Genomic DNA, 41,626 nt, shown 5'->3' with positions numbered 1-41,626 from the left:
CGCGGCGGCGGGCGCCTGCGGGCCGGCGTCGGCGGGCGCCCTGACGAACTGCGCCGCCGGGCTGACCGGCCTGGCCGCTTCCGGCCCTTGATAATCCGGCCCGGCGGTGCAGGCGGCGAGCGTCAGCAGCGGGAGGATGGCCGGAGGAAGGACGGTCTGGGGGAAACGCATGGAACCAGCCTCAATGCATCGCGACCGCTTGCCCCTTGGGCAAGGGACGCAGGAACAGCACCAGCGGCAATACGGCGATGATGCCGACCGCCAGCATCGTGAAGATGTCGTTATAGGTCATCACCAGCGCTTCCCGCTGGATCGTGCCTGCCAGCGATCGAAGCGCGGCGTCCTGCCCGCCCAGCGAATGGGCGAGGCCGCCGATATAATCCTGCACCTGCCCGCTATTGGCGCTCAGGCTTTCCTCCATGCGGCGGCTGTGCAGCCAGCTTCGCTGGTCCTGGATGGTGGCGATGCCCGCCAGCGCCAGCGATCCGCCCAGATTGCGGACGGCGTTGAACAGCCCGGCGGCATCGCCCGCATCCTCGCGCGGGACCGATGCGATGGCCGCCTGGTTGAGGAACAGGAAACCGAATACGCTGCCCACGCCGCGCAGCAATTGCGACTCGACGAAATCATGGCCTACCGCCTGATTGGTCAGCACCGTGTCGACCCAGCAGCTCGTCGCCATGACGAGCAGCCCGGCGCCCACCGCGATGCGGATGTCGAGGTGCCGGATCAGCAGGGGCGTGAGCGGCATCAGCATCAGGCTCGGAATGCCGGACAGCAGGACGATGCGGCCCGATTGCAGCGCGTCATAGCCGGCGATCGCCGCCAGGAACTGCGGAATGACGAAGGCGGTGCCGTACAGCATCATGCCGATCACCAGCCCCATCAGCGCAACGGCCCCGAATTGCCGGTCGAGCAGCAGCTTCAGCCGGATGACGGGCCTTTTCGCGAAATATTGTCCGGCGAACAGCAGGATGAAGCCGATGCCGGAGATGACCGACATCAGGACGATCTCGCTGCTCTGGAACCATTGTTCCCGCTGCCCCTCCTCCAGCACGATGGTAAGGCCGCCCAGGCCCAGCGCCATGCCCGCGATGCCCAGCCAGTCGGCCTGCCGGAATTCGCTGAGGCGCGGCTTTTGATGCGGCATCGTCACCAGCAGCAGGGTGATCAGCACGATGCCCACGGGCAGGTTCAGGAAGAAGGCGTAGTGCCAGCTTATATTCTCCGTCAGCCATCCGCCGACCAGCGGGCCGAGCACCGGCCCAAGAATGGCGGTGACGCCGAACAGCGCATTGCCGATCGGCTGCTGCGAACGGGGAAGGCGCGTGGCGATGATGGTCATCGCCGTGGGGATCAGCGCGCCGCCGGTAAAGCCCTGGCCGACGCGGCCGATGACCATGGTGGTAAGGTCGCCGGCCACGCCGCACAGCATCGAAAAACCGGTGAACAGAAAGGCGGCGGCGAGCAGCAGGGTGCGCAGCCCCAGCAGCCGTTCCAGCCAGGCCGCCAGCGGAATGACGATGATCTCCGCGACCAGATAGGATGTCGCGATCCAGGTGCCCTCCGTGCCGCTGGCGCCGATCTCGCCCTGGATCGTGGGCAGCGCTGAATTGACGATGGAAATGTCCAGCGTCGCCATCATCGCGCCCAGGCTTCCCGCGATGACGGCCAGCCACGCGGCGGTGTCGGCGCGTTCGGGAAGGGGCGGCGCGGCCGGAGCGGCGGTGGCGTTCATCGGCCGATCCGGGCGTTATGCCGCTCCTGCTCCCGGCGGATCTGCGCGGCGGCGTTCCGGGCCGAACGGGTGTCGACGGACACTTCGACGGACATGCCGGGGACCAGCAGCTTCCGGGTTTCGGGGCCGGCGCTGACGGCGATGCGCACCGGGATGCGCTGGACGATCTTGGTGAAATTGCCGGTGGCGTTCTGCGGCGGCAGGACCGAAAACTGGGCGCCGGTGCCGGGCGCGATGCTGGCGACCCGTCCGGGCAGCTCGATCCCGGGCAGCGCATCCACCGCGATCGTCACCGGCTGGCCGACGCGCATCAGGCCCAGTTGCGTTTCCTTGAAATTCGCCTCGACATAGAGGCTGGCCTTGGGAACCAGCGTCATCAGCCGGCTGGCGGCCTGAACGAACTGGCCCTGCCTGACGCTCCTGTCACCGATCCGCCCGTCGACCGCCGCCCGCAATATCGTCGCCTCCACATTGGTGCTGGCGGCCGAAAGCTGCGCACGCGCGGCCTCGCCCTGCGCTTCCGCCTGCCGCACCTGTGTCTGCAGGGTGGCGATCCGCTTCTGCGCGCTGGTCAGTGTCGCCCTGGCCGCCGCGGCCCTCGCCCGCGCCTGGGTCGCCTGGTTCTGAAGCTCCGACAGGCGCTCGCGGGTCTCCGCACCGCTGGCCGCCAGCGGGCGATAGCGCTCCACCTCGCGCGCGGCGAAGGTGGCATTGGCGTTGGCGGCGTTCAGATCGGCCTCGGCCTGCGCGACGGCGGCGCGTTGCTCAGCAATCTGGGCGACGACCCCGGCCGCATTGGCCTTGGCCACGTCGATCTGCGCCACGGACTGGGCCGCCTGCGCCCGGTAATCGCGCGGATCGATCTGAACCAGCGGCTGGCCGGCCTTCACATCCTGGTTCTCATCGACGAAGACGCGGTCGACATAGCCGGACACCTTGGGCGCGACGGTGATCGAATCGGCCTGGATATAGGCGTCGTTGGTCGATTCCTGATATTTGCCGAAGGTTTCGAAGCGGATGAGCCACAGCACGCCGCCGCCGATCAGCGCCAGCGCCACGAGCAGCAGGATCAGGCGTGCACGCGGGCTTCTGAGCGCGGAGGAGCGGCTCTGGCCCGAGTCGTCGCCATGGGGGGGAGAAGAAGCCACTGTCTCAGAACTCATCGATGGAACCCGCAGATCGCAATACCGTCCCCTATGCTCGCGCTTGCACCATAGCGCAATACCATTTATTGAGGTTCCTCATGAATGGCGCCGACGAACAGCTACTGACCGACCTGTTTCGGGTCATCACATTGATCCGCAGATCGTTCGACCGCGCGATGACGGAACAGGGCGCATCGCTCGCCCAGACCAAGATATTGATGTGCATAAAGGCGCAGCTGGGAACGGCGCGCGCCGCCGACATTGCCGAGATCATGAATCTCGCGCCGCGCACGGTGACGGAGGCGCTGGACGGGCTGGAGCGCGAGGGCCTGATCCAGCGGGTGCCGGACAGGGACGATCGGCGGGTGAAGCGGCTGGCCATCACTCCGGCCGGAGAGGCGGCGGTCGCCGTGACGGAGCCTCTCCGCCTGCAACTGGGGGGAAAGCTTTTGAAGGCGCTGAACCCTTCGGAACGGCGGCATTTCCATGCTGCGCTGCAAAAATTATTGCAGGGACTGGACGACGCCTGACCTTTTGATTCGCGCGATATTCTCTGTTATCATCGCCCCGCCCGACCGGCATAAGCCCGGCGGCAAGGGAGAGTGCGATGGAGCGTATGCATTACAGCATGTGCCAATGCAGCGTCGGGTTGCTGAGCCTGTGCAGCGCGTCAGCCCTGGCGTTGACCGGCACGCTTTATATCCTCCTCCACTGACGGCCCGCGGGCAATCGTCCGGAACGACGCGCCGCGGGGTCGAATGCGGCGCGCCCTGAATATCAATCCTTTTCCACCTGGCCCACATCCCGCACCGCGCCGCGCGCCGCATTGGTGGTGAGCGCCGCATAGGCCCGCAGGGCGGGCGACACATGGCGCTTGCGGCCGAACGGCTTCCACGCCTTCGCGCCGCGCGCCTCCATTTCCGCCTTGCGGGCGGCGATGACGGCGTCGTCCAGGTCCAGCCTGATCACGCGATTGGGAATGTCGATGAGGATGGGGTCGCCGGTCGCGATCAGCGCGATCAGCCCGCCTTCCGCCGCTTCGGGCGACACATGGCCGATGGAAAGGCCCGAAGTGCCGCCGGAAAAGCGCCCGTCGGTGATCAGGGCGCAGGCCTTGCCCAGCCCCTTCGACTTCAGATAGCTGGTCGGGTAGAGCATTTCCTGCATGCCCGGCCCGCCCTTGGGCCCTTCATAGCGGATGACGACGACATCGCCCGCCTTCACTTCATTGCCCAGGATGCCGGCGACCGCAGCGTCCTGGCTTTCATAGACCCGTGCCGTGCCGTGGAAGGTCAGGATGGATTCGTCCACCCCGGCCGTCTTCACGATGCAGCCTTCGGGCGCGATATTGCCGAACAGCACGGCCAGCCCGCCATCCTTAGAAAAGGGATGCGCCGCGCTGCGGATGACGCCGGTCTCGCGGTCGGTGTCCAGTTCCTCCCAACGGGCGTTCTGGCTGAACGCCTGGGTGGTGCGGACGCCGCCGGGCGCGGCGCGGAAGAAGTTGCGGACCTCCTCGCTATTGGTGCGGCCGATGTCCCAGCGGTTGAGCGCGTCGCCCAGCGTCGGCGCATGGACGGTCGGCAGGCTGGCGTCGACCAGCCCGGCGCGCTCCAGCTCGCCCAGGATTGCCATGATGCCGCCCGCGCGATGGACGTCCTCCATATGCACGTCATTCTTGGCCGGCGCGACCTTGCAGAGGCAGGGAACGCGCCGTGACAGACGGTCGATGTCGGCCATGGTGAAATCCACCCCGCCCTCATAGGCGGCGGCGAGCAGGTGAAGCACCGTATTGGTCGACCCGCCCATGGCGATGTCCAGGCTCATCGCGTTCTCGAACGCGGCGAAGGTGGCGATGTTGCGGGGCAGGGCCGATGCGTCGTCCTGTTCGTACCAGCGCTTGGCGAGGTCGACGATGGTGCGGCCCGCCTCCAGGAACAGCTTTTCGCGGTCGGCATGGGTGGCCAGCGTCGATCCGTTGCCCGGCAGCGACAGCCCCAGCGCTTCGGTCAGGCAGTTCATCGAATTGGCGGTGAACATGCCGGAGCAGGAACCGCAGGTCGGGCAGGCGGACCGCTCGATGACCTTCACTTCCTCGTCGGTATAGCTGTCGTCCGCCGCGACGACCATGGCGTCGACCAGGTCCAGCGCGACGGTCTTGCCGCGCAGCTCGGTCTTGCCGGCCTCCATCGGACCGCCCGAAACGAAGATGGTCGGGATGTTGAGGCGCATCGCGGCCATCAGCATGCCGGGCGTGATCTTGTCGCAGTTGGAAATGCACACTAGCGCGTCGGCGGTATGGGCGTTCACCATATATTCGACGCTGTCCGCGATCAGGTCGCGGCTGGGCAGCGAATAGAGCATGCCGTCATGGCCCATGGCGATGCCGTCATCGACCGCGATGGTGTTGAATTCCTTGGCGACGCCGCCCGCCGCCTCGATCTCCCGCGCGACGAGCTGGCCCAGATCTTTGAGGTGCACATGCCCCGGCACGAACTGGGTGAAGCTGTTCGCGATGGCGATGATGGGCTTGCCGAAATCCTCGTCCCTCATGCCGGTGGCGCGCCAAAGGCCGCGGGCGCCCGCCATGTTGCGGCCATGGGTGCTGGTGCGTGAACGATAATGCGGCATGGGTCTGTCCTCGGTTCCTGTCCGGCCGCCTTACGCCTTCGCGGACAGGTTGTGAAATATATTGCAGCCGCGCTATAAGGTCGCAGGATGACTGACTGACATGGACCTTCGCCAGCTCAACCATTTCCTCGCCGTGGCGGAGGAACTGCATTTCGGCCGCGCCGCCGAACGGCTGGGCATGACCCAGCCGCCGCTCAGCCAGTCGATCATGGCGCTGGAGCGGGAACTGGGCGCGCCTCTCTTCACCCGGACCAAGCGGCAGGTGGCGCTCACCCCCTTTGGACGGCAATGGCTGGAGCATGTCCGGCCCGCCGTGGGGGCCGTGGCCGACCTCGCTGCCGTGGCGCGGCGCCTGCAGGCCGGGACGGTCGGGCGGATTGTCCTCTCCTTCGTCAGTTCGGCGGACTACAGCATCCTGCCCACGTTGGTGCGGCGCTATGCCCATGCTTTCCCCAGGGTGGACATGACGCTGGTGGAAGCGACCAGCGACGTGCAGGTGGAGGCGCTGGTGGAAGGGCGGACCGACGCCGGGCTGCTGATCCCGCCCGCATCCGGCCTGCCCGCGGCCATCGATTATCGCCCGTTGCTGCGCGAGCCGCTGGTGGCCGCCGTGCCGGAGAATTGGGTGAAGGACGGCCGCCTGCTGGTGGAGGACGGCAGGCTGGCCGGGGAGGGCTGGCTCGACCAGCCGCTGCTGCTCTTCCCGCGTCACGTCGCGCCCACCTTCCACGATCTTGTCATCGACCATTATCGGGCCCAGGGGCGGGAGCCGCACGTGCGCCAGCGGGCGATCCAGATGCAGACGATCATCAGCCTCGTCTCCGCCGACATGGGATTGGCGTTGGTCCCCGCCTCGCTACGCAACCTCGCGCGCACGGGCGTGCGCTATCTGCCGCTGGCCGGCCTTGCCCCCATGCTGGAAACCGGCCTGGCGTGGCGCCGGTCGGACGAGGCGCCGACGCTGCGCGCCCTGCTGGGCATCGCCCTCGACATGGCCGGGGGCTGATCGCCTTATCGGACGACCGCGCGCGTATAGAGGTGCCAGGTGGCATAGCCCAGCACGGGCAGCACCACCGCCAGCCCCACCAGCGCGGGCAGGGCGCCCAGCACCAGCAGCGCGACCACGATCAGGCCCCAGGCCGCGACCGTCACCGGATTATGCCATGCCACGCGGCAGGATGTGCGCACCGCGACGCCCCAACTGACCGGCTTGTCCACCGCCATGGGGAAGGAGACGACGCTGACCGCCAGCGTCAGCAGCGCGAAGCCGAAGCCGACCAGATTGCCGAGCACGATCATCTGCCAGCCCTGCGACGTGCCGAATATGGCCGACAGGAAAGCGCCCACGGAGGATGTCGAGCCGGGCACATTTTCCAGCGTCGCATGATAGATGAACCAGGCCGTCGCCATCCACGCCATGAACAGCAGCGCCAGCACGCAGGTCAGGTCGAACAGGGCGGACCCGCCCGGCTTGCGGATCACGTCCAGGAAATGGCGCCAGCGCGCGTCCAGCCCGGCCTCCCGCCGCCGCGCCAGTTCGTAGAAACCGCTGGCGAAGGCCGGCCCCAGCAGGATCGCGCCCGCCACCAGCGGAAAGATCAGCGGCAGGATCGACATCCGGCTGGCCGACATGATCGCGAGCGCGACGATGATCGGATAGATGAAGCCGATGAACACCAGATCGCCCCTTTTGGCGAGGAAATCGTCCCACCCCTGACGCAGGGCGACGCGCAGGTCGTCGAACGTGATGGTGCGGATGGAAATATCTTGCCCGGCGGACGCCGCCTGGGACGGGTGAGCCATTGCCATGGTTCGCTCTCCTGACCGAAAGCCATGAAGCTCCTGTTCTTATATGTCCTCTGTCGGGACATGCGCGCTTTTCCGGGGCGAGCATCTCTCGGCATGAGGGAGCGCCTCATGGCCAATGGCGGCATCCTACACCCGGAACAGGGCGCCCGCCAGCCCTTTGATGCCCCCCGCGGCTTCGCCTGTCGCGCCACTGCTGGATGATGCGCCTCCGGCATGTTTCTCAGTTATTGTGAATGTTATTTCGTTCAGCGATTTTTCGACGGTCCGCTTCTGCGAACAGAACGACAGACCTGCGTCACGCGGGCAATCGGGAGGGATGACATGCGCGTTGCGTCGACCAGACTTGCCCTGCTTTCAGGTATCGCCTTCGCCGCCATGGCTCCGCCGGGTCCATCCTTCGCGCAGCAGCAAGGTGCGGCGGCCCCGGCGGATGGCGCTTCGGAACCGCCGGACGCCGCCCCGGCCGGCTCCCCGATCCCGGCCCCATCCTCGCCTCCCGCGCCGTCCGATCCACCGGTGGAGGCCGACATCGTCGTTTCCGGTTCGCGCATCGTGCGGGACGGCTTCAACGCCCCCACGCCCATTTCCGTGATCGGTGCGGAGCAGGTGCAGAACCGCGCCGCGATCAGCATCGGCTCGGTGCTGCAGGAGGCGCCCGCCTTCCGCCCCAGCCAGAACCCGTCGGCGGCGCGCACCTTCACCAATAGCGGCTATTATGCCGACCTGCGCGGGCTGGACGCCAACCGCACCCTCGTCCTGGTCGACGGCCATCGCTTCGTGCCGACGTCCAATGTCGGCACCGTCGACCTCAGCCTCATCCCCACCTTCCTGGTCGAACGCGCCGAGGTGGTGACCGGCGGCGCGTCCGCCGCATGGGGCTCCGACGCCGTGGCCGGCGTCGTCAACATCATCCTCGACCACAAGCTGACCGGGCTTCGCGGCGAAGCGCAGGCCGGCATCTCGGAGGAAGGCGACGGCTATAACATGAAGGTCGCTCTCGGCGGCGGGACAAGCTTTGCCGACGGCGCGGGCCATATCATCCTGGGCGCGGAATATTCCTATGACGAGGGGGTGGGCGACAATTACACGCGCGACTGGGGGCGGGAGGAATGGTGGTTCGTCACCAATCCCAATTTCGCCACCAACGGCCAGCCCGCGCGCATCTGGACGAAGAACGTCCACTACGCCTCCCAGACGCCCGGCGGCCTGATCGCCACCGGACCGTTGCGCGGCACCGCCTTCGCGCCGGACGGCACCCCCTTCCAGTTCAACTTCGGGGAAGTATGGGGCGACGACCAGATCGGCGGCGACGGGTACGGCATCGGTTCCTGGACCGGCGTCAACATCAGGCAGCCGCATGAGCGCGTCGTCGCCATGGGCCGGGTCAGCTTCGAAAGCGGCGACACCAGCTTCTTCGCGGAGGGCAACTACGCCCATGTCGACTGGACCGTGCCCAGCATCGGCACGCGCAATTTCGGCACTCAGTCGCCCAGCACCAGCGCCTTTTCCCCCATCGTCGTCAGCGCCGACAATCCCTTCATCCCGGCGGCGACGCGGGCGGCGATCGACAATTACAATGCGACGCGGCCGGCCGGCGCGCCGGCGCTCACCAGCTTCCAGCTCGGCCGGTTCGGGACCGAGAATTTCCAGCAGATCGTCAGCAAGGCGAATGAGACCGCCCGCGGCCTGATCGGCGCCGAAGGCTCCTTCGGCGGCATCAAATGGGACGTCTATGCGCAATATGGCCAGAACCGGTTCATCCGCGGCGTCATCGGCCAGCGGATCGAGGCGAACTGGCGCCGCGCCATCGATGTGGTGAACGTGACGCAGAACGGCGTTTCCATCCCCGTCTGCCGCGACCTGCTCAGCCCCAACGCCGCCATCCGCAACGCGGCGGCGGGCTGCGTGCCCTATAATATCTTCGGCACCGGCACGGCCAGCGACGCGGCCAAGGCTTATGTGACCGGCCTCTCGCTCCAGCATCAGAAGACGACCCAGACGGTCGTCGCCGGCAATCTCCAGGCGGAACCCTTCTCGACCTGGGCGGGCCCCGTGTCCATCGCGACCGGCATCGAATATCGCCGGGAGACATTGCTCTCCATCCCCAGCCCGCTGGAGGCGGCCCGCGCCTTTTCCAGCGCCAACTCCGCCTTCGTGGACGGATCGTTCGACGTGAAGGAAGGCTATGTGGAGCTGCTCGTTCCGCTGGCGGCGGACAGGCCATTCTTCCGCCATCTGGATGTCAACGCCGCCGCCCGCTACGCCGATTATAGCGGCGCGGGCAGCGTGTGGACCTGGAAGGCGGGCGTGAACTGGTCGATCACCGATGAATTCCGCGTCCGCGCCACCCGCTCGCGCGATGTCCGCGCCCCCAATCTCACCGAAATGTTCACGCCGGAAAGGAATCAGAACGCGCGCATCATCGACCCGGTCACCAATACGGCCTATACGGTGCGCACCTTCTCCGTCGGCAACAGGAACCTGGAACCCGAAGTCGCCAATTCGCTGACGGCGGGGTTCGTCTATCAGCCGCAATGGGCATCGGGCCTGCAATTGTCGGTCGACTATTATGACATCGACATAGACGGCGTCATCAACACCTCCGTCGCGCAGGTCGTCCTCGACTCCTGCGTCGCGGGCGACGCCAGCCGCTGCGCCTTCATCACCCGCCCCGTCGCCAACGGTCCGATCACGGAGATGGTGACGCCCTATCTGAACCTCAACCGGTTCCAGACCAGCGGCGTCGACATCGAACTGTCCTATCGCATGCCCCTCGGCGCGGGCAATCTCAGCACGCGGCTGCTCGCCACCTATGTCTGGGACTACAGGCTGACGGACACGACCGGGGCCATCGATCGTTCCGGACAGAATGGAACGCCCGTCAATGGCGGCACGGTCGGCATGGTGGACCTGACGATGAACGCGACCATCGCCTATGACACCGACGATTTCGGCGTGAACCTCCAGGCGCGCTACATCAACGACGGCAAGATCGACACCGCCGCCGTGCCGGGGACGGCGACCAGCCTCAACATCAACAGGATTCCCAGCCGCATCTACTTCAATCTGGGCGGAAAGCTTGTCCTGACCCGCAGCGAGGACAACGACAGGAAGGTGGAACTGTTCGGGACGATCGACAATCTGCTCGACACCGATCCGCCATTCCCTTCCTTCGACGGGACCTATTATGACCTGGTGGGTCGTGCCTATCGGCTCGGCGTGCGCTTCCGCTATTGACGCCCTTGGGGGAGAATGACGATGCGCGGTAACAAGGCGGCTCTGGCCGCAGCCATGGCGGCCCTGGCGTTTTGCGGATGCGCCGCCGCACCGTCGGCGGCGGTCAATGCCCCAACGGCTCCGGCCGAACCGCTTTCCGTCTTCGGCCATCGATCCGTGCTGGAGTTCGGGCCGGCTCTGCTGGCGGCGAAGAATGCGCCGCCCGGAACCGTCGTCACCGCCAGCGGCGGGGTTCCCAACCTCTGGGCGGCGCCCGACCCCGCGCTCGCCGCTTCGGTCGGCGGGCATGCGGAGGGCGCGCCGCCGCCGCCCAATCCCGGCATGGCCGATCTCGCCGGCAATGCCGAAACGCAGACGCTGCGCATGTCGCTGAAGCATCCCGACGTCCGCATCGTCGTCACCACGACGGAAGGCCTGTACCGCATCGTCGCCCGGCGCTCCTCCGGCATCGCCTCCGTCGCGGACCTGAAGGGAAAGCGGATCGCGGTGTTCGTCAACACCTCCGCCGCCTTCTACCTCCACAGGCTGCTGAAGGGCGCGGGGCTGGGCGAGGCGGACGTCACCATCGTTCCCCTGACCGCCAGGGCCGGTGCGGACGCGGTGATCAAGGGCGCTGTCGACGCGCTGTCGACCTGGGAACCCGAAGCGGAACGCGCGGCTCTCGCGCTGGGGGACAATGGCCTCAGCATCCAGCCCAAGGGCGCCTATCGCGAAATATACAGCCTGAACGCCAGGGCCGGGACGCTCCGCGATCCGGCGAAGCGGAAACAGGTCGTCGCCTTCCTGCGCGAACTGCTGGCCGGCTGCCGCAAGGCGGAGGAAGATCCCGGCGAAATGCAGGCCATGCTGGCGGAACGGACCGGCCAGAATCTCGAACTCATTCGCCAGTCATGGCATCATCACCGCTTTCCCTGCGCGCTTCCCGACGACCTGCTGGACGTGATGGTGGAGGAGGAGCAGTGGCTCGCGAAGATCGATGGCCGCCCGCCGCGCGACCGCGCAACGCTTTCCCGGCTGATCGACCCCAGCCTGTTGCGGGAGGCGCGGGCGCGCTGAGCGGCAGCGCCCGCGTTCCGCCCTCAGGACGCCGGTTCGGCGTCCAGCCGGACCACCCCCGCCACGCCGTCGCGCGCCAGGGGATAGCGGCTCAGCACCAGCGGATCATGGCCGGGAATGATGTGGTTTTCCGAACTCGCCAGTTCCCGCATCCTGTCGAAGCCGAACAGCATGTCGGTCATGCTGTCGAAGGAGGGGAAGGGCCGCGCCTGCTCGAAATTGGCGTAGAGATGCGCGGCGTCGGAACCGAGCACCACCCAGCCGCGCCGGGTCTTCACCCGCACCACCTGCAATCCGCGCGTATGCCCGCCGACCCGGTGCAGGGTCAGGCCCGGCGCCAGTTCGCTGTCGCCATCGTGGAATTGCAGGCGGCCGTCGAACAGCCGCCCGATCATCGCCTGCACGTCGCCGGGCTCATAGGCGTGGCGCAACGGCTCGTGGCACATGCAGCGGCCGGTGCAATAGGCCATTTCCGCATCCTGCACATGGTACCGCGCCTGCGGGAACATCGCATGATTGCCCGCATGATCGAAATGCATGTGGGAAATGATGACGTCGCTGACCGCGGCGGCGTCGATGCCGATGGTCTTCAGCCCTTCGTTGACGGGCCGCACCAACTGCCGGTTGCGCTTGATCCCCATGGCCGCGTCGAAACCGGTGTCGAGTATATAGGTGCCGTGGTCGCCCACCATCGCCCAGACGAAATAGTCGAGCGGCATCGGCCGGTCGTGCGGATCGCCGCCGACGAAATTGGCCGATGCGGTGCGATCGTGATGGCCGTACTGGACGGCATAGACCTGATAGCAATCCTCCAACGACTTCCCTCCCAAATCTCGCGTCAGGCGTTCAGCCGATCTCGACGCCGGCCCATTGCTCCACGACCCGCGCCATCATCGTGAAGTCGGCATCCGCGCCGAACTGCGCCGCCGTGATGTCCAGCATCGTCTTGGCCAGATTGCCCAGCATCATGGGTACGCCCAATGCCTGCGCTTCGTCCAGGCAAAGGCGGACGTCCTTCAGCGACAGGCCGGTCGCGAAGCCGAAGTCGAATGTGCGCGGGACGACGGCGCGGGGAAACTTGTCCCGGGTGGCGCTGTTCTGCCCGCTCGACATGTTGAGCACGTCCAGCATCACATGCGGGTCCAGCCCCGCCTTGACCCCCATCGCCATCCCCTCCGACGTCGCGGCCAGCGCCACCACCGACATGATGTTGTTGATGAGCTTCATCGTCTGCGCCTGACCGGGCTGCATGCCGACCGGGATCACCTTGCCGAAATGGGAAAGCAGGGGCGCGACCTCCTCCTGCACGGCTGCCGGCGCGGCCAGCATCAGCGTCAGCTTGCCCGCCAGCGCCCCGGCGCGCCCGCCGCTGACCGGCGCGTCGGCGAACGACCTGCCATGCTGCGCCAGCAGGCCCGCCGCCTCGGCAGAGGCGCGCGAACCGATGGTCGACAGGTCGACCACGATCCCGACCCTCGTCCCCGCCAGCTCGGCCGCCACTTGCCGGACGATCTGGGGGGAAGGAAGGCTGGTGAACACCATGTCGGCCCGGTTGCCGACCTCCTCCACGCTGTCGCCGGCCAGGCCGCCCGCCGCCGCGAAAGCCGCCCGCGCCGAAGGATTGACGTCATAGGCGATCACCGCATGGCCGTTTTCCAGCAGCCGGGGCGCCATGGCGCTTCCCATGCTGCCAAGGCCGATAAATCCCACATTCCGGCTCTGCGTCATCGACTGCTCCTCAAACATCGCCCTGCCGCTGGCATCAGCGGGCCATCCATCCGCCCTCGATCGGCAATATGGCCCCATTCATATCCGTTCCGGCGGGGCCGCACAGCAGCAGCAGCACCTCCGCGACGCTGTCGACATCGACGAACCGGCCGCTGGGCTGCTTCCCGTCCAGGAAGCGCGTCTCCGCCTCCGGCCGCGTCAGCCCTTCCTCGATCATCATCCGCTCCAGCCGGTCGGACCAGAGGGGCGTCAGCACCGACCCGGGCATCAATGCATGGCAGGTGATCGGACTGCCCGCCGTCTCCAGCGCGGTGGCGCGCGTCAGTCCCTGGATCGCGGTCTTGGTCGTCACATAGTCCACCCGGTTGACGGTGCCCCGATAGCCATAGACCGACGTCATGTTGAACACCCGTCCATATTGCGCCTCCCTCATCTTCGGCAGGACCATCTGCGTCGCAAGGAAGGCGGCGGTCACGTTGACGGCCAGCGCCTCGGTCCATTTGTCGATGGGGAAATCCTCGATCCGCGCGAAATGCCGGACGACGGCGTTGTTGATCAGGATATGGACCGGACCCAGCGTCCGCTCGGTATGGTCGACAAGGTCCCGCACGGCCGACGCCTGGCGCAGGTCGGCGCGGCAATAGACGGCGCGCACGCCATAATCCCGCTCGATCGCCTCGCCCAGGCAGGCGGCTTCCTCCGGATCTTCCAGCCCGTGCAGCATGACGTTCGCGCCGGCCGACGCCAGCTTGCGCGCCATGGCCTGGCCCAGCCCCCCGACCGATCCCGTGACCAGCGCATTGCGGCCGGCGAGTCTTCCTGCGTCATTCATGGTCCGTCACCGTCAGTTCGGTAAAGCGCGACACGTCTTCGCACCGGTCCAGCGCCAGTGCGGCGTCGACAAGGCGCCGGGCCTGCGCTGCGGTCAGCGTTCCCGCCACATTCTCGTTGAACTTCGCCACGATCTCATCGGTGGTCATCGGATTTTCCGACGATCCGCGATTATGTTCCTCGATCTCCTCAAGGACGGTGCCGTCGGTCAGTTCCACGGAAATCACCCCCTTGAACTGCTCCGGGCCGGGGAGGGACCCGTCGACCCGATATTCGACCCGCCGCGCCAGGGAGAGAATGGCCTCGTCGCGTAGATATTCCGGCTGATAGGCGTCCTTCCCCAGCCTGCCCCGCACCAGCGCCTCCGCCAGCGTATATTGCAGGCTGACCCGCCCGTGCGAATCGGTCAGCGGATGCAGCTTCTCGCCCTGCGGCTCGCACACGATGCCGACGATATAGGGCGCGACATCGCACCTTATGGCGCGGATGCGCTCTGCCGACAGGCCGTGACGCTCGCGCAGCCGCAGCAGCGCGCTGACATAGGGATGGATGACATGGGCGGCGGGAAAGGGCTTGAAGGAGGCGTTCCGGCTTTCCCATTCCTCGCCCAGCGCATCGGTCAGCCGGCGCCAGTCGGGTGTCACGGCCTCGTCCTGAAGATGCGACGCATAGAGGCCGAAGCGCCCCTCCAGCACCTCGGCGGGACCGGTGACGCCGGCCTCAGCCAGTGTCGCCGCGGCGATCCCGCTCTGCGCGGCCCAGCCGGGGTGCAGGAATTTGGACTGGGTGCCGTCCACCCAGCATTGGATCAGCCCCGCGGCGAAGCTGCCGGTGATCCCGGCGGCGCGGATCATCGCATCCTCCTCCAGCGCCAGCATCTTTCCCGCAAGCCAGCTCACGCCGAACGGCGCGAACAGGCCGGAGGGGTGGAATCCCCGTTTGTGGAACTGACCCGGCGCCAGGCTGCCGACGCGGCAACTGATCTCGTTGCCGATGGCTATGGCCAGGATCGCGTCGCGCCCGCCGCAGCGCAGGCGGTCGCCCAGCGCCAGCGCCGCCGCGACGGCCGGGCTGCTCATGTGCACGATCGATTCATTATGGGTGTCGTCATATTCCAGCGCCTGCGACAGCGCGCCGTTGGCGAAGGCCGCGCCCGACACGCTCGACCGCGCCGCCCCGCCCCAGATGCGGGCCTCCGTTCCGGGATGCAGGCCGGCGGTGGCGCTGCGCACCGACATGCCGAACGGGCGCTGGCTGCCCGCGATGGAAAGCCCCACCACGTCGATGACGCGCAGCATGGTCGCGGTCACAACATCGTCGGGCAGATCATCGAACCGCATTTGCCTAACCCAGGCCGACAGTTTTTGCGAAGCGGCTATCACCCCTCGGACCCCTCCAGATCGTTATTGAAGATACCGGTATCACGATTGGGATACGCCGCGAACCCGCATGGCACAAGTCCCAATTTTCCTGGGCGGCAGGTTCGGCCCGGTTTTCGGTCGGGCGGGGCCAGGCGCGCAACGGCCCTCCGCGCTACGCCTGTCCCGCGCTCCAGGGCATTCTCAGCGTCGCAGATTCCAGTTGGTCACGGCTTCATCGTCGATCTCCGCACCGCTGACGGCCGCCACTCTCGCGAGCATCATATAGGTGCAGGTGATGAAGAGGATCTCGAACAGGGTGGGCAGGCCGAAATATTCCTGCATGGCCGCCAGACTCCTGTCCGAAGGGGAAACGTCCGACACCAGCTCGCTGACGAAATCGCACAGGCATTGCTCCTCCGCCGCGAAGACGCTGAAGTCGCCGCTTTCCAGCCCCTGCCTCTCCCGCTCCGTCAGGCCCAGCGCGGCGGCAATGCTTTCATGATGATAGATCTCATAGTCGGAACGCGACAGATAGGCGACGCGCAGGATGATCAGCTCGCGCTGGCGTGGCGTGATGCTGATGTCGAAGATGGCGGCGCGGCCCAGTGCGCGCTGCGGCGCCCAGAAGGGGTCGGGAGCATGCATGGCCATGCGCGATATGTTCAGCACGCGACCGAACGCCCCGGACAGCACTTCGCGCTTCGTTTCCGACAGGCCGGCGGGGTCTGGATAAGGAATGCGTGTCACGAAATCTCCTGTTTCCGGGTCCTGCCGGCGCTTGCGGACAGGGCAGCCAAGAACGGCACGGCATTTAGCGGATTTCGCGCAATTCCAGCACATCGGGAAAGCATTGGCTATCCAATAACATTATGCTGAAGCGACGGCATATGGCATTCTTCGCGAACTTTGGCCCTAGCTAAACCGAACCATCCTATGGTACCGGTATCTCATAAAGATTCAATGAGGATGGTGAAAAGGATCGGGAGCGGCCGCCTTCCCAATGGCTGCGCAACGCCTTTCCAGCGCCGCTTCAAGCGCCAATCATGATCGAGAAGGGTGTTTCCATGTCCGACAATCTCTTTACGCTGCTGGGGCGCAAGGCATTGGTCGTGGGATGCGACAGCGGCATAGGATTGGCCTGCGCCCGCGCCATCGCGGCAGCCGGCGCCAGCCTGGTCATGTCCGGGCTGGAAAAGGAGAGGGGGGAGGCATTGGCCCGTGAAATCGCGTCGGACAGCGGGCAATCCGTTCATTATCGCGCCGTGGACGTCCGCGATGAGGCAAGCGTCGAAGCCCTGGTGGCAGCCGCGACCGGGATCATGGATGGCCTGGACATCGCGATGAACAACGCCGGCATCCCCGGCCCGGCGGCGGCCATTCAGGATCTGGCGGCGCGCGATTTCGACAATCTGTTCGCGATCAACGTGCGCGGCGCCTGGCTGAGCATGAAATATGAGATTCCGGCTATGCTGGCGGCGGGGCAGGGGGGCTCCATCATCAACCTCGCCTCGACCGCCGCGCTCTCCGGCCTCGCCTATGTCGGCGCCTATTCCGCCAGCAAACATGCCGTCGCAGGGCTGACCAAGTCCGCCGCCATAGAGCTTGCCCCCCACAATATCCGGGTGAACGCGATCGCGCCCGGACCGGTCCAGACCGACCTGCTGCACAATATGCGCGCCGGCCGCAGCCAGGTGAGCGACGTGCGGCCCGCATCCGTGCCGATGGGCCGCGTCGCGCAGCCGGAGGAGATGGCCGGCACGGTGGTCTGGCTGGCTTCGCAGGCGGCATCCTTCGTCACCGGATCGATCATATCCGTCGACGGAGGCGTGATCGCCGCCTGAACGACCATGAATTCACGATAGCAAAGACCATAAGCGCCCCGGAAAGGGCGAATAAGCGGAGGTGACGGAGATGGCGCCGGAGGCAATCAGATGAGCGGTGGAGCCCCGATCGATGCGGTGCGCACGGGTTCCGGCCCGGAAGCGGCGGTGGGCGCAGCGCTCGATAGCATCACCTCCGCCCGGCTGCGGATCGTCCCGCCGCTGCTGCTGGGCTTCGTCATGCTGTTCGATTCATGGGACAGCATCGCCATCGCCTATGTCATGCCCTCGCTCACCCGCGAATGGGGCCTGACGCCGGTCGCCGCGGGCAGCCTGATCTCGGCCGGCTATGCCGGGCAGTTCGTCGGGGCGATCCTGCTTGGGTCGCTGGCCGAACGCTTCGGCCGTATGCCGGTATTCCTGGTCTCCGTCGTCTGGATGGGATTGCTGGCGATCTTCTGCGCGCTGACGCCGGGCTATGGCGCACTGTTTGCCCTGCGCATCGTCCAGGGCGTGGCGATCGGCGGCGCGCTGCCGGTGTCGATCACCTATATCAACGAAATCGCGCCCTCCGCCACGCGCGGCCGCTATTTCGGCATATTCCAGTTCATCACCATGGCGGGCTATGCCGCCGCATCCTTTTCCAGCACGGTCGTCATCCCTCATCTCGGATGGCGCTGGCTGTTCGCCTTCGGGGCGATTCCCCTGCTGATCCTGCCGGTGGTGCTGCTGCTGCTCCCGGAATCACCGCGCTGGCTGGTGCGCAGCGGCCGGGCGGACGACGCGGCGAAGGCGCTGCGCAAGTTCGGCTATGCCGCCGCCGATCCACAGGCGCTCCGTTCGTCCGAACCGTCCGCCGGGCCAGCGCCCCGCCTGCCCGCGACCATATTGTTCGCGCCCGAATTCCGCCGCCGCACGACCGTCGTCATGCTGCTCTGGTTCTTCACCTCCTTCGCCAGTTTCGGGCTGACGACCTGGCTGCCGTCCATCTATGTGTCGGTCTTCCATATCCCGGTGGCGACGGCGTTGCGCTATTCCGCGACGGCCAGCCTGCTGTTCCTGGTCCTCGCGCCGACCATCGCGCTGGTGATCGACAGCGTGGGCCGCCGTCCGCTGGCGATCGGCGGATCGCTGATCGCGACCGTCGCGCTGCTGACGCTGGGCTTCACCCTGCCGAAGGACGTGGCGATCCTGGTGCCGCTGGTGATCGCGGGTCAGCTCTCGATCTTCACCGGCTCCATCGTCCTCTGGCCCTATACGGCGGAAACCTATCCCACCCATGTCCGCGCCGTCGCGCTGGGGCTCAGCAGTTCGCTGGCGCGCGGCGCATCCACCCTGACGCCGGTCGTGGTGGGCGCGATCCTGGCCAGCGGCGCGTCGGTCGCCATCGTCTTCGGCATATTCGGCCTCTGCGCCGCCGGGGCGCTGATCCTGTGGGTCACGGCCACGCGGGAAACCGCCCGGATGCGGCTGGACGCGATCTGATGGCGGCCACCCTGCAAGCCGGGCTGGACCCCGACGCCCGCGCTGTGCTCGACCTCATGGAGGCGAGCGGCCGGCCGCCGCTCCATCTTCTGAGCGTTGAAGAGGCGCGGGCGGCGATCCGCATGTCGCTGGAAACGCTGGGAAAGCCGCCGCCGCCCGTCCGGGAGGCGGATCTTTGGGCGGACGGGCCGCGCGGCGCCGTTTCCCTCAGGCTCTACCGGCCCATGCAAGTGCCGGACGATGCGCCTCTGCCCGCCATGCTCTATTTTCACGGCGGCGGCTGGATGACCGGCGACCTCGCCTATGGCGCATGGTTCTGCGCCTCGCTGGCGGAGCGGGCCGGCATCGCCATGCTGTCGGTGGATTACCGGCTGGCGCCGGAATATCCCTTTCCCGCGGGGCTGGAGGATTGCATGGCCGCGCTCCGCCATGCCCGTCGCGATGCTGCGGCGCTGGGCATCGACGCAGGACGGATCGCCGTCGGGGGCGACTCGGCGGGCGGCAATCTCGCGGCGGCCTGCGCGCTATGGGCACGCGATGAAGGCCTGCCGCTCAGCGCGCAGATATTGATCTATCCCGTCACCGATCTGGTGGAGGAGCATGAGTCCTACCGCCGCAATGCCGATGGTTTCGGCCTGACCGCGGACATGATGCGGTGGTTCCGCACGGCCTATCGCAACGGAGCGGACCCCGCCGATTGGCGCATGTCGCCGCTGCGCGCGCCCCGGCTGGAGGGTGTCGCGCCGGCATGGGTGCTGACCTGCGGTTTCGATCCCCTGTGCGGCGAGGGCGACGCCTATGCGGATCGGCTGGCGGCGGCCGGCGTGCCGGTGAAGCATATCCGCCATGCCGACCAGATCCACGGCTTTTTGATGTGGCCGAAAATGATGCGCGCATCCGACCGGGCCTTGTCCGGCATGGCGCGGGAATTGCGCGCCAGGCTGTTCGCCTGAGCCAGCAGGAGAGCTTGAATATGGCAGAAGACCCGATTTTCGACACCCATGCGCATCTGATCGCGGATGACGATGTCGCCTATCCGCCGTCGCCCATGCGCGGCACGACCCATGTCACGCAGATGAACTACACGGCCACCGCCGAATGGCTGATTGACCGGATGGACCGCAATGGCGTCGGCAAGGCATGCATTGTCCAGCGCGGCCATGTCTATGGTTATGACAACAGCTATATCGTCGATTCGGGCAGGAAATATCCCGACCGTTTCGTGCCGGTGGTGATATTGGACGCGCAGGACCCCGAAACGCCCGCCAAATACCGGGACATGGTGTTGAACCACGGCGTGCGCGGCCTGCGCTTCGCCCAGACGCATTTCGAATTCTTCGATACCGCCTGGATGAATTCGCCCAATGCCATGGAATGCTGGCGGACGGCGGCCGAACTGGGAACGCCGGTGGCGATCATCTTCTTCCGCAGGCATTTGTCCTGGGGGCTGCCGGCCCTGAAGTTCATCGCGGAATATCTGCCGTCGCTGAAGATCATCGTCGATCATATCGGCACGCCGCACACCCTCTCCAACCCGGAAAAGGCGCGCTATGTCGCGGCGGGTCTGGACAGCAGCATGCCGCCGCCGCCGGATTTCGGCATTGCCGATACCATCTCGATCTTCGAAGGGCTGCCCAATATCAGCTTCAAGTTCACGGAGATCAACATGGAGCGGCTGGCCGACCAGAAGGCGGAACCGGCCGCGTTCATCCGGCGGCTGGCGGATGTCTTCGGCGCGGACCGGCTGATGTGGGGCTCCGATCTGGGCCAGAGCGAATGGCCCTATGAGGAAAAGGCGGCGGCGGCGCGAAGGGCGGCGGCCCAACTCGGCCCCGACGAACGCCGCGCCTTCCTCTATGAAACGGCGGAGAGGCTTTATGAGCGCTGAGGTCCAGATGAGCGTCGAGGTCCGGGTCGACACGCACGCCCATATCTGGGGGCCCGCCATGCCCTTCTGGAGCAGGGCGTGGAAAAGGCCCGACTATGCCTATACGGTGGAAACCTATCTCGACACGCTGGACGCCAACGGCGTCGATTTCGCGGTGATCGCGGCGGCCAGCCTGTTCGGAACCTATAATGACTATGTCATCCGCGCCCTGCGGCAGCACAGGCGCCTGCGCGGAACCGTGATCGTCGATCCGGAAATCGGGATGTACGATCTGGAGGGCATGCGCCGCGACGGGGTGGTGGGGGTGCGTTTGCAGCTTTTCCACACCGACCTGCCGGATTTCGCTGCCGACGGCTATAATCGCCTGTTCCACCGGCTGCGCGACATGGACATGCATGTCCATGTGAATGTCGAGGCGCACCGTCTGCCATCGGTGCTGGATGGCCTCAGGCCCAGCGGGGTCAAGGTGGTGATCGACCATTTCGGCTGGCCGGATGCGGAAAAGGGGCTGGACTGCCCCGGCTTCCAGGCGGCGGTCCGGGCCTGTCAGGACGGCATGGCCTGGGTGAAGCTGTCCGGCGGCTTCCGCCGGCCCGATCAGGACATAGCCCGCATGTTCGCGCAGGCCTATGTCGAGCGGGTCGGGACGGAACGGCTGTTCTGGGGCAGCGACGCGCCGTTCGTGGGGGCGGAAGGGACGGTGACGCATCGGCAGACGCTGGACCAGCTTGGCTATTGGCTGCCCGACGCGGCGGTGCGCGCCGCGATCCATCGCAGCGCCCATGATTTCTACTTCGCCTGACCGGAGCGGGTGGAGGGAAGCTTGAAGACGCCGCTGCCGCGCGCGACAGCACCATCGGGCCCCAGCAGCACGCCGTCGCAGAAGGCGAGGGACCGGGTCGCGCGCAGCAGGCGGACGCGGGATTCCAGCCAGTCGCCCGGTTGCGCCCCCCGCATGAAGTCGACGGACAGCGATATGGTCGGCGCGTGGGACACGGCACAGCCCGCCTGCGCGTTCTGGCCCAGGCAGACGTCGAGAATGGATGACAGCCAACCGCCATGGGCGAAACCGGAATAGCTGCAATTATGCGGCGCGACCCGGAAACCCAGCCGGACGGCTTCCTCCGCCGCCGGTTCGAAGGGGTCCGCGATATAGAAGGGACCGTTCAGATGCTGGAAGGGATCGACGTCGGCGCCTTCCTTGACGCGCCAGCCGGGCGGGGCGGATTGTTCGATTGGGCTCATGGGGGTCTCCATTGTCGCTTGCCGCGGGCGTGAGATACCGGTACCAATTTCTCTAGGGACAGGATGATGGAAAGGCAAATGATATGAAGAAGGGAAAGGTCATCATAAGCTGCGCGCTGACAGGGAGCATGCATACGCCGACCATGTCGCCGTTCCTGCCGGTCGCGCCGGAAAAGATCGCCGAGGAGGGCATCGCGGCCCACCGGGCGGGCGCGGCGATATTGCACCTGCACGCCCGCGATCCCGAAAATGGCCGTCCGACGCCGTCTGCCGAGGTCTTCATGCAGTTCCTGCCGCAACTTCACGCGGAAACCGACGCGGTGATCAACATCAGCACCGGCGGCGGACCCGGCATGACGTTGGAGGAAAGGCTGCGCGCGGCGGTTCAGGTCAGTCCCGAACTCTGTTCGCTCAACATGGGCTGCATGAACATCAACCTGTCGGAACTGGCGAGCCGCCACGACTTCAAATATGACTGGGAAAAGCCCTTTCTGGAGGCGACGGAAGATCTGGTCGCCAAGAACACCTTCCGCGACATACGCCACATCATCGAGACATTGGGTCCGGGCGGCACCCGGTTCGAGATGGAATGCTACGAGATCGGCCATCTCCACAATATCGCCTTCTTCGCGGACAAGGGGCTGCTGAAGCCGCCTTTCCTGATCCAGTCGGTGCTGGGCGTGACCGGCGGCATGAGCGCCGACGCCGACAGCGTCTATTTCATGCGCCAGACCGCCGACCGGCTGTTCGGCGGCGATTATATCTGGTCGCTGTTCGGCGCTGGACGGCACCAGATGGGCGTGTGCACCATGGGCGCGCTGATGGGATCGAGCGTTCGCGTGGGACTGGAGGACAGCCTGTTCATCTCCCGGGGGCAACTGGCGAACAGCAATGCCGACCAGGTGCTCAAGATCCGCCGGATATTGGACGAGCTGGGCCTGGAAGTCGCAACCGCGGAGGAGGCGCGCCAGATGCTGGGGCTGAAGGGCCGGGCCAATATCAACCTCTGATCCGCCATTCGCCCTGATCTGCGGGTAATGGCCCAAGAAGCGTCATGCTGAACCTGTTTCAGCATGACGCAGGATTCGATCGGGAAAGATGATCATGCGGGCCCTGAGCCTAAATCGTCTCCAGCTTCCGCCGCGCCGTTTCCGTGGTCGCGAAGATCCAGAGCAGCGCCGCCCCGAAGGCAAAGGCCGCAAATGCGCTGTAGACCAGTGAAATGGCGGCCCCGGTGCTCAATATCACGCCGACGAACAGCGGCGTCAGCATGGACGCGGCGCGCGCCATCGAACTGGAAACGCCCATGCCCACCGCGCGCAGATGCGTGGGGAAGCTCTCCGCCGTATAGGGCCACTGGATGAAGGAACTGAGCGCGCTGCCCAGCGTGCCGATCACCACCAGCGCCACCAGCGGTCCGGTCTCGAAGCGGAAGAGGGCAAGCGACAGCAAGGCCAGCCCCGCCGCCAGGCAGCCGCCGATCGCATAGGGCCGCCGCCCCACCCGATCCATGGTCGCACCGATGAACGGCGTCGCGAGCAGGAACAATATGGGCGTCGCCGCCGCATAGCGCAGGGCGTCCGCCAGCGCTATGCCGTAAACCGTCACGAAGATCGACGGCGCCCAGGTGGTCAGCCCGAAATTGGTGAAGGCGACCGTGAACCAGATGCTCATCAGGATGATCGTCGATGCGCGCTGTTGCGGCGCGAACAGAGCGGAAATCGGTATCCTCGCCGGCTCCCGAAGGCGCGGCGCCGCCTGCCGCAGGTCGCCGTCCGACAGGTCGATCCTGCCCCCCAGCTTCGCCAGCGCGCCCGGAACCTGCCCGGCGCGGCCGGTGCGGGCCAGCCAGCGCGGCGATTCCGGCAGGGTCAGCATCACCACCGGCAACAGCAGCAGCGGAATGCCGCCCAGCCCGATCAGCCAGCGCCATCCCAGTTCCGGTATGATGACTGTGCTGGACAGGGATGCCGCCGCATAGCCGCTCATGCACAGCCACTGGAAGATCATGAAGTAGCGGCCGCGGGTCATCGTCGGCGCGAGTTCGTTGATATAGGTGATCGATACCGGCAACGCCCCGCCGATCGCCAGTCCCTGGACGAAGCGGATCGCCAGCAGCGCCTCCGGCCCCGGCGCCACCGTGCAGGCGATCGCCAGCGTCGCCATCGCCAGGACCGATCCGACGAACACCGGCATGCGCCCGAACCGTTCGGCAAGCGATCCCAGGGCTATGGCGCCCAGGAACTGGCCGATATATCCCGAGGAGATGAGCGCCCCCATCATCGCGGGATGCAGCCCCCATTCGCGCGACAGCGACGGCATGACATAGGCGATGGCGATGCTGTCCCAGGAATCGAACAGCATGATGAAGCCCATCAGCAAGGGCGCCAATATGCCGACGCGAAAGGTGCGGAGATTGTCGAGCGCCTCCCCCACGCGCAGTTCCAGCGGACTGGCGGCCGTCCTGTCGGCATGAGCAGCGGTCAGGCTGTCCATCTTGCGATCCTCTCCCTTTACGATCGGAAACGAAGCGGTTTCCCGCCCTTGCTTGTTGAAGCGTCTTAGCCTTCCGGAAAGCCGGGCGCAATGATACCGGTCTCAACATTCCGAGCATGCAGGCGCGCGGCTTTGTCGCGATGGTCGCGGAAGCGCGGCGGAAGAAGCGCCGCCGTCCCTGTTCCTGCCCCGAATTTCCGTCCATTCAGGCTGATGGAGCGCGGATTCCCCACCCGTAGGCGCGCCGGAACGACGCAACGCCCGCAGCTTCGCCGGTTCAGCAAAAAATCTCGTCCTATGCTATATCCACAAATTATGCTCTGATCATACGGGCCGAACATGCGGCATAGTGAAGAGGCGCTTTTCCTTGCTTGAACAGGCAGCCAGGGCCTGAAATCATGGCTGCTGTCCTGCGCCAGACCCGCCGGCATCGCAAATTTCCGATCCGGCGCCATTTGACAGCGCCCTGTCTCTGAGATACCGGTAACACATATTCCGCCACCGTTGAGACGTCGCCTGGCAGGAAAAATAAGAGGAGGAGGGGTGAAATGAACTTGCAGGGTGCATTGCTTTGCCGCAGCTCGGCCTTCGCGCTGACATGCGCGACCATTGCGGCGCTGTCGCCGGCCATGGCGCAGGACAATCCTCCGCAGGCGCAGTCGGACGCCGCCGCAGGCGTCAGCGATGCGGACATCGTCGTCACCGGTTCGCGCGTCGGCCGCAAGGGCTATGACGCGCCGACGCCGGTCAATGTCGTGGGGGAAGAAAGGCTTCAGCAACTCGCGATCGACAATGTGGCGGATGCGCTGAACCAGATTCCGTCCTTCCGCCCCATCAATACGCCGGCTTCGACCTTTTTCCGCGTGTCCGGCAATATCGGCGCCCGCACGCTCGACCTGCGCGGGCTGGGCGCCACGCGGACGCTGACGCTGGTGGACGGCCGCCGCTTCGTGCCCAGCGCGGATGACGGCACGGTCGACATCAACGGCGTCCCCTCCATGCTGATCCAGCGGACCGAAGTGGTGACCGGCGGCGCCTCGGCGGCCTATGGCGCGAACGCCGTGTCGGGCGTCGTGAACCTGATCCTCGATACGAAGCTCAACGGCTTCAAGGCGAATGCCAGCTATGGCATCAGCCAGCGGGGCGACGCCTCCAGCCTGTTCGTCGGCGCGGCGGGCGGCACGGATTTCGCGGGCGGGCGCGGGCATGTCGTCGCGGCGATCGAATATGCAAGGGAAGGCGGCATCGGCCCGTGCGAGGAACGGAGCTGGTGCACGCGCTACACCAATTATGTGCCCAATCCCGGCTATAACACCGCCACCCGGACCAGCACCAACGGCCTTCCGGCCACGCTGGTCCTTCAGGGCACGTCCTTCGTCTATAATGAGAACGGCATCGTCGTCGGCGCGCGCAAGCCCAATGGCACGGGCGGCACGATCACCCTGGGTCAGCAGGTGCTGAACACCGGCGCCACCTCCCTGCCCAATGCGTTGCGCGGCAAGCAGTTCGATTCCAACGGCAATCTGGTCCCCTATCAGTTCGGCAATTATCTGAGCGGCATATTGCAGCAGCTCGACGACCCGACGCAGCCCTATGCGCTGGGCCTCAGTCCGCTGCCGCTGATGGTGCCGACCAAGCATGTGTCGGGGACGGTGCATGCCGATTATGAACTGACGGATTCCATCACGGCTTCGGTCGAATTCATGTATTCGAAGGTCACGGGCGGTCCGACCGCGCGTTCCGCGCCGCTCGACGCAGGTGTCGCGATCAATATCAACAATCCCTATGTGTCCGATGCGACCCGCGCGACCATCCTCGCCGCCGATCCGGCGATCACCCATCTGGTCATCAATTCCTCAAGCTGGGCGCTGGGCAGCCTGTCCAAGGCGACGAGCAAGGTGGATACCTATCGCGGCGCCTTCGCTCTCAAGGGACAATTGTCCGACCAGTGGGATTGGGACGCCTATTACACCTATGGCCGCGTCGACAGCCGGGTCGGCGCCGACAACAACCGCCTGGCCGAATGGAACAACGCGCTGGACGTGGTGTCCGCGCCCGCCGGCCTTCCGGGCATAGCGGCGGGCACGCCGATCTGCCGGTCCACCATCGCCAACCCGGCCAATGGCTGCATACCGATCAATCTGTTCGGCTTCGGCAATATCAGCCAGGCGGCCATCGACCGCTATATCGTGCCCGAATGGCAGACCCGCCGGTTCGAACAGCACGCCGCCGCCGTCAACCTGCGCGGCTCGCTCTTCTCCACCTGGGCCGGCGACGTGAAACTCGCGCTGGGCGGCGAATGGCGCCGCGACACGGCGGAGGGAGAGGTCGATCCGAATACGGCCGCGGGACGGTTCATCGCCGCCAACGGCTCGGCGCTTCCCTTCACGAAGACCAGCGTGGTCGAAGGCTATGTGGAGGTCGCCGTCCCGCTGCTCAAGGACTCTCCGCTCGGGCGGTCGCTCGATGTCGACGGGGCGATCCGCCAGACGCATTACGATCCCTTCGGCGACGCCACCACCTGGAAGCTGGGCGCGGTCTACCGCCCCATCGACGACATCACCTTCCGCGTGACACGCTCGCGCGACATCCGGGCGCCATCCGCCCGCGAATCCAGCCCCAACGCCACGACGATCCAGCTCCCGCTGCCCGATCCGTTCGTGGGCGGCACGACCAGCCAGTTCGTGGTGACGGGCGGCAATCCGGGACTGAACCTGGAAAAGGGCGACACCTTCACCGCCGGCGTGGTGCTGAGGCCGTCCTTCATCCGCAACTTCAACCTGTCGATCGACTATTATGACATCAAGGTGGAAGGCGCGATCGACTCCCTGACCGGCACCGCGATCGCCAATGCCTGCAAGCAGAAGAACCTGCTCTGCAACCTGATCCAGTTCAATCCCAACGGGTCGATCAACACCGTCTTCTCCAATTTCCAGAACCTCAGCAAGCTGCATGCGGAGGGTCTGGAACTCGTCTCCGACTTCCAGGTGCCGGCTCTGGGCGGGAACTTCAATTTCCAGGTCAACGGCAATTATGTGATCGACCTGTCGACCATCGACGCGACCGGGGTGAAGACCCAGCTCGACAACTGGACCGGCAATGCCGGATCGGTGACGAACATCCAGGGCGTGCCGCGCTGGAAACTGGACGGGGTGATCACCTATTCGCGGCCGACCTGGTCCATGACCTTCCACGGGCGCTACATTCCCCGCGCCCTGCTGGACCCGACCAAGATCGGGCCGGAACAGGACGGCTATGACATCAACGATCCCAACAGCATCAGCGAGAACCATATTTCCTCGCGCTTCTATCTCGACATGACGGGAACGCTGAAGGTCAACGAGTCCTTCGAGATTTTCGCCACGGTGAACAATGTCTTCGACAAGGACCAGCCGGAGGAACTGCGGCTGATCGGCAATCCGTTGCATTTCGATCCGATCGGGCGTTTCTTCAAGATCGGGGTGCGGACGCGGTGGTGACGATATGGGGCGGGTACTGGAGGTAATCGATGTACGACAAGACCGACCTTCGTTCGACACTGGCTGGCTCGCCCGCCGGGGCCGCGCCGGTGGACCGGCTCTACGACGCGGAATATGGCCTGTTCTACCGCGATCCGCCGGTGGAGGAGGATGCCCGCGGCAGAAGCTGGTATGTGCGGGGGCAGAATTTCGTCATCGCCTATAGCGAGGCGCTGCCCGGCGCGGTCTTCGAACGGACCGGGCAGGCGGACGAATATATGGTCCTGCTGCCCGATGAAGACACCCCCGCCATCGCCGCCGCAGGGGACCGGACCGAACGGAGCGGGGGATATGCGCTGTTCGTCATGCCGCCGGGGGACAGCCGGCTGGTGCTGGAGAAGGGCGGGCGCGTCGTCCGCATCTTCTCCGCCCAGTCGCCCGATCTGGTGGCGAAATGCCCCAATGCGGACGCCTATGCGGATCGGCATGCGAACATCCCGCCCTTCCGGCCATGGCCGGAACCGCCCGACGGGTACAGGGTCCGCCACTATTCGCTCGACGTGCCGGTCGAAGGCGGCCGGTTCGGCCGCATCTGGCGTTGCACCACGATCATGCTCAACATCCCCAACAGGCAGAAGGGACCGCGCGATCTCACCAGGGTGTCGCCGCACCATCATGACGATTTCGAACAATGTTCGCTCGCGCTGGAGGGGGAATGGCGGCACCATATGCGCTGGCCCTGGGCCGTGGACATGAACAAATGGCATGACGATGTCCATGCCAGGGTGGACTCGCCATCGGTGACGGTGATCCCGGCGCAGGTGATCCACACCTCCACCTGGCATTCGGACGTCAATCAACTGGTCGACATCTTCGCGCCGCCGCGCCTCGACTTCTCGCTGAAGCCCGGATGGGTGCTGAACGAGAGCGACTATCCGATGCCGGCGCAATAGGAGGGATATTTTGGATCGCAAACCAAGCTTGATCGATCGGCTGAAGGCGAAGGACGCATTCCTTGTCGGCACCTGGGCGAAGATTCCCTCGTTGGAGACGGTCGAACTGATCGGCCATGCCGGTTTCGACTTCGCCGTGGTGGACATGGAACATGCGCCGCACAGCTTCCAGTCGGCTTATCAGGCCATCGCCACGGCGCAGGCGGTGGGGCTTTATGCGATGGCCCGCCTGCCGGACCGCAGCGGCGGCGCGGTCCAGAGGCTGCTCGACGCGGGCATAGACGGGCTGCTGGTCCCCCGGGTGGAGACGCCGGAGATCGCGGCGGATGTGACGGCGGCCATGGCCTTCCCGCCACTGGGGTCGCGGGGCATGGGCTATACCTCGCGTGCGGCCCGCTGGGGGCTGGACAGCGCGGCCGACTATCTGGAGCGGGGGCGCAACCATGTCATGCGCGGCGTGCAGATCGAGGATATGGGCGCATTGGAGCAGATCGAGGGCATATTGGCCGCCCCCGCGCTCAATGCCGTGTTCATCGGCTTCGGGGATCTGGCGCTGAGTTCGGGCCTGCCCGGATCGCACCCGACCCTGCGCGGGCTGGAGGCGAAGGTGCTGGCGGCCGCCAGGGCGAAGGGCGTGCCCTGCGGCACCGCCGTGCAGACGCCGGAGGAAGCGGTGCGCTGCCGCGAGGCGGGCTATTCCTTCGTCATGATCAGCGCCGACACGACCCTGTTCGCGCATGCGGCGCGCAGATTGATGGACGACACGAGAAATGCGTTGGGGCGCTGAAAGCAAAGAGGCGAACATGGTTTCACTATTGGACGAAAATGTCGCGGATCAGGCGTTGGAGGATCGGATTTCCAGCCTGCTGGTCGGCGCGGTCGACATGCATTGCCATAGCGGCCCGTCGGTCATGCCCCGGTCGCTCGACCATATGGAGGCGTTGCAGGATGCGGCGGACGCGGGCTTCCGCGCCATGCTGATCAAGGATCATTATTATTCCGCCACGCCGATCACCGAACTGCTCAACCGGACGCACGGCCATTTGAAGGTGCAGTTGTTTTCGGGCGTGCCGCTCAACAACACCACCGGCGGCTTCAACAAATATGCCGTCGATCACGGCATTGCCCTCGGCGCCCGGCTGGTGTGGATGCCGACCTTCGCCTCGAAGAACCATGTCGAGGCGGACCAGAAGCGGAAAAAGGGCTTCCCCCACACCAGCAAGCCGCTGCTGCCGCCCGATCCGCTGACGCCGCTCGACGCCAACGGCGCGCTGAAGGACGAGGTGAAGGAGATACTCGACATCATCGCGGAACATGACGTCATCCTGTCCGGCGGCCACCTCCATATCTCCGAAATCTTCCCGGTGTTCGAGGAAGCGCGGAAGCGCGGCGTCAGGCGGCTGCTGGTCAATCACCCCACCTTCATCATCGGCGCCTCGCTGGACGACATCAGGCAGTTGGTGACGATGGGCGCCTATATCGAACATTCGCTGTGCATGTTCATCCAGATGATCGGCCGCGAACAGGCGATGTTCCCGCCGGAGGAGCTGGACGCGCTGATCAGGGCGGGGACGGTCGACCGCACCATATTGGCGTCCGACCTGGGACAGGTGGGCAACGACCGCCCGGTCGACGGCTTCCGGGGCGTGATCCGCAACTGCATCGGCCTTGGCTATTCGGACGAGGACATCCGCAAGATGATCTCGACCAACGCGCTGCGGCTGCTGGGCCTGGAGGATTGAAGGGGACTGACGGCCTGCGCGGCGCGGGGGACCGCGCGCGCCGTCAGATTATCATGGCACGCCCCGCCAAGTTACGGTAACGAGCTTCCATCTGCGGAGCGCATCCCTCCGCATGAAACGATGCGAAACGAGGAGCCACTTGCCGGTATCGAAGAAAGCCAATGGGACGATCCGGATGCGCGACGTCGCGGAACGCGCGCAGGTCTCCCGCATGACGGTGTCGCGCGCGCTGAACAGCCCGGAATCCGTCAATGAAACGCTGCGCAATCGCGTGCTGGAGGCGGTGCAGGAACTGGGCTATGTCCACAACCATCTGGCGCGCAGCCTGTCGTCGCGCCGCTCCAACGTCATCGGCCTCGTCCTGCCCAGCCTGGAAAACTCCATCTTTTCCCAGACGGTGAAGGGCATATCGGACGTGCTTCGTCCGCTCGGCTATCATCTGATGGTGGCCGAAAGCTCCGACGATCCAGAGGATGAGGAGCAGGTGATCGCCGCCTTCCTGGCGCAGCGCGTGGGCGGGCTGATCCTGCATTCGACCAACCATTCGCCCACGGCGGTCAGGATGCTGAAGGCGTCGGACACGCCGGTGGTGGAAAATGGCGATTTCCCGGTCGATCCGGTCGACATGGTCGTCAGCTATTCCAACCGCGCCGCCGCCAAGGCGATGACGCTGCACCTGGCGCGGCTCGGCTACAGGCGGATCGTCTTCGCCGGGCTGGCCGCCAATCCCCGCGCCGCCGAACGCCAGCGCGGCTTTCAGGACGCCCTGGCGGAGATCGGGCAGAAATCCGACCGCAAGCATGTGGTCGCCGTCTCCCGCGGTTTCGGCGGCGGGACGGAGGCCATTTCCTATATCGATGCGAATGTGCCGGACGCCGACGCGCTGTTCTGCGCGGGCGACGTGCTGGCCGTCGGCGCGCTGCTGGAATGCGACAGGCGGGGATGGGCGGTGCCCGGCCGGCTCGCCATCGCCAGCTTCGACGATCTCGACCTGATGCGCCACGTCAGCCCGGCGATCACCTCGCTGCGCCTGCCCCGATATGAGATCGGCCGGCGCAGCGCTCAGATGATCCTCGACCGGATCGAGGAACGCACCATGCCGGTGACGACCATCGACCTGGGCTTCGAAATCGTCCAGCGCGCCAGTTCCTAGAGGGTTTTCGAAGCAGCCGGATCGGATCTGCTCCAGAGCGCACGCTCGGGTTTTCCGTTGCCGCATCCTTTCAGGCAGCAAACCGGCCCCATCCTTCGACAGGCCCAGGACAGGCTTTTTTGCACGATATTTCAGGAGCGGACTGCGAACCTTTCACCGGGGTCGGGCTGAATTCCCGCGCCTCACTCCGCCGCCTGATCCACTTCCGCAAAGGCTTCCCGCGCGATCCGCGTCGAATCCAGCCCTGCAGGCACGCCGCAATAAATGGCCACCTGAAGCAATGCTTCGCGTATCTCATCGCGGGACAGGCCGTTGGTCAGCGCCGCCTTCACATGCAGTTTCAGCTCATGGGGTCGGTTGAGCGCGCTGATCATGCCGATGTTGAGCAGGCTGCGGTCGCGCCGGGACAATCCCTCCCGGCACCATATCCTGCCCCAGCAATATTCGGTCGACAATTGCTGCATGGGACGGCTGAAATCGTCGGCATTGGCGAAGGACCGTTCGACATAGTCGGCCCCCAGCACTTCCTTGCGCAACGCCAGCCCGCGCTCATAATCTTCCGTTGCCATGATGATCTCCTCTGCCGATGGTTTGAACCGCTATTCGGGCTTGCCGAAAGACTATGCGGATGCGATACCGGTAACAACCATAAAAATCACGATATGAGCCCTATTTTTCAGGAAGGATCGAAGATGCGGCTGGATGGGAGGATTGCCGTTGTGACCGGCGCGGCGCGCGGCATTGGACGGGCGATTGCACAGGGGCTGGCCGAAGCGGGCGCCCATGTCGTGCTGACCGACGTGCAGGAGGGGGAAGCCGCCGAAGCGGCGCGGGCCATCGCCGGCGCAGGCGGCCAGGCCACCGCCTTCGGCCTGGACGTTTCCGATGCCGCTGCATGCGAAACGCTGGCGGCGCGGCTGGAGCGGGATGTCGGCCCGGTCTCCATATTGGTGAACAATGCCGGGGTGATCTATCCCGGCCGCATCGATGAGCCGGGCGCGCGGGAAAAATGGGACCGCACGCTGGCGATCAATGTCGGCGGCCCGTTCAACATGTGCCGGGCCTTCCATCCGCAGCTTCGCGCCACCCGGGGGGCGGTGATCAACCTCGCCTCCATCCGCTCCTTCGTCGCCGCGCCCAATGCGGCGGCCTATGCCGCGTCCAAGGGCGCGGTGATGCAATTGACCCGGGCGCTGGCGGTCGAATGGGGCGGGGAGGGGATCAGGGTCAACGCCATCGCCCCCGGCTTCATCGAAACCACGCTGGTTCCGGACCGGGAAAAGACGGCCGACCGCGAAGCCGCCATCCTCGCAAGGACGCCGCTGCGCCGTCAGGGACAGCCGGACGAGATTGCAGGAACGGCGGTCTATCTCGCCTCGGACGCGGCGCGCTATGTTTCGGGGGCGATCATCCCGGTGGACGGCGCTTATCTGGCCGGGTGAGAAGAGGCCATCCGGCCAGATCGCAGCCGCGATGTCGGCTCTTCCCCTCCCCTTCAGGGGAGGGGACCGAGGGTGGGGGCGTGCCCCAAAGGAAAACCAAGCCTTTAGAGGCACGCCCCCACCCAAACCGCCCGGTTCCTACCCCCGAATAGCCAGAATCTGATCGTCATAGGTCGCCGGATCGATCGTCACGTCGATCAGCGCCGGACGCCCGCTCGCCAGCGCATCGGCGAAGGCTCCGGCCAGCCCGCCTTCCTCATCGACCCGGCGGGCGTGCCAGCCGAAACCGGCGGCCACCTGCGCAAAATCGGTGTGGGAAAAATCCACCCCCGCCGGAGCCAGTTGCCGCCGCCGCTGCTTGGCCCCGATCAATGTCAGGCAGGAGTCGTTGAACAGGACGACGACGGGCTTCGCGCCGCTCTGCACGGCGGTGCCCAGTTCGCCCAGGCACATCATCGCGCCGCCGTCCCCCGTGAAGGCCACGGTGGTGCGGCCCGGATCGGCCAGGCTGGCGGCGATGGCCGCGGGAATGGCGAAGCCCATGGTCGAAAGCCCTCGCGAGATCAGGGACTGGTTGGGTTCGTCGCACCGCCACATATGCAGCACCGGCAGCATATGCGCGCCCGCGTCGATCGTGATGCGGCTGTCCGCCGGCACCGCCTGACGCGCCGCGCGGACCAGCGCCGCCGGGGAAATGCCGCTGCCGCCGAAAATCTGCGCCGCCGCCCATAATGCTTCCTTGCGCCGCGCCAGCTCTCCCGGCTCCCACCCGCTGCTGTCCGTCGCATCGTGCAGGGCGGCGATGGAAGCGGCTATGTCGCCCACCACGGATGCGGTCGGCGCGAAAAGCGGATGCTCATAGGCGTGGTTGGTGAGTTCGACCGTCGGAACAGCGCCATAGCGCCAGGGCTGCGGCGGTCCCTCGACCGGATCGAAGCCGTAGAGGATGATGAGGTCGGCCGACCCGATCAACGGCTGTTCGGGCACACCATTGGCGTAGAGGCCCAGCCCGAGCGGCGCATTTTCCGACACCACCCCCTTCGCCTTGTAGGTGGTGAGGACGGGACAGCCGGTCGCGGCGACAAAGGCGCGCAAGGCGGCGGTTCCATCCGGAGACCGCGCCTGAAGCCCCGCCAGCAGGATGGGTCGGCGGGCCGCGGCGACCAGCCTCTTCGCCTCCGCCAGCGCGGATGGGCCCGGCGCGGGAAGGTGGGCTGCGGGAAGGCGGGGCGCGGAACGGGGGGCGGGCGCCGCTTCGGCCCGGCGGCGGATGAAGGAACCGGCGACCTCCAGATAGGCGGGGCCCGGCGGATTGCCCATGGCGGCGTCGATCAGCCGGTCGACCTCCGCCATGGGATCGCCGTTCCGCAGATTGGAGGAAGCGCGCAGCATCGGCGCCAATATCGCCGTCTGGTCGATCCGCTGATGGCTGATATAGGCCTGGTCGTCTTCATAGCCGTCCGCGATCAGCAGCATCGCGGCACGATCCAGATCGGAATAGGCGACGCCATTGGCGGCGGCGGCAAGGCCCGGTCCCCGCGTGGTCATCGCCACGCCGGGCGCTCCGGTGATTTCGGCGGTGACGCAGGCCATCATCGCCGCCGACGTCTCCGTCCGCGTCAGGATGAAGCGCATGCCCTGCTTCTCCGCCGCGGCGATGAAGTCGAGATTGCACTCGCCCCCCGGCACGCCGAAGATGAAGCGCACGCCCTTTTCCGCGAGGCGGGCGACAATGGCCTCGCTTACCGTTCCAACGGTCATTCTGTCTTCCTTCCGGGCGCATGCCCTGCCAGATCGGCTTTATCAGATCGGCTGTTCCAAAGTGGGGGCGCTGTCCTCCAGCGTCACCCGGCGCATGTCGCGCGGATATTTCTTGTCGTCATAGCGCGTGCCGCGATGCATGGTGCAGCGATTGTCCCAGATGACGAGGTCCCCGACCGCCCATTGATGCGCATAGACGAACGGGCGCTGGGTCGCGAATTCGGTGAGTTCCCGGATCAGCGCCATGGCTTCGGGACGGGGCCAGCCCTCGATGGCGCCGATATGGGCGGAGAGGTAGAGGGCAAGCCGCCCGGATTCCCTGTGCAGCCGCACCAGCCGTTGCGGCACCGGCGTGCACCGTTCGACCTCCTCCGGGCTGAATGCGTCGAAACCCATCTGCTCACGGGAATAGATCAGCGAATGACAGGCGATCAGGTCCTTTGCAATGGCCTTGAGTTCGTCCGGCAGATGGTCCCATGCGACGCGGGTGTCGATATATTCGGTGGCGCCGCCGACCGGCGGGATGACGCGGGCCTGGAGCATCGACCAATAGGCCGGCGTCGGCTTGAAGCTGCTGTCGCTGTGCCACAGCAGATTGCCCAGATTATACATGCGCCGCCGGTCGTCCGCGCCCCAGATCCGGCCGTCCGGGCCCAGATTGGAGATGTCGTTGATCTTCATATTGGCGATGCGGCGTCGTTCCTGGTCGACCAGCGTCGGCGTCTCCTCGATGGTGCCGAACTGTTCGGCGAAGGCGGCCTGTTCGTCGTCGCTCATCATCTGGTTGGGGAAGACGACCACGCCATAACGGTCCATCGCGCCCTTGACCGCCGCCTTCTGCTCCTCCGTCAGCGGCCGGCGCAGGTCGATCCCCTCCGCCCGCGCGGCGAAATGGGGATGGACCGGCGTGCATGTCAGCATATCGTTCCTGTCCAACATGGTCGAATGACTGGACATCATCTTCTCCTGTCAATTGCGCAGGGCCCTGGCCCCGAAAGCGATTTGGTACCGGTCACAAACCTGTCTCTCACAAATGCGGCCCCGGTTCAAGCAAGAGACAGGCAGAGATATTTCAGCTCCAGATAATCATCCAGCCCGTAACGCGACCCCTCCCGGCCGATGCCCGATTGCTTGACGCCGCCAAAGGGCGCCACTTCGGTCGAAATGAGGCCGGTGTTGATGCCGACAATGCCGGATTCGATGCCTTCCGCCGCGCGCCAGATGCGGTTGACGTCGCGCGCGTAGAAATAGGCGGCCAGTCCGAATTCGCTGTCATTGGCAAGGGCGATGGCTTCGGCGTCGTCATCGAACTTCACCAGCGGCGCCAGGGGGCCGAAGGTCTCCTCCTCCAGCACCCGCATGCCCGGCTTCACGTCGCGCAGGATCGTCGGGGTGAAGAAGCGCGGGCCGTCGGGGGCGGGGCCGCCGCCCAGCACGATCCGCGCGCCCTTCGCCACGGCATCGTCAACGTGCCGCTGGACCTTCGCGACGGCCCGTTCGTCGATCAGGGGACCGATGTCCACGCCGGTGCGGGTTCCTTCGCCGACCCGCAGCTTCGCCGTGGCGGCGGCCAGCTTCCCGGCAAAGGCGTCATAGACGCCCGCCTGGACATAGAAGCGGTTGGCGCAGACGCAGGTCTGGCCCGCATTGCGATATTTGGACTGGATCGCGCCCATGACGGCCGCATCCAGATCGGCGTCGTCGAAGACGATGAAGGGCGCGTTGCCGCCCAGTTCCAGGCTGAGTTTCTTGATGCTGCGGGACGCCTGCTCCATCAGCAGCCGCCCGACCGCCGTCGATCCGGTGAAGCTGATCTTGCGGACCACGGGATTGCCCGTCAGTTCGGCCCCGATCTCCCGCGCGTCGCCGGTCACGACGTTGAGAAGCCCCCGCGGCACGCCCGCCTCGTCAGCGATCTGCGCTATCGCCAATGCGGTGAAGGGCGTGAGTTCCGAAGGCTTGAGCACCACCCCGCACCCAGCCGCAAGCGCCGGGGCCAGTTTGCGCGCGACCATGGCGGCGGGGAAGTTCCAGGGGGTGATCGCGGCCACGACGCCCACCGGCTGCTTCAGCACCATGATGCGCCTGTCCGGCATGGGACCGGGAATGATGTCGCCATAGGCGCGCTTCGCTTCCTCCCCGAACCATTGGAAGAAGGACGCGGCATAGGCGATCTCGCCCTTCGCCTCCGCCAGCGGCTTGCCCTGCTCCTCGGTCAGCAGCGCGGCAAGATCGTCGGCGCGCTCCAGCATCAGGGCGGCGATGCGTTGCAGGATCGCGGCCCTTTCGCCGGCCGGGCGCGCCGCCCAGGCGGGCATGGCCATGGCCGCCGCCCCTATCGCCCGCCGGCTCTCCTCCCGCCCCAGCGCCGGAACGCGGCCGATGATCCCGCCCGTCGCCGGATTGTCGACCGCGATCCACTCCCCATTGCCGACCCATTCACCCGCGATGAAACATTGTTCGCGCTTCACTGACCGTCCTTCGCCCGCATTCCGCCCGCACCCGCACTCGTCGCATCAATCCTTCAGGCTACCGGGACTCCATTTCTCATACCACGCACGCGGCGGCACGGTGGTCGGGGTGTCGCTCTTGAACAGGTTGACGAATTCCCGCGTGCGGAAACGCCAGCGGCCATCCTCGCACAGCAGCAGATGGTCGATCTGCTCCGCGATCTGGATCGGCGCGTGGGAGGGCAGCACCGGCGTCCCGTCCCCTGCGAACAGCATCATGACATTGTTCGTGCGCGCCAATCCGGGCTCGATCAGCTCGGCGCGGAAATTCGCGATGACATGGCGGTTGACGCGCGGCCCCCGGCTCTGCCGCCAGACGTAGAACTGATGGATCGCCTCGCGCCCCTTCAGGTTGAAGAAGGTGGCGTCCTCCAGATAATAGTCGCGGGTGTCCAGACCGCCATTGACGTCCACCTCATACCAATAGTCCGTCGCATTGGCGAGCAGGAGCTGGGTCAGCATGATCTTTTCTTCGGATGTCATCGCCAATTCCGTCGTCCTGTCCCTGCCGGCGCTATTGTCGCAGCGGGGGATGCCTTCCCGCCGCTCTCTCACAAGAACATAGAATAGGGCATGACGCCCTGTCCGATCACCTTTGGTTATACTCGCGCCAGAATACTTATTTTTTCCGCCGATGGGATTTTGCCACCGAAGATGGCAGGTTGAGGGTCCGCCGTGCGCGGGGCGGAAGAGGAGCAGAAGGTGAAGAGCGGACAGCATGACCGGGCGCTGGAACACTGGCTCGACGGATTTCAGGCCGCGCTGGCTGCCCGCGACACCGGCGCCGTCCTTGCTCTTTTCGCGCCCGACGAATGCTATTGGCGCGACCTGGTCGCCTTCACCTGGAACATCGCGACGATGGAGGGGCGCGAGGCCATCGGTAAAATGCTGGACGCGCAGGCCGATCCCGTCCTCCCCTTCACCGCGCGCCCGGAAGGCGCCGCCGCCGAAAGGGACGGGCTGATCGAAGGCTGGTTCGATTTCGAGACCGGCGCGGGCCGGGGCAAGGGCCATGTCCGGCTGAAGGACGGCCGTTGCTTCACCCTGCTCACCGCCCTGCAGGAACTCAAGGGTTTTGAGGAGCCGGGCGGGCGTCGCCGGCCGGAGGGCGTCGTCCATCGCGCCATCAAGGACCGGGAAACCTGGTCGGAGGCGCGGGCCGTGACCGCCCGGACGCTGGGTACGGAGGTGCAGCCCTATTGCCTGGTCGTCGGCGGCAGCCAGGGCGGGCTGGCGCTGGGCGCGCGGCTGAAGCGGCTCGGCGTCCCGACCCTCATCGTCGATGCGCTGGAAAAGCCGGGCGATGCCTGGCGCAGCCGCTACAAGTCGCTCTACCTGCACGATCCGGTCTGGATCGACCATCTGCCCTATATCCCGTTCCCGGACCATTGGCCGGTCTATACCGCCAAGGACAAGATGGGCGACTGGCTGGAAATGTATGCCCGGGTGCTGGAACTGGACTTCTGGGGCTCCACCCGCTGCACCAGGGCGCATTATGACGAAGCCGCGAAACGCTGGACGGTGACGGTCGACCGGGCGGGGCGGGAAATGGTCCTGCGCCCGGCGCAGCTGGTGCTGGCCACCGGATTGTCGGGCATCGCCAACATGCCCGTCTTCCCCGGCGCGGACAGCTTTCGCGGGGTGCAGTGCCATAGCAGCCAATATGCGGATGGCGCGGCCTTTGCCGGCAAGGCCTGCGTGGTCGTGGGTTCCAACAACTCCGCGCACGACATTTGCGTCGACCTCTGGTCGAACGACGCGAAGGTCACGATGATCCAGCGGTCGCCCACCACCGTCATCAAGGCGAGCGCGCTGCGCCGCATTTCCGAAGAAGGCCCCTATTCGGAGAAGGGGATCGCGGCAGGGATCGATACCGACCGGGCCGACCTGATCACCGCATCCACGCCCTTCCGCCTGAAGGAAGCGATGGACCGCCATAATTGCGACCGCATACGCCGGGAGGACGCGGCTTTCTACGAACGGCTGGCGGCATCCGGCTTCCAGTTCGATTTCGGGGAGGACGGGACGGCCATAGCGGGCAAATATATGCGCCGCGCCTCGGGCTATTATATCGATGTCGGCGGCTCCGACCTGATCTGCGACGGAGAGGTCAGGGTGCGGAGCGGCGTCGGCGTCGCCTCCATCACCCCCGGCGGCCTGGTGCTGACCGACGGCAGCGAGGTGGCGGCCGACGCGATCGTCTACGCGACCGGCTACGGCCCGATGGACGGCTGGGCCGAGATGCTGATCTCCCGGGAGGTCGCTGAAAAGGTGGGCCGCTGCTGGGGCCTGGGATCGGGCACCACCATGGACCCCGGTCCCTGGGAGGGGGAGCTTCGCAACATGTGGAAGCCGACCCGGCAGGAGGGGCTGTGGTTCCATGGCGGCAATCTGGCCCAGTCGCGCTTCCACTCGCTGCATCTCGCCCTTCAGATCAAGGCGCGGATGGAGGGGATCGATACCCCCGTCCACCAGCCCGAAGCCGTGATGCGGGCGCCCCTCTGCCTCCCGGAAGACGGCCTCATGGCATCGCAGGGGGCATGAGCGGCGGCTGCACGGCCGCTCCATCCGCAGATCGTTCCAGCCGGGGCAATTACCGCGTCGTCGCGCTGATCGTCGCCAGCACCATGATCATGGAGCAGATCGACGCGACCGTGCTGACCACCGCGCTGCCCACCATCGCGCGGGACTTCCGGGAACCGGTCAATGCCCTCGGTCTGGTCCTGACCGCCTATCTGCTGGCGGTGGCGGCCTTCATCCCGCTGAGCGGCCGACTGGCCGACCGGTTCGGCGCGCGGTCGGTATTGCGGGCGGCGATACTGGTCTTCATGGCGGGCTCGCTGCTCTGCGCCTTTTCGACATCGGCAGCCCAGATGGGCATGGCCCGCTTCGTGCAGGGCGCGGGCGGGGCGATGATGACCCCGGTGGGGCGGATCGCCCTGCTGCGCGTCACGCGCAGACAGGATCTGGTTTCCGCGACCGCCTGGCTGGTGACGCCCGCGCTGCTGGGCCCGATGCTGGGGCCGCCCATCGGCGGGCTGATCGTCACCCATCTGGACTGGCGCTGGATATTCTACGTCAACCTGCCGGTCGGGCTGGCGGGGATCGCCGCCATCTCCCTCCATATCGACAATGGCCGCGCCGATGCGCCGGGACGCGCAGACATTCCGGGCTTCCTGATCTGCGCCGCCGGCCTCGGTACCCTGCTGCTCGGGTGCGAAAGCGCGAGCCAGCCGGGGCGGCTGGGGCAGGCCTTGCTGCTGCTCGCCGTCGCGGGCGTGATGGCCGGAACCTATGTCCGCCATGCGGCGCGCCGGCCCGATCCGCTGCTGGACCTCACCGTGCTGCGCGACCGGTCCTTCCGCCTGTCGCTGATCGGCGGATCGCTGACCCGCATCACCCAGGGCGCGCAGCCCTTCCTGCTGCCGCTGATGTTCCAGGTGGGATTCGGCTTCAGCGCGGCGGTGAGCGGCGCGATCATGCTCGCCACGGCGGTGGGATCGCTGGTGTCGAAGGCCATCGTTTCCCCGGTGCTGCGCCGCTTGGGCTTCCGGCGCAGCCTGATCGTGAACGGCCTGCTGTCCTCGCTCTGCTACGGACTGGCGGCGGCGTTCCGGGCGGACTGGCCGGTGCCGCTGATGATGGCGGTCCTGACGCTGGCGGGCTTTTTCATGTCCTTTCAGTTCTCGGTCTACAACACGGTGGCTTATGAAGGCGTGGAGGCGGCGCGGATCAGCCGTGCGTCCAGCCTCTATTCCACATTCCAGCAATTGCTGCTGTCGCTGGGCATCTGCACCGCCTCCGTCGCGATTGAGGCGAGCATGGCCGTCCGCGGATCGGCCACGCCCCACCGGGAGGATTTCTCCGCCGCGCTGGTCGCCGTGGCCCTGATCTCGCTGTCGGCTTTCTTCGTGAACCGGCGCTTCGCCCCGGATGCCGGATCGGCCATGAGCGGCCATGTGCCGCGTGCGGAGCAGGACAGACCGAAATGAGCGCTATTGGCCAATCCAAGACATTCCCCTCCCGCAGGCGGGAGGGGTTAGGGGTGGGCGCGAGCGTAGCGAGCTTCTGACTTAGCCGTTGAAAATTCACGCTGATGTCGCGCCAGCCCACCCCCTAGCCCCCTCCCGCCTGCGG

At 66.1% G+C, this 41,626-nt stretch carries 34 protein-coding genes; 18 read left to right on the top strand and 16 right to left on the bottom strand.

The window, feature by feature from the left end:
- Positions 1–181: 181 nt before the first annotated feature.
- Positions 182–1,738 (bottom strand): DHA2 family efflux MFS transporter permease subunit, encoded by a 1,557-nt coding sequence (locus A8G00_RS17965; protein WP_025549809.1) that lies wholly within the window; start codon positions 1,736–1,738, stop codon positions 182–184.
- Complete coding sequence (locus tag A8G00_RS17960; protein WP_025549808.1) at positions 1,735–2,886, bottom strand: HlyD family secretion protein; 1,152 nt, start codon at positions 2,884–2,886, stop codon at positions 1,735–1,737. The genes A8G00_RS17965 and A8G00_RS17960 overlap by 4 nt, the downstream gene beginning before the upstream one ends.
- A gap of 95 nt (positions 2,887–2,981) precedes the next feature.
- On the opposite strand from A8G00_RS17960, the gene A8G00_RS17955 reads away from it, so the two are divergent.
- Positions 2,982–3,413, top strand: coding sequence for a MarR family winged helix-turn-helix transcriptional regulator (locus tag A8G00_RS17955; RefSeq protein ID WP_025549807.1), 432 nt, complete (start codon positions 2,982–2,984; stop codon positions 3,411–3,413).
- Between the two features lie 247 nt (positions 3,414–3,660).
- Here the strand turns inward: A8G00_RS17955 and ilvD are convergent, their stop codons facing one another.
- A complete protein-coding gene (gene ilvD / locus A8G00_RS17945; protein ID WP_044660624.1) occupies positions 3,661–5,514 on the bottom strand; it encodes a dihydroxy-acid dehydratase in 1,854 nt (617 codons plus the stop codon).
- Positions 5,515–5,614: 100 nt separating this feature from the next.
- On the opposite strand from ilvD, the gene A8G00_RS17940 reads away from it, so the two are divergent.
- On the top strand, positions 5,615–6,520 hold the full coding sequence (locus A8G00_RS17940) for a LysR family transcriptional regulator (RefSeq protein WP_025549806.1): 906 nt from the start codon (positions 5,615–5,617) through the stop codon (positions 6,518–6,520).
- Positions 6,521–6,525: 5 nt separating this feature from the next.
- Here the strand turns inward: A8G00_RS17940 and A8G00_RS17935 are convergent, their stop codons facing one another.
- Positions 6,526–7,323 (bottom strand): DUF2189 domain-containing protein, encoded by a 798-nt coding sequence (locus A8G00_RS17935; protein WP_025549805.1) that lies wholly within the window; start codon positions 7,321–7,323, stop codon positions 6,526–6,528.
- A 321-nt stretch (positions 7,324–7,644) separates the two neighbouring features.
- On the opposite strand from A8G00_RS17935, the gene A8G00_RS17930 reads away from it, so the two are divergent.
- Both A8G00_RS17930 and A8G00_RS17925 read left to right on the top strand, forming a co-directional pair.
- Positions 7,645–10,560, top strand: coding sequence for a TonB-dependent receptor (locus A8G00_RS17930; protein ID WP_158230100.1), 2,916 nt, complete (start codon positions 7,645–7,647; stop codon positions 10,558–10,560).
- Between the two features lie 21 nt (positions 10,561–10,581).
- Positions 10,582–11,616: an ABC transporter substrate-binding protein gene (locus tag A8G00_RS17925; RefSeq protein WP_025551192.1), complete on the top strand. Its 1,035-nt coding sequence runs from the start codon at positions 10,582–10,584 to the stop codon at positions 11,614–11,616.
- A 23-nt stretch (positions 11,617–11,639) separates the two neighbouring features.
- Here A8G00_RS17925 and A8G00_RS17920 read toward each other — a convergent pair whose 3' ends face one another.
- The 5 genes from A8G00_RS17920 to A8G00_RS17900 form a co-directional block, all read right to left on the bottom strand.
- Positions 11,640–12,431: an N-acyl homoserine lactonase family protein gene (locus tag A8G00_RS17920; protein ID WP_025551190.1), complete on the bottom strand. Its 792-nt coding sequence runs from the start codon at positions 12,429–12,431 to the stop codon at positions 11,640–11,642.
- 31 nt (positions 12,432–12,462) lie between these two features.
- Complete coding sequence (locus tag A8G00_RS17915; RefSeq protein ID WP_025551188.1) at positions 12,463–13,344, bottom strand: NAD(P)-dependent oxidoreductase; 882 nt, start codon at positions 13,342–13,344, stop codon at positions 12,463–12,465.
- Positions 13,345–13,378: 34 nt separating this feature from the next.
- Positions 13,379–14,176, bottom strand: coding sequence for an SDR family NAD(P)-dependent oxidoreductase (locus A8G00_RS17910; protein WP_025551186.1), 798 nt, complete (start codon positions 14,174–14,176; stop codon positions 13,379–13,381).
- Complete coding sequence (locus A8G00_RS17905) at positions 14,169–15,557, bottom strand: MmgE/PrpD family protein (protein ID WP_262857459.1); 1,389 nt, start codon at positions 15,555–15,557, stop codon at positions 14,169–14,171. Before A8G00_RS17905 ends, A8G00_RS17910 begins: the two co-directional genes overlap by 8 nt.
- Before the next feature lie 180 nt (positions 15,558–15,737).
- Positions 15,738–16,283 carry a carboxymuconolactone decarboxylase family protein gene (locus A8G00_RS17900; RefSeq protein WP_025551184.1) on the bottom strand — a complete coding sequence of 182 codons (546 nt, stop codon included), beginning with the start codon at positions 16,281–16,283 and terminating at the stop codon, positions 15,738–15,740.
- A gap of 296 nt (positions 16,284–16,579) precedes the next feature.
- On the opposite strand from A8G00_RS17900, the gene A8G00_RS17895 reads away from it, so the two are divergent.
- The 5 genes from A8G00_RS17895 (at position 16,580) to A8G00_RS17875 (ending at position 21,531) form a co-directional block, all read left to right on the top strand.
- Complete coding sequence (locus tag A8G00_RS17895) at positions 16,580–17,377, top strand: SDR family NAD(P)-dependent oxidoreductase (RefSeq protein WP_052628092.1); 798 nt, start codon at positions 16,580–16,582, stop codon at positions 17,375–17,377.
- A 90-nt stretch (positions 17,378–17,467) separates the two neighbouring features.
- Positions 17,468–18,841, top strand: a complete 1,374-nt coding sequence (locus A8G00_RS17890) for an MFS transporter (protein ID WP_025551181.1) — start codon at positions 17,468–17,470, stop codon at positions 18,839–18,841.
- Positions 18,841–19,794, top strand: a complete 954-nt coding sequence (locus tag A8G00_RS17885) for an alpha/beta hydrolase (protein WP_103001319.1) — start codon at positions 18,841–18,843, stop codon at positions 19,792–19,794. The genes A8G00_RS17890 and A8G00_RS17885 overlap by 1 nt, the downstream gene beginning before the upstream one ends.
- Positions 19,795–19,814: 20 nt before the next feature.
- Positions 19,815–20,729, top strand: coding sequence for an amidohydrolase (locus tag A8G00_RS17880; protein ID WP_099186946.1), 915 nt, complete (start codon positions 19,815–19,817; stop codon positions 20,727–20,729).
- Positions 20,719–21,531 (top strand): amidohydrolase, encoded by an 813-nt coding sequence (locus A8G00_RS17875; protein WP_216365638.1) that lies wholly within the window; start codon positions 20,719–20,721, stop codon positions 21,529–21,531. The genes A8G00_RS17880 and A8G00_RS17875 overlap by 11 nt, the downstream gene beginning before the upstream one ends.
- On the opposite strand, the gene A8G00_RS17870 is transcribed toward A8G00_RS17875, so the two are convergent.
- Positions 21,519–21,974 (bottom strand): PaaI family thioesterase, encoded by a 456-nt coding sequence (locus tag A8G00_RS17870; RefSeq protein ID WP_025551176.1) that lies wholly within the window; start codon positions 21,972–21,974, stop codon positions 21,519–21,521. The genes A8G00_RS17875 and A8G00_RS17870 overlap by 13 nt on opposite strands.
- A gap of 83 nt (positions 21,975–22,057) precedes the next feature.
- On the opposite strand from A8G00_RS17870, the gene A8G00_RS17865 reads away from it, so the two are divergent.
- Entirely contained in the window at positions 22,058–22,984 is a 927-nt protein-coding gene (locus A8G00_RS17865) for a 3-keto-5-aminohexanoate cleavage protein (protein ID WP_061938208.1), read from the top strand.
- A gap of 109 nt (positions 22,985–23,093) precedes the next feature.
- On the opposite strand, the gene A8G00_RS17860 is transcribed toward A8G00_RS17865, so the two are convergent.
- On the bottom strand, positions 23,094–24,470 hold the full coding sequence (locus A8G00_RS17860) for an MFS transporter (protein WP_025551172.1): 1,377 nt from the start codon (positions 24,468–24,470) through the stop codon (positions 23,094–23,096).
- Between the two features lie 548 nt (positions 24,471–25,018).
- On the opposite strand from A8G00_RS17860, the gene A8G00_RS17855 reads away from it, so the two are divergent.
- From A8G00_RS17855 to A8G00_RS17835, 5 genes are all read left to right on the top strand, one after another.
- Positions 25,019–27,949, top strand: coding sequence for a TonB-dependent siderophore receptor (locus A8G00_RS17855; RefSeq protein ID WP_103001318.1), 2,931 nt, complete (start codon positions 25,019–25,021; stop codon positions 27,947–27,949).
- 29 nt (positions 27,950–27,978) lie between these two features.
- Entirely contained in the window at positions 27,979–28,881 is a 903-nt protein-coding gene (locus tag A8G00_RS17850; RefSeq protein WP_103001317.1) for a hypothetical protein, read from the top strand.
- A gap of 10 nt (positions 28,882–28,891) precedes the next feature.
- Entirely contained in the window at positions 28,892–29,668 is a 777-nt protein-coding gene (locus A8G00_RS17845; protein ID WP_065847108.1) for an HpcH/HpaI aldolase/citrate lyase family protein, read from the top strand.
- Positions 29,669–29,684: 16 nt separating this feature from the next.
- Positions 29,685–30,623 (top strand): DUF6282 family protein, encoded by a 939-nt coding sequence (locus tag A8G00_RS17840; protein ID WP_061938269.1) that lies wholly within the window; start codon positions 29,685–29,687, stop codon positions 30,621–30,623.
- Between the two features lie 175 nt (positions 30,624–30,798).
- Entirely contained in the window at positions 30,799–31,776 is a 978-nt protein-coding gene (locus A8G00_RS17835) for a LacI family DNA-binding transcriptional regulator (RefSeq protein WP_064232704.1), read from the top strand.
- A gap of 182 nt (positions 31,777–31,958) precedes the next feature.
- Here A8G00_RS17835 and A8G00_RS17830 read toward each other — a convergent pair whose 3' ends face one another.
- Positions 31,959–32,345, bottom strand: a complete 387-nt coding sequence (locus A8G00_RS17830; protein WP_044660637.1) for a carboxymuconolactone decarboxylase family protein — start codon at positions 32,343–32,345, stop codon at positions 31,959–31,961.
- Between the two features lie 93 nt (positions 32,346–32,438).
- On the opposite strand from A8G00_RS17830, the gene A8G00_RS17825 reads away from it, so the two are divergent.
- The gene (locus A8G00_RS17825) at positions 32,439–33,218 is read left to right on the top strand and encodes an SDR family NAD(P)-dependent oxidoreductase (protein ID WP_216365637.1); all 780 of its coding nucleotides are present in this window, start codon (positions 32,439–32,441) and stop codon (positions 33,216–33,218) included.
- A gap of 138 nt (positions 33,219–33,356) precedes the next feature.
- Here the strand turns inward: A8G00_RS17825 and A8G00_RS17820 are convergent, their stop codons facing one another.
- From A8G00_RS17820 to A8G00_RS17805, 4 genes are all read right to left on the bottom strand, one after another.
- Positions 33,357–34,979 (bottom strand): thiamine pyrophosphate-binding protein, encoded by a 1,623-nt coding sequence (locus A8G00_RS17820; protein WP_103001316.1) that lies wholly within the window; start codon positions 34,977–34,979, stop codon positions 33,357–33,359.
- 42 nt (positions 34,980–35,021) lie between these two features.
- On the bottom strand, positions 35,022–35,939 hold the full coding sequence (locus A8G00_RS17815; RefSeq protein WP_200887663.1) for a TauD/TfdA family dioxygenase: 918 nt from the start codon (positions 35,937–35,939) through the stop codon (positions 35,022–35,024).
- 86 nt (positions 35,940–36,025) lie between these two features.
- The gene (locus tag A8G00_RS17810; protein WP_103001315.1) at positions 36,026–37,450 is read right to left on the bottom strand and encodes an NAD-dependent succinate-semialdehyde dehydrogenase; all 1,425 of its coding nucleotides are present in this window, start codon (positions 37,448–37,450) and stop codon (positions 36,026–36,028) included.
- A gap of 45 nt (positions 37,451–37,495) precedes the next feature.
- A complete protein-coding gene (locus A8G00_RS17805; protein ID WP_025551965.1) occupies positions 37,496–37,972 on the bottom strand; it encodes a hypothetical protein in 477 nt (158 codons plus the stop codon).
- A gap of 192 nt (positions 37,973–38,164) precedes the next feature.
- Here A8G00_RS17805 and A8G00_RS17800 point away from each other — a divergent pair, with 192 nt between their 5' ends.
- Positions 38,165–40,033: an NAD(P)/FAD-dependent oxidoreductase gene (locus A8G00_RS17800; RefSeq protein ID WP_253258029.1), complete on the top strand. Its 1,869-nt coding sequence runs from the start codon at positions 38,165–38,167 to the stop codon at positions 40,031–40,033.
- Positions 40,030–41,481, top strand: coding sequence for an MFS transporter (locus tag A8G00_RS17795; RefSeq protein ID WP_103001314.1), 1,452 nt, complete (start codon positions 40,030–40,032; stop codon positions 41,479–41,481). Before A8G00_RS17800 ends, A8G00_RS17795 begins: the two co-directional genes overlap by 4 nt.
- The last annotated feature ends 145 nt before the right edge of the window (positions 41,482–41,626 follow it).

The sequence above is a fragment of the Sphingobium sp. SA916 genome, assembly GCF_002894065.1.
In the GTDB taxonomy this organism is placed as follows: domain Bacteria; phylum Pseudomonadota; class Alphaproteobacteria; order Sphingomonadales; family Sphingomonadaceae; genus Sphingobium; species Sphingobium fuliginis.
Note: the sequence above shows the minus strand (reverse complement) of the source record. Positions and strands in the feature narration are given on the sequence as shown.

What these genes read in the sequence shown, in the direction of transcription:
- A8G00_RS17940 (WP_025549806.1), top strand. Translation starts at nt 5,615, where the DNA reads ATGGACCTTCGCCAGCTCAACCATTTCCTCGCCGTGGCGGAGGAACTG.
- A8G00_RS17835 (WP_064232704.1), top strand. Translation starts at nt 30,799, where the DNA reads ATGCGCGACGTCGCGGAACGCGCGCAGGTCTCCCGCATGACGGTGTCG.
- A8G00_RS17910 (WP_025551186.1), bottom strand. Translation starts at nt 14,176, where the DNA reads ATGAATGACGCAGGAAGACTCGCCGGCCGCAATGCGCTGGTCACGGGA.
- A8G00_RS17965 (WP_025549809.1), bottom strand. Translation starts at nt 1,738, where the DNA reads ATGAACGCCACCGCCGCTCCGGCCGCGCCGCCCCTTCCCGAACGCGCC.
- A8G00_RS17830 (WP_044660637.1), bottom strand. Translation starts at nt 32,345, where the DNA reads ATGGCAACGGAAGATTATGAGCGCGGGCTGGCGTTGCGCAAGGAAGTG.
- A8G00_RS17930 (WP_158230100.1), top strand. Translation starts at nt 7,645, where the DNA reads ATGCGCGTTGCGTCGACCAGACTTGCCCTGCTTTCAGGTATCGCCTTC.
- A8G00_RS17860 (WP_025551172.1), bottom strand. Translation starts at nt 24,470, where the DNA reads ATGGACAGCCTGACCGCTGCTCATGCCGACAGGACGGCCGCCAGTCCG.
- A8G00_RS17825 (WP_216365637.1), top strand. Translation starts at nt 32,439, where the DNA reads ATGAGCCCTATTTTTCAGGAAGGATCGAAGATGCGGCTGGATGGGAGG.
- A8G00_RS17840 (WP_061938269.1), top strand. Translation starts at nt 29,685, where the DNA reads ATGGTTTCACTATTGGACGAAAATGTCGCGGATCAGGCGTTGGAGGAT.
- A8G00_RS17855 (WP_103001318.1), top strand. Translation starts at nt 25,019, where the DNA reads ATGAACTTGCAGGGTGCATTGCTTTGCCGCAGCTCGGCCTTCGCGCTG.
- A8G00_RS17890 (WP_025551181.1), top strand. Translation starts at nt 17,468, where the DNA reads ATGAGCGGTGGAGCCCCGATCGATGCGGTGCGCACGGGTTCCGGCCCG.
- A8G00_RS17895 (WP_052628092.1), top strand. Translation starts at nt 16,580, where the DNA reads ATGATCGAGAAGGGTGTTTCCATGTCCGACAATCTCTTTACGCTGCTG.
- A8G00_RS17815 (WP_200887663.1), bottom strand. Translation starts at nt 35,939, where the DNA reads ATGATGTCCAGTCATTCGACCATGTTGGACAGGAACGATATGCTGACA.
- A8G00_RS17805 (WP_025551965.1), bottom strand. Translation starts at nt 37,972, where the DNA reads ATGACATCCGAAGAAAAGATCATGCTGACCCAGCTCCTGCTCGCCAAT.
- A8G00_RS17850 (WP_103001317.1), top strand. Translation starts at nt 27,979, where the DNA reads ATGTACGACAAGACCGACCTTCGTTCGACACTGGCTGGCTCGCCCGCC.
- A8G00_RS17875 (WP_216365638.1), top strand. Translation starts at nt 20,719, where the DNA reads ATGAGCGCTGAGGTCCAGATGAGCGTCGAGGTCCGGGTCGACACGCAC.
- A8G00_RS17935 (WP_025549805.1), bottom strand. Translation starts at nt 7,323, where the DNA reads ATGGCAATGGCTCACCCGTCCCAGGCGGCGTCCGCCGGGCAAGATATT.
- A8G00_RS17870 (WP_025551176.1), bottom strand. Translation starts at nt 21,974, where the DNA reads ATGAGCCCAATCGAACAATCCGCCCCGCCCGGCTGGCGCGTCAAGGAA.
- A8G00_RS17885 (WP_103001319.1), top strand. Translation starts at nt 18,841, where the DNA reads ATGGCGGCCACCCTGCAAGCCGGGCTGGACCCCGACGCCCGCGCTGTG.
- A8G00_RS17865 (WP_061938208.1), top strand. Translation starts at nt 22,058, where the DNA reads ATGAAGAAGGGAAAGGTCATCATAAGCTGCGCGCTGACAGGGAGCATG.
- ilvD (WP_044660624.1), bottom strand. Translation starts at nt 5,514, where the DNA reads ATGCCGCATTATCGTTCACGCACCAGCACCCATGGCCGCAACATGGCG.
- A8G00_RS17795 (WP_103001314.1), top strand. Translation starts at nt 40,030, where the DNA reads ATGAGCGGCGGCTGCACGGCCGCTCCATCCGCAGATCGTTCCAGCCGG.
- A8G00_RS17915 (WP_025551188.1), bottom strand. Translation starts at nt 13,344, where the DNA reads ATGACGCAGAGCCGGAATGTGGGATTTATCGGCCTTGGCAGCATGGGA.
- A8G00_RS17925 (WP_025551192.1), top strand. Translation starts at nt 10,582, where the DNA reads ATGCGCGGTAACAAGGCGGCTCTGGCCGCAGCCATGGCGGCCCTGGCG.
- A8G00_RS17880 (WP_099186946.1), top strand. Translation starts at nt 19,815, where the DNA reads ATGGCAGAAGACCCGATTTTCGACACCCATGCGCATCTGATCGCGGAT.
- A8G00_RS17820 (WP_103001316.1), bottom strand. Translation starts at nt 34,979, where the DNA reads ATGACCGTTGGAACGGTAAGCGAGGCCATTGTCGCCCGCCTCGCGGAA.
- A8G00_RS17955 (WP_025549807.1), top strand. Translation starts at nt 2,982, where the DNA reads ATGAATGGCGCCGACGAACAGCTACTGACCGACCTGTTTCGGGTCATC.